Origin of the sequence: Rhodococcus sp. GXMU-t2271 (assembly GCF_041414735.1) — a bacterium.
Classification (GTDB): Bacteria; Actinomycetota; Actinomycetes; order Mycobacteriales; family Mycobacteriaceae; genus Rhodococcus; species Rhodococcus indonesiensis.
The window spans coordinates 1-56322 of sequence record NZ_JAUIZP010000018.1 but is presented as its reverse complement, the minus strand read 5'-3'; the positions used below and the strand labels follow the sequence as shown (position 1 = coordinate 56322).

The window sequence follows — 56322 nt, the reverse complement described above, 5'->3', positions numbered from 1 at the left end:
TCGCCTCCGCGACAACCTCGAGCTCGCCGAGCCTGATCTCGACACCTTCTACTCGGGCGGAGACAAGGGCTACATCGACTATCCGGAGTGGTCGCCGACAGCCGTCGGGTAGCCGGAAGAACCAGGATGGTGGCCGGTCCGGATCGATTCGGACCGGCCACCATGTCGTTTCAGGGGCAGTCTGTGGCTGCAGCGCCCATGTGACTTTCTCGACGAGTCCGACCCTCTCGACTCGCTGCCAGGATATGTACGTTGCGGTAGCGGCGAATGGGCCCCGCCCCGGTCGGCACGAGGCCGGCGTACACGACTTCGGGCGCGGATACAGCGCCGGTCGCGTTGTCGGCCACCCTCCCGCAACCGATGGACACGGCCGGGCGGCAGGTGCCGAGGAGTCGTGAAACCTCGACGGTTCTGCACACCGACCGGTGCGCCGGTCATCGCTATTGGGAGTCCGTAGTGGCAAACGGATGGCAGGGTCTGCCACCGAGGGCTGGGGGACCTGCGGCGAGTCGGCCGTGCAGCGACGCCATCCGGCGAACACCGCGAGAACCGGCCCCGGGGTGTGAGGTCGCTCCGGTATCGGAACGGCACGGGTGTTGTGCACGGAATTCGACGGCCGGCCCGCTGGAATGAGTGGACGATGATGCAGATCGAGTTGGGTCGAACACTCGCGGTACTCCGTTCCCGGCACATCGCGGACCGCGAAGCGCGCCTGCAAGCGGCATCGATGCTCGAGAGCATCCTCGGGTCTCCGGTGGCGCCGGCACGAGGACGTTCGGCGCCGAGGGGGAGGCCGAAAGCGACTGGGCCCGTGGCGAACCGTTGACCCGACGCGAGTACGAGGTACTGATCATGACGGCCTCCGGTGCCTCGAACGCCGCGATCGGCCGCGACCTGTTCATCTCGGCAAATACGGTGCGGTTCCACGTGCGCAAAATTCTGCGCAAACTGGCGGTGACGAACCGAACCGCCGCGGTCGCGAAGATTGAGGAGGGTGCCCTCAGGCGGTAGGTCGTGTCAGCGAGTCCGGTCTCGGCAGTATCCCTACGTCTGCTGTGTGCCTCGGGCACGGCCACTCGTACCTACGCGCGGATTCGCCCGCTCGCGGTGCGCACCGCATGGTGCGTAAACCCCATCGGACGGATCCGCCTCGTCTCAGGTGCTCGGCCGTGGGTCGGATCCGCCGCGTACGCAGCGGGTATTCAGCCGAATGATCTGGCGAGGAGTCGGCCAGCCCAGTCCGGTCGGAGCTTTGACGCGGACGCAACTCTCGACCATGGAGTCATCGTCATCGGGAGGATTGAGGACGATGCTCTCCGGGGTGCGTGTGGTCGGTCGGAGGAACTCCTCGGTCGTGCTCCTATTGCCTTCGACATGAGGTGTGGACGAAGACGGAATCCCCTTCGGTCATGTCGATGTACTTTCCGAAGTTCTGACCGGAAGTAGGTACGCGTCTTGCCGGTCAGGACGTACCGATCGGTCTGGGCCGCTTCGTGGCGGTGTGTCAGGGACCGGTAGCCCGTCTCGTCGAAACCTTCCCCAATCGGATCTTCGTCGCCGGAGTGCGCTCCACGCCGACCCTGAGCCGTGCACAGCGCCGGACTGATCTGTACTCTTCGCCTCTGCGCACTTACGAGTGACGACCGGCTTGTCGTGCTCGGCCGTAGTCGACCAGTCGGAGTCGACGACCGTGTGCATTCCTCAGCCTTCGCAAGCATCACATCGTCCACATGGGTCGCGCGCCACCGTCGGACGAGCGCCTGCGGCGCGACTCCGGGATCCGACCCGAAGAACGTCGCCGCGCCGCGCCGACGGCGACGTCAGCGTAGTGGTTCGGGGCGGCGCCGGATCATGAAGCTGCTGCGGAAGGTCATGACAGGTTCGCCCCGCTGATTGAGGGCGCTGTAGGCGAGGGTCCAGATTCCCTGGTCCGGCTTCTTCGTGGGCCGCGCAGCGACGAGTTCCGCTTCCGGATGCAGGGTGTCACCGATGATCACCGGACGTGCCGCCCGAACCTCGTCGAGCCCGAGCCAGGCGACGACGTTGTTGAAGTACCCGGTTTGGGTGGTCAGCCCCAATGCGAGCGAGAGGGTGAACGGCCCATGCGCGATCCGTTGCCCGAACTGGGTGCCTGCGGCGTACTCCTCGTCGAGATGCAGCGAGACAATGTCACAGGTCAAGCCCGCCCACTGCACCAAATGTGCATCCGTGACGGTCATGCCAGGGCCCCGGAGAACATCGCCCAGCGCGAGATCCTCCCACCAGCGATCGGGCTGGCCGATCACGCGGGCCGTGATGCTGACGTCGTTGACTGTCATCGAAACTCCTCATAGCGCCGGTAGCGCCGGCCGTGTTAACGTACGAGCGATTGTTCGTTTAACGGTACGGGTTCGCCCGCCTGCCGGTCAATCATTTGCCCCGACCTTGCACCGCGACCTTCTGGATGGGACGAGATGACGTACACCACGTCCTCGCTGTGGTCCGCACCGGCCTCTCCGATGGCCGGTGGTGTCACCGCGCCCGGCCACGACCGGTCTGCAACGCCTCGGCGCACCGCGTCGCCAGCCCCTGTGTCATTCCTGCACCAGTGGTGCCATATCGAGTGAGGAAGTAATGCGACCTCTACGTTCTCTGTTGTTCGTGCCGGCCCATCGTGAGGGTTGGGCGCAGAAGGCGGTGCGCGCGGGCGCCGACGCCGTGATCCTCGATCTCGAGGACTCGGTTCCCGAGCCGAGCAAGGCCGACGCCCGCGCGGTCGCGACCGACACCATCGACACCCTGCAACGCGAGCATCCCGAGGTGACGGTGCTGGTGCGCCCGAACCCCCTCGATACGGACCACTTCGGCAAAGACCTGCAGGCCGTCGTCCGGGCTGGGCTCGGCAACCTTCTGCTGCCGAAGATCTACGGCCCGCGGGAGGTCCTCGATTTCGCGGCGTTGCTCGACCACTTCGAGATCGAGGCCTCGCTCGACCGCGGCAGTGTGGAAGTGATCCCCACCCTCGAAACCGCGAAATCACTGGTGAATTGCGAAGCAATCGCCGCCGCACATCCGCGGGTCGCGTCGTTGATGGTGGCCGCTGCCCGCGATGCCGACGTCTCGCGCGAGGTCGGTTTCGAGTGGACTGCCGAGGGTCTCGAGACTCTCCACTACCGCAGCAAGGCGGTGCTCGCCTGTCGCGCTGCCGGTTTGGCCCATCCCATAGTGGGGTTGTGGCAGGAGATTTCCGATCTGGACGGTTTGCGTCGATTCGCCGAGGGCAACCGTCGGCTGGGCTTTACCGGTCAGGTCCTCATTCACCCCTCACACATCCCCACGGTCAACGACGTCTATGCACCGGACCCGAAGGTCGTCGACCGCTTCCGGCGCATGATCGAGGCCTTCGAGCAGGCTCAGGCAAAGGGTCAGGCCGCCGCTCTCTTCGAGGGCGAGCACGTCGATATCGCACACGTGAAGACCGCACGCGGCGTGGTCGCCCTCGCCGAAGCCATCAATACGCAGTAACCACACCAACCTCGTAAGGAAACCGACAATGAGTGGACTGTACTTCGAAGAGCTCGAGCCGGGGCTCGTCATCAAGCACGCGGTAACCCGTACCGTCACCGAGACCGACAATCTGCTCTTCACCACCCTCACCTTGAACGTCCAGCCCCTGCACCTGGACGCCGAGTTCGCCAAGGCCAGCATGTACGGTGAACGCATTGTCAACAGCGTCTTCACCCTCGGCGTCGTGGTCGGCATCCCGGTGCAGGAGACCACCCTCGGAACCACCTTGGGCAATCTCGGGTTCGAGGAGATCGCCTTTCCGGCGCCGGTGCTGATCGGTGACACACTCCGGATCGAGACCGAAATCCTGTCTCGACGTGAGTCCAAATCGCGCCCGGACACCGGTATCGTGCGGTTCGAGCACCGTGGCTTCAACCAGAACGACAAGTTGATCTGCCGCGTACAGCGGTCCGGCCTGATGCTCAAGAAGCCCGCCGAGGTCGCTGTCTCATGAGGCTGGCCACGCTGCGCCTGGACGGATTGACCACCGCCGCTGCACGGATCGAGGGCGAAAGCGCGGTGCTGATCGAGCCCTACTCCGGTCTCTCGGATCTACTACGGGACCCTCACTGGCAGCGCATCGCCACCGAGACCACCGGACAGGTGGTCGAGCTTGGTGCTGTGGAGTACGCCCCTGTGGTCACGCACCCAACGAAGATCGTGTGCGTGGGACTGAACTACGCGAACCACATCGAGGAGATGGGACGTGAACTCCCCCGCTACCCGACGTTGTTCGCCAAATTCCCCGAAGCACTCATCGGCGCCTACGACGACATCCATGTCCCGCCCTATGCCGATCAGCAAGTCGACTGGGAAGGAGAGCTCGCCGTCGTCGTCGGCAAGAAGGCGAGAACGGTACGGGCCGCCGACGCCGACGAGTACATCGCCGGCTTCGCGGTCGCCAACGACGTCACCATGCGCGACTATCAGTATCGGACGCAACAGTGGCTACAGGGCAAGACCTTCGAAGGAACATGTCCGCTCGGTCCGACACTGGTGACCCCGGACGAGTTTTCGCTCGGCGCCCCACTGCACACCCTCGTCGACGGAGCCACCGTCCAGTCGGACTCGACCGGCGACCTGGTGTTCACCCCCACGCGGTTGATCGAGTACATCTCCCACATCGTCACCCTGCAGGCCGGGGACGTGATCTTGACCGGAACTCCCGGCGGCGTCGGCCATCCGACGGGAACACACCTGTCCGACGGCCAGATCCTCACCACGGAAATCACTGGCCTGGGCGCGCTGCGCAACACCGTGTGCGTGGCTGCGCCGATCCCGGTCGGCTGACACCAGTACCGCACCTTCACAATCGAATACGACACGGCTAGCCCTCCCGGTCCGTCCTGGACCGGGAGGGTTAGCGGCCGTGTGCCCCGCGAGCTTCCCACAGCCCTGCAGCATCCATCGCATACGACGGTTCTCCGCCTGGGAGTTCACTCGCAATACCGAACCCACAGCAGCAGCAGACACAAACGACTTCCACCGACCCAGAAGGATTGCCGCGTCGGCGACAAGAGATCGCCTGTGACGCAGCCCCGTAGGCGTCTGAGGCCACGAGATCTCGTATCGCCGCAGGCGGCCGCATGCGGCAGATTACCCGTTGACGAATGCTGTGCTCTACGCCACAATATCAACAAACGAGCAAACGTTCGTCTGTATCTGGCATCGAGAAGGAACATCCATGAAAGCTCTGACTTGTCGTCGCGCGGCCCTTGCCGGAGTTGTCTTCAGTGCAGCCCTGAGCGTCGCGGCGTGCACGGCCAGTGCCCCGGCCGAATCGAGCGGCAACTCCGGAGGTTCGACGAGCGACGGCGGCCAGGCTATGCCGGTCGAGCAGCTCTGCGGCGACCGGCCGCTGAAAATCGCACATGTCGCCGGTTTCGGCGCCAACTCCTGGCGCAAGATCACGCAGGCGGAACTCACCGACGAGCTTTCCGCCTGCCCGAACGTCACCCTCGAGTACACCCAGGCCGATAACGACCTGCAGAAGTACATCACCGCGATCAACTCGTACACCGCACAGGGCTTCGATGCGATCGTCACCTACGACGACTTCGGCAGTCAGGCACTCAGCGCCCTGAAGAACGCCCACGACGCCGGTGTCGTCGTCGTGCCCTACATCGCCGACCCCGGCGGAGAGGTCGGTGTCGACTACGACGGGTACGTCCAGTACGACTTCGACGTCGAGGGCGACACGATGGCCAAGTGGCTGGCCGGTCAGGTCCAGCCGGGCGCCAAGCTGCTCTTCAGCGGCGGACTGCCGGGCGGCAGCCCCTCGACCGTGGCGCTGTGGGACGGCATCATGGAGACCTCGAAGGAACTCGGCGATCCGTTCACCCCGCTGACCAACGAGCCCCAACCGTCGAGCTGGGACGCCGCATACGAGCAGCGTGCGATGGCAGGGGCGCTGACCAAGTACCCCGAGATCGACGCTCTGGCATCGGATTACGGTGTCGCATCGAAGGGCGGGTTGCGAGCGTTCGTCAACGCCGGTCGCCCAATCCCGCCGCTGGCGACCTCGGCGACCGACAACGAGCTCGGATGCATGTGGTTGCAGTACCACCAAGCGAACCCGGACTTCCACTTGCTCACCCTCGACGGCACCACCACCGTCGTGCGCATCGCCGCCCGCAAGGCGCTGGCCGCACTGAACGGCCAGCCCGACAACGAGCCGGAAAACTTCGAACTGCCGACGTTCATCGATACCCGCAACGGCAAGCTCCCGACCTGCCGCGAGGACCTGCCCCCGGACGCCGACCTGTCCTCGGCGCTCTCGCCCGAGCAGCTTTCGGCCGTCTTCAAATAACAACAGAGCGCTGGGGTTGAGGAGTGGTCAACAGTGACTCAACAAGACATCGTCGAGGATGTGATGTACGTGTCTGACGTACAGATTCAGCAGGATCCGGCCCAGGAAGTCATCGATCAGGACACCGTCCTGCGGCTGGACGCCGTCGACAAGAGGTATCCGGGCGTCCACGCCATCAAGGGTGTCTCGCTCACCGTCCGGCGCGGCGAGATCCATGCGCTGGTCGGCCAGAACGGAGCCGGCAAATCTACGCTCGTCGGCATTGCGGCCGGTTCGGTCACCGCCGACTCGGGGACAGTGCAGATCGGTGGTGTCACTGCCACCGACCCGTCCCCGGACTGGTGTCGGGAGCAGGGACTGGCCATCGTCTACCAGGAGCCGGCACTGCTGCCGGATCTGACGGTCGCGGAGAACATGCGACTGAGCATGCCCGAGGACCACCGGCCTTCGGTCGGTGAGCAGGTCAGCTGGGCGGAAGGCATCCTCTCCCGGTGGAGCAGCGTGGCCGCGATCGATCCGCGCACCCCGGTCCGCGAACTGCCACCCGACGCACGGTTTGTCGTCGAAATCGCGAAGGCACTGGCAGAAGAGCCTAAGGTCATCGTTCTCGACGAACCCACCGAGCATCTACTGCCGCCCGCAGTGGCCGAACTGTTCCGCCTGATATCGGAGTTGATCGACGCCGGCGGCGCAGTGGTCTATATCTCGCACCGACTCAACGAGGTCAAGCAGATCGCCCATACCGTGTCGGTACTGCGTGACGGCGCACTGGTCGGGACATTCGACGGCGCCGAAGTCACCGAGCAGGACGTGGTCAACCTCGTCGTCGGGCGCGAACTCACCCGCGCGCACACCCGGGCCGGAACCCGCACGACCGCACTCGGCGACACCATGCTGAAGGTCACCGGATTCTCCGGTCACGGTTTCGATGACGTGGACCTGGCGGTCCGTGCCGGCGAGATCGTCGGGTTCGCCGGTGTCGAGGGACAGGGGCAACGCGAGGTCCTGCGTGCGCTCGGCGGCCTGGGCACCGGGCACGGCACCATCGAGCTCAGCGGCCGCACGATCAAGACGTCGAGTCCGACCGCGGCGCTGGCCGGGGGGATCGCCTATCTGCCCCACGACCGGCACAACGAGGGCATTCTGCCGGGCCTGAGCCTACGGGAGAACGCCTCGCTGTCCTCGCTGAGGCGGTTGTCTTCCCTCGGCGTGCTCTCTCGCGTGCGCGAGCGCAAGGCCACATCGGAAACCTTCGCGTCGATGCGGGTCAAGGCGCCCTCCCCCGAGGTCGACATCACCACCCTCTCGGGCGGAAACCAGCAGAAGGTCGTACTCAGCCGCGTGCTGATGACCGAGTCGAAGCTGATTCTGGCCGACGAGCCCACCCAGGGCGTCGATATCGGCGCCCGGGAGGAGATCTACACCATCCTGCGTGAGGCGGCAGCCCGCGGCGCGGCGATCATCGTGCTCTCCTCCTCTGCTGCCGAACTCGAACAGCTCTGCGATCGGGTCATCGTCTTCTCCCGCGGCAAGGCCGCGAAGGAACTCGTCGACGACGAGTTGTCCGAGCACGGCATCGCCCAGGCCGCACTGAGCGCCACCGGCAGCCGCAGTCGCGTCGGCGCGGCCCTGCAGAAAGTCACTCTCGGTCGGAAGCTGGCCCGCAACGACCTCACCCCCGCCGCGATCCTCGCGCTCGCGACCATCCTGCTCGCCGGGGTGGCGATCAGCCAGAGCGAGTTCTACCTCACCTCCCGCAACTTCGGGCTGATCTTGCCGCTGCTGGCCACCTTGGCATTCTTCGCAATGGCCCAGCAGGTGGTGATGATGGTCGGAGGCATCGACCTGTCGGTCGGGCCCCTGGCAGGGTTGCTGGTCGTGGTCGGGTCGTTCGTGCTGTCGGCGTACAAGACGCCGATCGGGATGATCATCGGGCTGATCGTGCTCGGCCTCGTGGCCGCGGCCGTCGGTCTGGTCAACTGGACCTTGGCAGCGGTGGTGAAGATCAATCCCCTGATCGCCACCCTGGTGACCTACACCGCGATCCAAGGCATCGCGTACCTGCTGCGACCTTTGCCCGCCGGCAAGATCGACCCCGTCTTCCTGTCGTACGCGTCCACCAAGCTCGGATTCATCCCGATCATGATGATCTTGGCGATCATCGTCGCGGTGCTTCTCGAGTTCGCGATGTACCGGAGTTTGTTCGGTGTCCGCCTGCGCGCCACCGGATCCGCGCATGCCACCGCCGATCGGATCGGTGTGCACACCAAGAGGATCACTCTCATCGCGTACGTGGGCTGTTCGGTGTTGGTCGTCCCGGCAGCGGTGCTGCTGATGGCGCAGGCCGGGACCGGCAATGCCAGCATCGGGGACAGTTACACCCTCGCCAGCATCGGCGCCGCGGTGCTCGGCGGTGCCTCGATCTTCGGTGGGCGCGGCTCGTTCATCGGTGCTTGCCTCGGCGCGGTACTGGTCATCCAGATCAACACAGTGGTGCAGTTCATCGGCTTGCCGCTGTACTGGCAGCAGTGGCTGCTCGGCGGTCTGACCATCGCCGCGGCCGCTTTCTATTCGAAGTCCCGAACCCTCGCAGAGCGGAGCTGACGCCGTGAGCGCACTGCACGCACAACAAGCACTCCCGGACACCGAACCAACGGGCGCCGGGCAACGGCGCTGGACACCGACCTGGAACGGCACCACCTCGGTCATCGCGATCACCGTGGCCCTGTTCGGCTTCAGCTGGCTCATCGCACCCGGCAGCGTCTCCGGCAGCGCGATCGACTCACTGCTGCCCTTCGCCGGGATCCTGGCCATCGCCGCGATCGGACAGACCATCGTGGTCATGCTCAAGGGCATCGACCTGTCGCTACCCGGCATGATGACCATGGCCGCCCTGGTCAGCAGCCAATACGCTCAGGACCACGGCAGCATCCTCACCGCCCTGCTCATCGTCGCCCTCATCGCCGTCGTCGTCGGGCTGGTCAACGGCATCGTCGTCTCGGCGTTCTCGGTCACCCCGCTGGTGGCCACCCTGGCAGTCAATGCCATCTTGATGGGCGCCGCCCTGGCCTACTCCGGAGGCACACCCACCCGCGCCCCCCAGAGCGTGTCCGACTTCGCTCTGGAAAAGACGATCGGTATCTCCAACACAGTGTGGCTGGCGATCGCGCTGATGCTCGTGACCGTCTTCGCCACCGGCCGCACCGCCTGGGGACGCCGGGTCGTTGCCGTCGGCTCGAACGAGCGCACCGCCCACGCGGCGGGGGTGCGCACCGCACGAATCAAGATCAGCGGCTATGTCGCCGCAGCGCTGTGCTACAGCGGTGCGGGAGTCCTGCTGGCCGGGTATGTGAGCACACCGAACACCAATGCCGGCACGAGCTACCTCCTGCCGGCCATCGCAGCGGTCGTCGTCGGCGGAACCGCCCTGACCGGTGGCCGCGGCAACATCATCGGCACCGCCGTCGGAGCTCTGTTCCTGAGCCAGCTCACCCAGCTGGTGCTCTCCCTCGGCGCACCGTCCTCCACCCAGTTCCTCGTCCAGGCCGTGGTCATCGCCGTTGCGGTGGGAGCACAGCAATTGGACCTGCGCCACATCCTCCACCGTCTGATTCCCGGAAAGGACCTTTCATGACGAACATCGGTCAGCGACTGAACGGCAAGGTGGCGTTCGTGACCGGCGCCGCCCGCGGTCAAGGCCGGTCGCACGCCCTGACTCTCGCCGGTGAGGGCGCCGATCTCATTCTGCTCGACTCGGTGCGTCCGATCGACCAGGTGAGCTACGCGATGCCGGACCACGCGGATCTGAAGGAGACCGCCCGCCTGGTCGAAGAGCGGGGCCGCAAGGCGGTCGTGATCGAAGCCGATGTCCGCGACGAGTCGATGATCGACTCGGTCGCCGCTGCCGCTACCGAGCTGGGACGACTCGACATCGTTGTCGCCAACGCCGGCGTGCTCGGTGCCGCCAAACCCTCCTGGGAACTCACCCGCGCCGAATGGGACACCCTCATCGACATCAACCTCACCGGTGTCTGGCAGACGATGAAGGCGGCGTTGCCGCACATCATCGCCGGGGGTCGAGGCGGGTCCATCATCGCAATCAGCTCCATCGCCGGCATACGCGGAGTTCCACATGTAGCGCACTACAGCGCCGCCAAGCACGCCCTCGTCGGGCTGGTCGGCTCGGTGGCGAACGAGGTGGCTCCGCATCACATCCGCGTCAACACGGTGCATCCGACCAACGTCCGTACCGACATGATCGACAACCCAACGGCGGCGAAGATCTTCCGACCCGACCTCGAAAGCCCCACTCTCGACGACGGTATCGAAGTTCTCGGTCGCATCAATCTGCTCCCCGTGCCGTGGGTGGACTCCGCCGACATCTCCGAAGCCGTCCTGTGGCTGGCCTGCGACGAGTCCCGGTACGTGACCGGCACCGCCCTGCCCGTCGACGCCGGAATGCTTGCCAAGTACCCCGGCTGACGCTCTGCATGTCCCGTCAGCAAACCTCAACAGAAAAGGAAGATCAATGACAGTCAACGGTGGGCCGGTCCGCACGATCGCACTGATCGGACGCAAGCCGGGTATGTCGTTCGCCCAGTTCGACGAGTACTGGCGGGAAAAGCACGCTCCCCTTGCCGCCCAGGTGCCCGGCGTGATCCGCTACGTGCAGCGGCACGTCGTTCCCCAGGAAGGTGCCTCCGAGCCCGACAACGGATTCGGGATCGACGGCCTGGCCGTTCTCGATTACGAGAGCACGGAGGCGATGGAGGCCGGATGGGCGTCCGAGGCCGGTCAGGCGGCCCTGGCAGACGTCGAGAACTTCATCGGCAAGCACTACGTGGTGGTCCTCGAGGACCACGTTGTGGTCGGCGACGCCTGAATTCGTCGGCGTCCATACACGCAGACACATCAGTTAGGAGCCCGTCATGGATGTGGGCGTAGTTTACTTCTTCACCGATCAAGGTCCGGACCCCATCGAGTTCGGGCAGGCCGCCGAGGGCTACGGATTCGAGTCTCTCTTCGTCCCTGAACACACGCACTTCCCGGTGTCCCGGAAAACCGACTACCCGATTTCCTATGGCGGGCCCGAACTACCCGGGTTCTACCTGCGCACCTACGATCAGATCGTCACGTTATCGATGATCGCCGCGCACACGCGGACGATCATGCTCGGTACCGGAGTCTGCCTGCTCGCCCAGCACGACCCGATCGCCAAGGCCAAGCAGATCGCCACTCTCGACCACCTCTCCGGCGGCCGCGTCATCTGCGGTATCGGTATGGGGTGGAACGTCGAGGAGGCCGAGGCACACGGCGTCGTCTGGAAGCAGCGCTACTCGACCGTACGCGACAAGCTCAAGGTCATGCAGGCACTGTGGACCCAGGAGGAGGCGAGTTACGACGGGCAGCGCGCGTCCCTCGCCCCCTCGTGGGCGTGGCCCAAGCCGGCACAACCGAACGGCCCGCGCATCTATCTCGGTGGTGCCGGACCCACTACCATGCAGCATGCGGCCGAGTGGGCCGATGCCTGGTATGTCGTACCCCCCGCCGACGATCCCACGCTGACCAAGAGCGTGTCCGAGTTCCGCGGACTCGTCGAAGAAACTGGACGCGATCCCGATTCGGTGGGTATCGCGGTGGCGTCGGCGCCCCCGGATCCGGCCGTACTCGACAGCTATCGGGAGCTCGGCATCGAGCGGGCGGTGTTGTGGGTCGATCCCGCCGACGATCCGGGCGAAGGCATGCGCAACCTCGAAACCGTCTCCAAGGTCCTAGCGCAGGTCTCCTAACTACCCACATCACCAGAAACCAACCCTCACAGGAGGACTCGTAGTCATGAACACTACAACCGCAGATGTGAGCGTCAGCGAGCTCGCCGAGCGATTGACACGTCTCGAGGATGTCCGCGCAATCGAACAGCTCAAGTACCGTTACGCCGGATTCTGCGACAACAGCTACGACCCGGAAGGCATCGCCGGCCTGTTCGTCGAGGACGGCCGGTGGGTCGTCGACGGCGAAGGCGGTTCCATGACCGGCCACGAGGAGATCAAGGCCCACTTCAGGGCCTTGTCCGGCAAGATCACCTGGGCTCAGCACTATATGATTGCCCCCCGTATCGACCTGAGCGAGGACGGCCGAACCGCAACGGGGTACTTCTACCTGCTGTGCCTGTGCACCATCGAGAACAGCCAGGACCCGACCCAGAAAGATGCGGTCATCCTGACGATCAACTACACCGACCAGTTCGTCAAGCGCGAGGGCGCCTGGTACTTCCAGGAGCTGCGCGGTCGTACCCACCAAGTGTCGAACTGGGACCAGGGCTGGGTCAAGCAGCCCTTCCGCGACTGACGGCCATACCTGTTCGATGACCCCGGCCTCGCCCGAGCGAGGCCGGGGTCGTCCGTGCGGGGCTACGGGCGCCTCCCGTCGCCCCGCACCTGTGGCGCATTCGGTCCGCGGCGGATATGGCGCGGCGCCTATCCGTCAGTGCGTTCGTGTCGCCTCTTCGACGGCGGCTCCACGTTGTCGGCCACGATCATGACCGATCGCGCCCGTTGCGGTGGAAACCGTCATGTCCCAGGAGATCTTGCCCAACGAGGATCTGCCGGTCGTCGAGGCATTGCATAGTGCCCCGGTCGGCCGGCACGCGCAGCCCGAGGAACTGGCAAATGCCGCGCTGTTCCCGGTCAGCGACGAGGCGAGCTTCGTGCAGGGGCGCGGTCTACGTTGCGGACGGTAGCTGGACCATCCGCTGACTTTCCTCGCATCGAAGGAAAAGGGCTCGGACCGGATCGCGGTCCGAGCCCTTTCCTCCGCGCTCGTTGCGTCATGCGGAAGGTGGCTCGAGTGTGGTCGAGCACGACTCGCCGACTGCGCGGGAGAGCTCGCGGGTTCCGGGATCGCGCTGCCGTAGTGTGAGCCGTCCGGAATCGGAGAGCGTTCGGGAGCCGCCTGCAAGGATGTGGCGCATCGGAGGGTACGCGGTCTCGCGGATGGACGGCCAGGGGGGGAGGGCGGTCTACAGCCGTGAGCGGCGGGCGCACTCCACGCTCAGCAGGCCGAGGACACCTATCGTCACCATGGCGTAGGTGGCGCTGCCGGTGGCGTCGATGATCAGTCCCAGCATCGGGGCGGCGAGAACGGCGCCGACATTGCTGACGGTGACGATGAGCCCGCTTGTCTGGTAGTTCGCCCGGGGCTGCGACAGTTCCGCCGCCCACGCCCAGTAGGTGCCACCGTAGAGCGAGGCCGCCAGGAACATGATGCACAGGTAGATTCCCAGAGTGCTCGCGGGGATCCCGGGCAGGGTCACGACCATGATTCCGGCCAGGCCCGCACCGATCATGTTCGTCTGGAAGCGTTCACCGCGGAAGAGCCGGTCCGACATCAACCCCCCGATGGGGGCGGCGACCAGTTTGAACATGAAGGTGACGCCGATGATCGCGGAGGCTTCGAGCAGCGTCATTCCCCGGTCCTGTTCGAGGAACAGCGGCAGGGCGTAGGCGAGCCCGTAGAGGGTGATCGCGGTGCCTGCACCGTACAGAGAGGACCACCAGATGCGGGAGCTGCGCAGCGCCTCGGCGAGCGACCCCGGCTTGGGCAATGCGTCGAAGCGGGTCGAGTGCGGGCGTCGGAGTCCGACGGGTTCGGCAACGAGGGCGTCCATCGACGGCACCCCGGGATGGGCCTGGTGGAAGTCTTTGACGGTGAGCACGAACAATGCACCGCAGGCGATGCTCGGGACCACGGTCAGCCACATCGACGCGGTCTCCCACGACATGCCGCTGTCGGTGAGCAGTGGTCCGGCGAACGAGGTGATGGAGAAGCCGACGCCGAGGAAGCCCATCAGCAGACCCGTGGCGAATCCGCGCCTGTTCTTGGGGAACCACAAGGAAGCATGTGTGGCCAGCGACGCATTCATCACGCCGCCGCAGCAGCCCAGGAGCAGACGGAGCACAAGCATGCCCGTGTAGGACTCACCGACGAATGAGATCAACAGCCCCGAAACGACGTTGCAGAGCAGGCCGATGACGACGATCTTCTTCACCCCGATACGAGCGGCCCACTTGCCGGCGAATACCGGCACCACGCAGAACGTGAGCATCGATGCGGTGGTGAGCAAGGACAATTGGGTGGCGTTGATTCCCCAGTCGTCCTGGATGACCGTGCCGAACACCGCCACGGTGTTCAGGCCGATGAAGCAGGTCATGAAGCACAGCAGGCTGACCAGCAGGACCCACCAGCTGTAGAGGGGTGCGCGCGTATAGGCCGCACGCGTGCCGGTGAGCGTCAACGTTGTCATGACGTGGCTCCTGTATCGGGGACGCCGCCGGAGAAGGCGGAAGGCGTCATCGGGACGGGTTCGACGGGCCGGAGTACCCACGGCCTGTGGTGTATTCGGTCGTGCAGGGCACCTGGAACGGATGGCATGTGGTGGCGCGGGAATGGATCCGCCAACGCCTTAAACGAACGTACGTATGTTAGTTTGAGCTCGCGTGCCGTGTCAACGGTCACAACCGAACTCGACTGCCGACCCAGCCCGCAGCGTTCCGGTGAGGGGCGAACCGGCGTACGTCCACAGCACACGTAGACGCCCGGCTGGTGTACCAGCCGGGCGTCTACAGGCGCTTCGAGCGGTGTCAGGCGAGCGAGACGGTGACCGCCTTGCTCTGCAGGTAGCCGTCGAGGGCTTCGCCGCCCATTTCCTTACCCCAACCGGACTGCTTGAATCCGCCGAACGGCAACGCGGCATCGAAGACGTTGTAGCAGTTGACCCACACCGCACCGGCGTTGACCGCTTCGGCGAAGCGGTGGGCCCGTCCGACGTTGGTCGTCCACACCCCGGCCGCCAGGCCGAAGGTGGTGTCGTTCGCGCGGCGCAACACCTCGGCTTCGTCGTCGAACGGCATCAGCGACACCACGGGACCGAAGATCTCCTCCCGGGCGATGGTCATGTCGTCGTCGACCCCCCCCAGCACGGTCGGCTCGAGGTAGTAACCGGGCTCGCGGGTCCGGGCGCCACCGGCGATGATCTCGGCTCCGTCACCGAGTGCGCCCTCGACGTAGGTCTTGACCTTGGAGCGGTGCTGGTCGGAGATCATCGGGCCGACCAGCACCCCGCGCTCTGCGCTGGGGCCGATCTTGATTTCCGGCACCTTGGCGGCGATGCGGTTCTGCACCTCGTCGTAGATGTTGCGGTGCACATACAGCCGCGACCCGGCCGTGCAGGCCTCCCCCTGGGCGTAGAGGACAGCGCCCAGTACACCGTCGACGGCGATGTCGAGGTCGGCGTCGTCATAGATGACATTGGGGGACTTACCGCCCAGTTCGAGGGTCAGCTTGCTCAGGTTCGATGCCGCCGCGACGACGATCCTCTTGCCGGTCTCGACCGAGCCGGTGAACGCCACCTTGTCGACCTGGGGATGACCGGCCAACGGGGCCCCGGCATCTGCGCCCGTTCCGGTGATCACGTTGACCACTCCGTCGGGAACACCGGCTTCGAGGGCCAGCTCCGCCAGACGCAGCGGGGCCAGAGACGCGAGTTCGGCGGGCTTGAGCACCACTGTGCATCCGGCGGCCAGCGCCGGGGCGAGCTTCCAGACCGCGGCGAGTGCTGCTCCGTTCCAGGGGATGATCTGGGCGACGACGCCGACGGGCTGGCGGCGGGTGTAGGAGAAGAAGTCTCCGGGGTTCTGGCGCGAAAGCGGGATGGTGCGGCCCTCGAGCTTGGTGGTCCACCCGGCCATGTAGCGCAGCAGATCGGCCATGTTCGGCAGATCGATGTCACGGATGAACGCGTACGGCTTTCCGCAGTCCTGGGTGTCGATGAGGGCGATCTCGTCGGCGTTGGCCTCGATGAGATCCGCGAAGCGGTGCAGGATGCGAGCACGGGCTTCTGCCGGCATCCGCCGCCACGGGCCGTCGTCGAACGCCCGGCGTGCGGCCTGCACCGCCAGGTCGACATCGCGCGGACCGCCGGCGGCGATTTCGGCGAGCTTGTCTCCGGTCGACGGGTTGAAGACGTCGACGGTGCCGCCTTCGACCGGATCCACCCATTTGCCGTCGATCAGCAGCTGATGACGACTCGGGTTGGTCTCGGACATCTTGATCTCCTTTTCGGTAGAGCTGCTCGGCGAACATCCGACCACTGGCGGCGACGAGACGATGATGCGGCCGTGGTCGCCGCCTGGGGCGCTCGGAGGCCCTGCGGACCCGACACGCTTATCACATACGAACGATTGTTCTTCTACGGTACCGGCTCGGCCCCCACAGCTGTCAACGATCGTGCCCACCAGAATCAGGGGATGTTGCCGCGGTAACGCGCGGACCGGTACGGGGCCGGCCAGTCGAGCGTGTCTTCGACCCCGAGTTCCTTGGCCGCCTTGAGTGGCCACATCGGCTCGCGCAGCAGGTTCCGACCGACGAAGACCGCGTCGGCGGCTCCGTCGACGAGGACCTGCTCGGCCTGGGAGGAGTCGGTGATCAGCCCCACGGCCGCGACCGGCAGGGCGGTCTCGCTGCGGATCCGGCGGGCGAAGGGTACCTGGTATCCCGGTCCGACGGTGATTTGCTGCTCGGGGGTCAGACCACCGCTGGAAACGTCGACGAGGTCGATCCCGGAGCCTTCGAGCGAGCGGATCAATGCAACGCTGTCATCGACGTCCCAGCCGTCCTCGACCCAGTCGGTGGCGGAAATCCGCAGGAACAACGGCAACTCTTCCGGCCAGACTGCGCGGACCGCGGCGACGACCTCCCGCAGCAACCGGGCGCGGCGGTCGGGGTCTCCGCCGTAGCCGTCGGTTCGCCGGTTGGTGATCGGGGACAGGAACTGGTGAAGCAGGTACCCATGTGCGGCGTGGATCTCGACGACCCGGAATCCTGCGGCCAAGGCCCGGACGGCGGCATCGGCGAAGTCGGTGACCACGTTCGCGATGTCGGCCACGGTCATCTCGCGTGGCACGGCCTGATCCCCCCAGGCCGTTGCGGACGGACCGACCGTTTCCCAGCCGCCCTCGCCGACCGGAACGGTGCCGTCGCCCTCCCAGGGCACGTGCGCCGAGGCCTTGCGGCCGGCGTGTGCGAGTTGGATGCCGGGGATCGATCCGTGCTCGGTGACGAAGCGATTGATGCGGGCGAATGCCTCGCGCTGCGTGTCGTTCCACAGTCCGGTGCACTTGCGGCTGATCCGTCCATCCGGGCTGACTGCGGTCGCCTCGGTGAGCACCAGCCCGGCCTTGCCCTTGGCGAAGGAACCGAGGTGTACCAGGTGCCAGTCGTCGGGTATGCCGTCGTCAGCGGAGAACTGGCACATCGGCGCCACCCAGAGGCGATTACGGAAGGTCACACCGCGCAGGGTCAGCGGTGAGAACAGCCGCGTGCGATGAACCGCGGGTCGAGACAACACGAACTCCTCGGGTCGGGGGTGACGGTCATTCCAGCGTGGACCCGGCGTTCGGGCCCTCGAGGAACTTGTTGGGAGTCAGGAAGAAGCACAGCACCAGGGCGCCGTTCGGCGAGGAGGCGCGGTGCTGGTTGCCCTGCGGCCGCCACGAGAAGTTCCCGACCGTGGCCTCGCCTTCCTCGTCGACGATGCTGCCCTCGAGCACCCAGGTCTGCTCGATTCGGACGTGCTCGTGCATCGGCAGGACCGATCCGGGCCGCCAACGGAACAGCGCGGTGAGCAGGCCGCTCTCCTCGTCCTTGAGCAGCACCTTGATGTCGATGCCGTCGTATCCGGAGGGTCGCCACGGCAGAGCGTCGACGTCGACGTAGCGCGAGGCCAGGGGCGGCAGGGCGTTGAGTGCGTCGGCGAACGGGGTGATCGCGGTCATGAGGGATCCTTCTTTCTGTGTGGGGAGTGTGATCGGTGCGGTCAGAACGACCGCGGCAGGCCCAGATACTTCTCACCGATGTGGTTGCGGAGCATTTCGTTGGTCAGGGGCGCGAAGGTGTAGAGGCGAGCGTCCCGGAACAGCCGCTCCATGGGGTATTCCTTGCTGAACCCGGATCCGCCCATCAGGCGCATGCCGGCGTCGGTGACCGCGACGGCTGCATCGGAGGCGGCGACTTTGGCCATGGCACTGAGGATGTCGGCGCGTTTGCCGGTAGCGGTGGCTTCGGCGGCCTGCAGCATCAGCGCCCGCGCCGCTTCGACAGCAATGGCGCCGTCGACGAGTCGGTGCTGCCCGACCTGGAAGCTGCCGACGGGGCGCCCGAACACCTGCCGTTGCCGGCCGTAGTCGACGGCCGCGTCCAGTGCGCCGCGGGCGATTCCGAGAGCGGCGGCGGCGGCATTGAGTCTCTCCCCGTTGAGGGTGCCGAGCACCTGCCGGAACCCCTGGTCGACGTGCCCGAGCACGGCGGAGGCGGCGACTTCGACGTTGTCGAAGTTCACCTCGCAGGTGTCGAGGCTGTGGATGGCAAAGGTGTCGAGTTCTTTCACGGTGATCCCCGGGGTGTCGGTGGGGACCACGAACATGGTGATGCCGTCGATCGGCGAGGATTCCGGTGTCGAAGTCCGGGCCAGAACGATGAGGTTCCCCGCGTGCTGTGGGCCGGAGATCCAGGTCTTGGCGCCGTTGAGAACCCACCGGCCGTCGTCGGACTGCTTCGCCCGGGTACGCATGACGCGGGCGACGTCGGTGCCGCCGTCAGGTTCGGTCAGCGCGAAGGCGACCCGCTCGCGGCCGTCCAGGAGCGGGGCCAGGACAGTGCGGCGTTGCTCGTTGGTGCCGTACTCGGTGAGCAGGCCGACGCCCATGTACTGCACGACCAGGCACACCGCCATCGAGGTCGGGCCGGCGGCGAGTTCCTCGAGGACGATGATCTGGTGGCGGGGGTCGGCCCCGGTCACGCCGTCGGCCTGGGCGCCGAGTCCGATCAGTCCGGCTCCCCCGAGGGCGCGGTACAGCTCGAGGTCGAAGGCGTTGGCGTCGTCGAGTTCCCGGACGCGCTGCGGGGGTGCGTACCTCTCGATGATCTCGCGCACCATCTCGCGTAGATCCGCTTGTTCCGTGGTGTCCGGCAGGGTGCCGCTTCCGATCATGGGACTCCTCCGACTCGAGGTGACGGCGCCCTTCGGGGTCTCGAGGTGGTGCCGCCGTCGCGTGTGACCTGGTCACTCACCCCACCATACAAACGAGCGCACGTTTTTCCAAGGGTTTCGACCGGCCCCGACCCGGCCTGGACAAACAAACACACGTTCGCCTAAGGTATGTGATGCCCATTACAGAGGGCGTAGCGGATCACTCGGTCCCACACCGCGACCGGTCCGGCCCTCACTCGTCGCGAATTCGCGTTACACGCGCGAAAGACGGCGCCGACCATCACGAGAAAGGGTGACCATGAGTCCCACCGAGACCGCCGTCGACTGGAGTCGGCTCTGGTCGGATCCGGCGATGCTCCGCCTGCGAGGTGACCGCCGCAGCTTCTTCACCGTCGCCTGGAGCATCTTCGCGCTGGCGTTCTGCACACTCGTCGGCTTCGCGGCATTCGCACCGGAAATCGTCGCGAAACGGCCCGTACCGGGCCTGAGCATCGGGCTGATCCTGTCCCTGACCTACGTCGCAACCGTGATGGGGCTCGGAGCCTGGTATGTGCGCCGTGCACATCACTGGGACACCCTGGCCGCGGCCGTGCTGAACGCCCCCACCGCTGCTGGGGAGCGAGAGGTCACGAGCAATGTCTGACGGCTTCAACACCACCGCCGTCGTCGTCACCGTCCTGCTGCTGGCGACGACCTTCGTGGCCACCTACTTCGCCTCGCGCCGTACGAAGACCTCGGCAGAGTTCTGGACGGCCGGCGGTGGCATGACCGGACGCAAGAACGGCACCGCCATCGCCGGTGACTTCCTGTCCTCGGCGTCCCTGCTCGGCTACGCCGGGCTGGCCTACCTCTACGGCATGGACGGCATCGTCTACGCGATCTTCGCCTGCGGGATCTTCCTGATGGTGATGTTCCTGATCGCCGAGAAACTCCGCAACCTCGGGCGTTTCACCTTCGCCGACGCGCTCGCCACCCGGCTGCGGTCCGGTCCGGTGCGCATCGTCTCGGCGATCTCGACGCTGTTCATCTGCATCTTCTACCTCCTCGCCCAGATGGTGGCGGGCGGGGTGCTGATGGAAGCACTCGCCGGAATCGACTTCTCCTGGGGCGTGGTGATTGCCGCGGTCCTGATGCTGACCTACGTGCTCTTCGGCGGCATGCTCGCCACCACGTGGCTGCAGATCATCAAGGCCGTGGCCCTGATGACCGTCGTGGCGCTGCTGGTGATCCTGGTCCTCGTCCGGATCGATCCCAACCCGCTCAACATCATCGAGCAGGCAATCTCGCAGAGTGCATTCGGCGACCACTTCCTGGCCACCGGCAACTCCTTCAAAGGACCCTGGAACATCATTTCCATGGCGGTGGCCGTGACCTTGTCCGCGGTGGGCCTGCCCCACGTACTGATGCGGTTCTTCACCGTTCCCGATGCCATCGAGGCCCGCAAGTCTGCGATCTGGGCGATCAGCCTGATCGGCGGATTCAACGTCCTGATCGCCTTCCTCGGCATCTCCGCGCGTGCCGCTCTCGGCACCGGCGGTGAGGAAATCGCTGGCAAGGGCGGCAACCTCGCCCTGCCCGCCCTGACCGTCTGGCTCGGTGGCGGGGACGGATTCGCGTCGGACCTGCTGCTGGCGCTGGTGGTCGCGGTCTCGATCGCGACGCTGCTCGCGGTGTCGGCCGGTCTGGTGCTCAGTGCATCGAGCGCGGTCGCCCACGACCTGTGGGCCAAGACGTTCCACCGGCCCGAACGGGAGGAGATGGCGGTCGGCCGGATCGCCGCGGTGGCATTGGTGATCGTCACCGTCGGGGCCACCCTCGCCATCGGCGGAACTCAGAACGTCACCTTCCTGGCCACGCTGGCGACCTCCACCGCGGCCAGTGCGAACTTCCCCGTCCTGATCATGACGCTGCTCTGGCGGCGGATGCGCACCCTCGGGGCCGTGGTCGGCGCGCTGTCGGGTCTGCTCACCGCACTCGCGTTGATCCTGACCGGCCCCCTCGTCTGGCCGAGCCTGGCGCCGCTGTTGTCGGATTCGCTGTCGACCACCGCTCCGTTCCCGCTGGCCTTCCCGATCCTGCTGTCGGTGCCCGCCGGCTTCCTCGGGTGCATCGTGGGCAGCTACCTCAGCCGTGAGTCGGCCGACGATGCCGCCTTCGACGAACTTCAGGTCCGCGCCCTGACCGGGGCGGGTCTGGACAAGACGAAGACCCTCGCGCACTGATCACCCTCGGCGGCGTTCGACGAAGAATCTGCGGATCTTCCGGTCGAACGCCGCCGCACATTCCCGATCGGTCGTCGAATTTCGACCGATCCGACGCAAGGAGAAGATGCATGTCCGTCAAGATCGTTGCGCTGATCACCTCGAAGCCCGAACTCTCTCGCGCCGAATTCCTCCGGTACTGGAATGTCGAGCATCCCCAATACGTCTGGAAACTCCCGGAACTCGAGCGCTACGTGCAGAACCCCACGATCGAGCATCGCAAGGGATGGGCGTACGACGGGATGGCGGAGCTGTGGTTCCCCTCGGTCGCCGCGGTGGCCCAGGCGTTCTCCTCACCGGAGGCCGACGCGGTTCGCGAGCACGAGGAAGAGTTCATCGGCGCCATCACCTGGTTCCTCGCGTCCGAGTCGGAGATCGTGCCGGTCTGACGGGCATTTCGTCGCGGTCAGGGTTCGCGCAGGACCCCTTCCTGAGTGGCCGACGCGATGCGCGCACCCGCCTCGGTGGTGAAGTCGCAGGTGCACAGGCATCGACCACCGGTGGCGATCGGGCTGGTCTGTCGACACAGCATCCAGTCGTTCATCGAGAACCGGCGGTGAAACCACATCGCGTGGTCGATGCTGGCACCGGCGATGACCCGGTTGCCGTACCAGGAGCGCCCGTGCGGCATCAGCGCCGGATCGAGCAGGGTCAGGTCACTGACGTACGCCAGCAGGGCGGTGTGCAGCAACGGTTCGTCCGGGACACCGGCGGCGGCACGCACCCAGAACCGCTGCTCGGGACTCCGGGTTCCGGCCGCGGCAAGCGCCTCGGGATGCTCGAGAAAGCGGACATCGAAGGGATGAGGCTGCGACCACCACGGGGGCAACACCGCACTCTCCGACTCGAGCCGCTCGTGCAGTGGCAGCAGTTCCTCCGGCGCCGTCGGCGGCAGCGGCGCGGACCATTGGTGCTCCGGCCCCTCCTGCTCGGTGGCGAACGACAGCTGCAAGGTCGCCAGCACGTCCTCGCCCTGGGTGGCGACGACAGTCCGGGCACTGTACGAGCGGCCGTCGCGCAGGATCGTCACCTGGTAGGTGACGGGTGTATGCGGGTCTCCTCCGCGAAGGAACAGCGTGTGCAGCGAATGCGGATACCGGTCCTCGGGCACCGTCGCCCCGGCCGCCATCACGGCCTGCGCGAGCACCTGCCCGCCGAAGAGCCGCGGAAGTTTGCGGGCCGCGGTCGGTCCACGGAACCGGTTGCCTCCGGCGGAGGTCACCCGCAGAGCGTCGACCAGCAATTCCAGTTGTTCGGCAGAGGCGATCACCGTCCGCGTCCTCCTTGGTGTCGACCCCCGATCCGCGCAGGCGGGACGAGAACCATCGTTGACCGTTACCACATCGGACGGTACCGTAAGCGAACGTACGATTGTTTGTCTAACGGCATGGTCCTACGAAGGCGACCCCACACCGGGGCGTCCATCGGCACAGATATCCACACCCCCAAGGAGTCCGGGCATGTTGTCCAAGGTCCTCGTCGCCAACCGCGGCGAAATCGCGGTCCGTATCATCCGCACGTGCGCAGAGGCCGGCATCGCCAGCGTCGCCGTGTACTCGGAGGCCGACGAGAAGGCGCTCCACGTGCGGCTGGCCGACGAAGCGGTGCTGCTCGGCGCGGCGTCGGCCTCCGAGTCGTACCTGGCGATCGACAAGATCATCGAGGCCGCCCGAAGCACCGGCGCACAGGCCGTGCACCCCGGCTACGGCTTCCTGGCCGAGAACGCCGCCTTCGCCAAGGCCGTCGAGGACGCCGGGTTGGTCTTCATCGGACCCCCCTCGTCGGCGATCGAGGTGATGGGATCGAAGATCGCCGCCCGCGAGATCGCCGCGAAGGCCGACGTCCCGCAGGTCCCCGGTTCGCAGGGCACCATCGCTTCCGCGGCGGATGTGATCGCGTTCGGTGACGAGCACGGCTACCCGGTCGCGATCAAGGCCACCTACGGCGGTGGCGGCCGCGGCATGCGGATGGTCGCCTCGGCCGCGGAGGCTGAATCGGCGTTCGCCTCGGCCAAGCAGGAATCGGCCGCCGCGTTCGGCCGCGACGACGTCTACCTCGAGCGGTACCTGTCCAGTGCCCGCCACGTCGAAGTCCAGGTCTTCGCCGACACCCACGGCAATGCGGTATGGATCGGTGACCGCGACTGCTCGGTCCAGCGGCGGCACCAGAAGCTGATCGAAGAGGCTCCCGCCCCGGGCCTGTCCGACGAGCTGCGCCGCGCCATGGGTGAAGCCTCGGTCCGCCTGGCCGAGCAGGTCGGCTACGTCGGCGCCGGCACCGTCGAGTTCCTCGTCGAGGCCGACCGGGAGGCGTTCTACTTCCTGGAGATGAACACTCGCATCCAGGTCGAGCACCCGGTCACCGAGATGACCCTCGGCCTGGATCTGGTCGCCGAACAGCTCGCCGTCGCCGCCGGAGAACCGCTGGCGATCACCCAGTCCGGCGCCGCCCCGCGCGGGCACGCGATCGAGGTCCGTGTCAACGCCGAGGACACCCGGGGCGCGCTGTTCATGCCCAGCCCCGGTCCGATCGCCACCGTCACGGCGCCGACCCGGGCCGGTGTGCGCTGGGACGGCGGCTACGAATCCGGCGACGAGGTCCAGCCCTACTACGACAGCCTTGTCGGCAAACTCATCGTGTGGGCACCCAGCCGGGATCGAGCCTTGGACCGGCTGACCCTCGCCTTGGACGAGCTGGTCATCGACGGCGTGCCCACCACGGTCCCGGCCGCACGACAGATCGTTGCGCACAAAGACTTTCGCAATGTCGCCATGCACACCAACTGGCTCGAACGCGACATCGACTTCGCCTCGATGCTGCCGCCGGTCGAAGACCCCGACACCGAAGACGACGCCGGCGAGGAAGAGACCCAGCCCCGCAACGAGGTGTGGGTCGGTGATCGCCGCTACGTGATCCCGTTCTTCTCACCGGCCACGGCCGCCGTGCCCGATGCCGCGGCGGCCGAGGCCCCGGCCCGGCGGGCGACCGGCGCCGGTGGCGGGCCGCGTAAGAAGCGAGGCGGTGGCGGTGCGGCGAGCGGTGAGGTCAAGAGCCCGATGCAGGGCACGGTCGCCCATATCGACGTCGAGGTCGGTGCCCGGGTCGAAGCGGGCCAGGTACTCATGGTCCTGGAGGCGATGAAGATGCAGAACCCGATCCGCGCCGCCATCACCGGTGTCGTGGAGTCCCTGCAGGTGAAGGTCGGCCAGGTCGTGGCCTCGGGTGCCGCCCTGGCCACCGTCACGGCGGCAGGTGAATGAAATGGCCACACCAGCAGGGTCGTCGGTCGCAGTCGTCACCGGTGCCGGCGGCGGGCTCGGCGCGGTCACCGCGGCGGCGCTCGGTGACCTGGGTCTGGCGGTCGCCTGTGTCGACATCGACCAAGTCGCCGCCGAGCGCACCGCCACCGAGCTGAGCGACCACGGGGTGGCCAGCGCTGCCTACGGGGTGGACATCACCTCCGAGTCGGCGGCTCAATCCCTGGTCGAGGCGGTGCACGCCGACCTCGGTCAGGTCTCACATCTGGTCAACATCGCCGGCATCCTGCGCCGCACCCATCTCGCCGACACCGACGCCGCGTCCTGGCGGCAGGTCATGGACGTCAACGTCACCGCGCCGTTCCTGCTCACCCAGGCCTTCGCCGGCGATCTGCGGGCCGCCGAATACGGGCGGGTGATCAACTGCGCCTCGTTCGCCGGCACCCGCGGCTACGAGTACCCCGCCTACGCCGCCTCCAAGGCCGCGCTGATCAACCTGACCAGTTCGTTGCTGTTCGACTTCTGGGGGACCACGGTCACCGTGAACGCAGTCGCTCCCGGCGCGATGGTCACCCCGATGCTCGACCGACCAGCGGCCGAGCGGATGGCGGCCAAGACCCCGACCGGACGCATCCTCGACCCCGAGGACGTCGCCGCGGTCATCGGGTTCCTCGCCGGCCGCTCCTCCCGCGGGGTCAACGGCACCACCACCGTGATCGACGGCGGCGCCTCCCTACTGTTCAGCTACCGCTGAACAGCACCGTCGATTGGCAATCCAGTACCTCCCAAACAGTTTGGAAAGATCATGACTGACATTCTCGACCAGAAGACCACCGCCCCGGTGGGACCGCACGAAGAACTCGACGCCCGCCTGGCCGCGGCCCGACTCGGCGGCTCCGAGAAGCAGCGTCAAAAGCAGATCGAGGCCGGCAAGATGCTGGTCCGCGACCGGCTCGAGTTGCTCTTCGACAACGGGTGGTCCTTCGAGGACGGCCTGCTGGCCCGCTTCGACGAGGGCCTGCCCGGCGACGCCGTGGTCACCGCGGTCGGCAAGGTCGACGGCCGTGACGTGGTGGTGATCGCCAACGACTACACCGTCAAGGCCGGCACCTGGGGCAAGCGGACCTTCGAGAAGATCACCCGCGCGCAGGAACTCGCCGACTCCACCGGCACCCCGATCGTGTACCTGTTCGACTCCGCCGGCGCCCGCATCGACGAACAGTTCGAGAGCTTCGTCGGCCGCCGCGCGTGGGGCAACATCTTCTACAACCAGGTCCAGATCTCCGGCCGCGTCCCCCAGGTCTGTGCCCTGTTCGGCCCTTCCCCCGCCGGCTCGGCCTACGTGCCCGCGCTGTGCGACCTGACGATCATGGTCCGCGGGCACGCCACCGCGTACCTCGGCTCCCCGCGCCTGGCCCAGATGGTCACCGGCGAGGACGTCACCCTCGAGGAAATGGGCGGGGCGGAGATGCACTCGACCGTCTCCGGTCTGTCCGACGTCCTCGTCGAAGACGACGCCGAAGCGATCGCCGCCGTGCGGGTGTGGCTGTCGTTCCTGCCGTCGAACTGGCAACAGGAACCCCCGGTCACCACACCGGCCGACCCGTCCGGTGCTCGGACCGTCAAGGAGATCGTCCCCGAGGTCGAGTCCGAGATCTTCGACATCCACGAACTGATCGACTCGCTCGTCGACGACGCCAGCTTCTTCCCGTACAAGGACCTGTTCGCCCCGGAACTGGTCACCGGATTCGCCCGCTTGAACGGCCAGAGCGTCGGCATCGTCGCCAACCAGCCCACCGTCAAAGGTGGGGTGATCTTCCCGGACTCCTCCGACAAGGCCGCGCGGTTCATCTGGATCTGCAATGCCTACAACATCCCGATCCTGTTCCTGGTCGACATCGCCGGCTACATGATCGGCTCCGAGGTCGAACGTCAGGGCATCATCCGGCACGGCGCGAAGATGATCTTCGCGGTCTCCGAAGCCCGCGTCCCGCGCATCACCGTACTGCTGCGCAAGGCGTACGGAGGCGGCTACCTCGCGATGTCCGGCGCCCCGATGCAGCCGGACGCCCTGATCGCGCTGCCGACGGCCAAGCCCGCGCTGATGGGCCCGGATGCCGCGGTCAACGGCATCCACTACAACCGCATCCAGGCCATCGAGGACCCCGAGGAGCGCGCGGCGTTCATCGCCGAGAAGCAGGCCGAGTACGCCGCCGGGATCGACGTGTTCAAGATCGCCAACGAGAACGCCGTCGAAGCCGTCGTGCCCGCGAACGAGCTGCGCAACGAACTCACACAGCGCCTCGCCCTCTACCGCAAGCGGGACCGCACCGCCCCCGCCCGCCGCAACGGCGTCACCCCGGTATGAGCGGCCCGGTGCTCGCCCCACGGCGGGAAGGGCTCACCGGAGTCGTCACCGGTGCCGGCACCGGGATCGGCCGCGCCTGCCTCGAGATGCTCGTCGACCACGGCGCCCGCGTGGATGCGTGGGACCGCAGCGACGACGCGTTGTCCGACCTGGCCGACTGCGACAATGTAGCGGCCCGTACCGTCGATGTCACCGATGTCGATGCAGTCGCTTCGGCCGCCGTTTCCGCGCAGAATGATTGGCAGAGAATTGATTTCGTGATCAATTGTGCAGGTGCGTTTCTGGTCGGGCCGCTCGCCGAGGTCAGTGCGGCCTCGGTGCGCTCGTTGTTCGATGTGAACGTGCTCGGAACCACGCTCGTCACGCAGGCGTTTCTCCCGGCGCTCGAGAGCAGCCGCGGGTCGATCGTGAACGTGGCCAGCTCGGTCGCTCTCAAGCCGACCGTCAGCAATGCGCACTACGCCGCCTCCAAGGCAGCGGTGGCGCATCTGACCCGGTGCTGGGCGCTCGAGCTGGCACCGGCGGGGGTGCGGGTCAACGCCGTGGCCCCGGGGCCGACCCCCACGGCGATCTACCGGACGGCCGGGATGAGCGCCGAGCAAGAGTTGACCCTCCTCCGCGAGCGCGCAGCCGCGATTCCGTTGCGGCGGGTCGGTGACCCGCTCGACACCGCGCGGTGGATCGCGCGTTTCGCCCTCGAAGACGACTGGACCACCGGGGTGGTCCTGCCCGTCGACGGCGGCATGGCGCTCTGATACCGGCTGCCGCCGTACTCGGCTTCGAAATCCCGGGCCCTCGAACGATGAGGGCACGGGATTTCGTGTGCGTGTGCCCACGCCCGCCACTTCTCACGCCCGCCACTTCCCGCGGCCGGCGCGTGCGCAGGACCGCGGGCCTGTTCCTTCCCGGCGCTGCCGGCTGCGGCCCCGGTCCGCAACCACGTCGGCGAGCTCGACGGCCCACCGAGGCCGTGCACGAAGTACTGCCCGCACCGCCCGAGTGTGTCGGGCGGTGCGGGCAGTACGGGGAATCGATGCGGGTAGGGCAGGCGGACGGCAGGAGAGTGCCGGTACCCGGCCACCGGGTTCCTGTGGTCGGGCTGCATGCCGCCCGACCACAGGATCGGCAATGTCAGCCGCCGACCTTCTGGCTGGCGCCGGCATCGATGGGCAGGTTGATCCCGGTAATGTAGCGCGATTCGTCGGAGGCCAGGAAGATGATCGCGTTGGTGATGTCGATGGGTTCGACCCACGGGATGTTCGGCAGCGAGTGCATGGTGGCGAACGCAGGTCGGGAGTCCTCGAGGGTGGGGTGCTCGAGGTCGGGTCGAAACAGCCCGTAGAAGGTTTCGTTCTGCAGCAGTTTGGTGTTGACGTTCGTCGGGTGCACCGCGTTGACCCGGATTCCCTGGGGGCCGAGCTCGTTCGCGAGGGTGTGCATCAGGCCGACGATGCCGTGCTTGGCGGCGACGTAGTGGCCGACGTTCGGGTATCCGCTCAGGCTCGAGGTCGAGCCGGTGAAGATCACCGAGCCGCCTTCCCCACGCTCGACCATGTTCGGGACCGCGGCCTTGACTGTGTGGAAGACACCGGTCAGGTTCGTGTCGATCATGTCGTTCCACTGGTCCTCGGTCAGGTCCAGGACCTTGTTGGCCGAGATGATGCCCGCGTTCGCACAGACGATGTCGATCTTGCCGAATTCGGCGAGGCCGTCGGCGACGGCGGCCTGCATCTGCTGCAGGTTGCGGACATCAGCCTGGGCGGTGACTACGCGGCGGCCCAGTTCCTCGACCAGCCGTGCCGTTTCCTTCAGGTCGTCAGGCGAAGCCATCGGGTACGGCACACTGCCGATCTGGTCGGCGATGTCGATGGCGATGATGTCGGCACCTTCTTTGGCCAGTCCCAGTGCGTGCGACCGTCCCTGGCCGCGTGCGGCCCCGGTGATCAGGGCGACCTTGCCCTCCAAGCGGCTCATTGAACTTCCAATCTGTCGATGTACTCAACTGCAGATGTTCGGAGGAGTGACAACAAACGTACGTGCGTTTGTTTCCTTAAAGTGTGATCTGGAGGACAGCAAATGTCAACCACCGCGCCGAGGAGAGCGCGCGCCCGTCACGAACGTGATGCCTCATCCGCATGCACGGGGCGAAGTTTAGGAAATCCACTCTCGAACAGAGAGTTTCGGAACGTCAGAGACGACAGCCGCCACCGCGTGGCACGGGCGGGGTCTCGGCGGCACGGAGTCCCGGCACGCCCCTCGGAGCGGCCCCGGCACCGTGCCACCTCGAGGGTGCAGTCGGCAGGGCGCGGCCCCACCCGGGGCATGCCGCCACGACGATGGCGGCATGCCCCGGATACACGTGGGCCGAATCCGCTTCGACCGGAGTCGGTACGTCGGTCAGTCGGCGTTCTCGACGCCGAGCTGACGCAGGGCCATCGTGATGTAGGTGTTGACCACCTTGTCGAGCGACTTGGGGCCGCCGGGCTTGTACCAGGACGACACGTGTGCGCCCTGCGCCAGAATCGAGTAGGTCTGCAGTTTGGCGTCCAGGATGTCGGCGCCGGTCTCCTTGGCCACGTCCTTGACCAACTTCTGTAGCAACCGCTCGTATTCGGCGCGTTTGGCCAGGACTTCGTCGAGGTCCCCGTCGCTGAGCGAACGCAGCTCGGAATTGCCGATGAAGACTTCTCGCGCGTGTTCCGCGTGGTAGCGGATGTGGCAATCGACCGCAGCCTTGAAGCGGTCCACCGCCGTGCCGTCGACACTCTCGATGGCGGCGTGGACCGCTTCGAGGAGTTCGTCCATGACCGACACCATGATGTCGGTCAGGAGTTCCTCTTTACCGCTGATGTGGTTGTAGAGGCTGCCGACCTGGATCCCGACCTCGCTGGCAACCGTGCGCAGCGACGTTGCCTCGTAGCCGTGCGCGTAGAATAGCTTGGCCGCGGCCTCGCGAATGGCGTCACTGGTGCGCGCGCCGCCGCGTGTCGCCCGAGTTGCTCGAGTCACTGTGCCCCTCCGAAGTAAAGTAAACGGGCCCCGAAGGGGCCGGCGAGCGATCTCGAAAACAATCGTACGTTAGTCGATCCGCGTTTGCCTGATGGTCTACGCGTCGTTACCAGCCCATCGCCGCCCGGATGTTGGTCTTGACGATCTTGCCGCTGGGATTCATCGGCAGGGCGTTCGGTCCGACCAAGGCGATCATCTTCGGCACCTTGTAGCCCGCCAGGCGCTCGCGCAGGAACGATGCGATCTCCACCTCCGTGACGCTCTGGCCGGGTCGAACCGCGATGACCGCGCGCACTTCCTCGTCCCATTCCTCACTCGGGACACCGAGGACGGCCGCTTCCATGACCGCCGGGTGCGTGTGGAGCAGTTGCTCGATCTCCGAGCTGTAGACGTTCTCGCCACCGGTCTTGATCATGTCCTTGGCTCGGTCCCGGAAGTACAGGTAGCCCTGCTCGTCGCGGACCGCCAGGTCGCCGGTGCGCAGCCACCCGTTCTCGAGCACCTCCTTGGTGGCCTCCGGGCGCCCGAAGTAGCCGGTCATCAGGTTGGGACCGCGGACACAGATCTCCCCGATCTCCCCGACGGCGGCCGGGGTGCCGTCGTACAGATCGCGTAGTTCAACCTCGGTGAGCAGGTACTCGGTCCCGATCGAGCCGTCGATCTCCGGCCGGAGCATGTCGTGGGGCAACAATCGGGTGACCATCGGTCCGGCTTCGGTGAGTCCGTAGCGGAAGAACAGCTCCACGTCCGGGATCAGCGCCGACACCGCCAGCTTGTCCGGCATACGCAACAGGCCGGCGCCGGTGTGCAGGGCCTTGAAGTGGTTGCGGAACCCGTCGGTGTCGAACGTACCCGCCTTGAGCATGCGTCGGATCATGTTGGGCACGAGGAACATGTTGGTGATCGACTCGCGGGCGACGAGGTCCGCAATCTCGTCCTCCACGAACTTGTGCACGAGGACCGAGCTGTTGCCGGTGACGTAGTGCGGGAGGAACCAGCACAGCAGGGCTGCGGAGTGGAACAGCGGGGTGACGACCAGACCGTGGTCGTTCGCCCGGCCGCCGATCCGACAGTCCGCGATCTCGTTGACGGCGTTGGTCAGAATCGCCGAGTGCGAGAGCACGACGCCCTTGGAGAACCCGGTGGTTCCGCCGGTGAACAGAATGCAGGCGGCATCCGACGGGCCGACCGGGACATCCCGGAGCGACTGCGAGCGCAGAAGGTGGTCGAACTCCTCGCCCTCGTGCACGACCGTAATCGGCCCGTCCAGGCCGCCGCCGGCCAGCACCTCGGCGATCGCGGCATCGAATCCGTCACCGACGAGGACGACGCGGGCGCCGGTCTCGTTGATGCCGTGCGTCAGCTCCTCGGTGGCCCACCGCCAGTTGTACGGGACGAAGGCCGCCCCGGCGGCCACGATGCCGAGAAACGTTTCGATGCTGAAGGCCGTGTTGCCGGCCAGCACACCGACGGTGTCGCCGGGCTTGACACCCTGGGCCCGGAGGCCGGCAGCGATCCGCCACGCCCGATCGGCGAGTTCTCCATGGGTGAGCCGCCGCGTCCCGTCGAAGAGCGCTTCGCGCCCAGGCACCAGCCGCTCGTTACGACGAATAGCGTCGACGAGAGTAAACATCGTTCTCCTTAGCCGTACAGGTGTCGGTGTGTGGCCTCCAACACTACGGCAAACGTACGTACGTTTGCTAGTGCCGACCTGTGTCACGTCAGCGGGGAATGATCGAATTGGCAGCAGTCGAGGGAAGGGATGAGCATCTGGTGCAATCTTCGGGAAGTTGCTGGAGGTGCGGTCACGGCGTGCTCGCATGCGACGGGCGAGGGTCGTCGGCGTGTGATGAGGTTCAGCGGCTCGTCTCGGGGCCGAAGCCGCTCGGGGCACGACGCTGCAAGCGGGGCGAGCCGTGAACAATCCGACAATCGGCTACGTCGGGCGCCTTCGCCGGTCGACAATCCGCGTGTCGCTGTGATGACTCACCGGGCGCGCAGCCGCAGCCGCGTGTAGGTGAACGTCGCGTAGACGATCCCGAGGAGGAGCAGCATCCCGGCCGAGAGCAGCCACCACGACGTCGCGTGCTGCCACAGCACGTCGGCCTCGGCGGTCGGGTCCTTGGCACGCAGGTCGGTGGTCGAGGCGGTCGCGGCGTAGCCCCACCGCGACGGCGACAGCCACGACAGCTGGGCGAGCACTGCACGCCCGGTGATGGGGATCAGGCCGCCGCTGAGCACGAGCTGCACCATGACCGTCACGACGAGCAGCGGCATCACCTGTTCGCCGGACCGGGCGACGGCCGACAGGGCCAGACCGACCACCACGCAGGCACACGTGGTCAGGGCGATGTTGACGACGAGTTCGACACTGCCGGAAGGGATCACGCTGCCGGCGCCGGGAGTTCCCTTGCCGATCAGAACGACGAGGACGAGCAGAAACGACTGCACGATCGCGGCGGCGCAGAACACCACGATCTTCGCGATCAGGTACGCCGAGGGTGCGAGCCCGGCGGCGCGTTCGCGGTGGTAGATCATCCGTTCGCCGACGAGGTCCCGGACGGTGAGCGACGAGCCCATGAAGCAGGCCCCGAGAATCAGCAGGATGAGGATGAACGCCAGTTCGCCGGGTTCGGCGCCCGGACTGGGCGGACCGAATCCGTCGCTGCCCGGCACCAGGATCGACAGCCCCCCGAGGATGAACGGCAGTAACGACAGGAAGATCAGGTAGCCGCGGTCCGCGCGGATCAACCGCATCTGCCGCCGCGCGACGGTGCTCAGCTGTCGGCGACGGGAGGTGTGGGCGGGCCGGCCCAGCGGGCCGGGCGCGGCGGCGGGTGGGTGGTCGACGGTCGCACTGCGGGCGAGGTGCTCGGCGTACACCGCGTCGGGTTCGGCGGCGACGCGGGCGAAGATCTCCGCCCAGTCGGAGCTGCCCAGCGCGGGACCCACCTCGCCGGGCGGCCCGACATAGGCGGTCTTGCCCCCGGGCGCGAGCAGCAGCACCTGATCACACAGTTCGAGGTAGGACAGCGAGTGGGTGATGACGAGGACGACCCGGCCGGAGTCGGCGAGGCGGCGCAGCGTGGTCATGATCTGCCGGTCGAGCGCCGGGTCGAGGCCGGAGGTGGGTTCGTCGAGGATCAGCAGCGACGGTCCGGTGAGCAGTTCGAGGGCGACCGACGCGCGTTTGCGCTGCCCGCCCGAGAGGCGGTCGACCCGGGTGCCGGCGTGCTCGGTGAGCTGGAGTTCGCCGAGCACCCGGGCGATCACCTCGTCGCGGTCGGCCCGGGTGGTGTCCGGTGGCAGCCGCAGTTCGGCGGCGTAGCCGAGGGCCTCACGGACGGTGAGCTGCCGGTGGAGCACGTCGTCCTGGGGAACGAGACCGATCCGGGAGCGCAGCGCCTGGTATTCGGCGTGCACGCTGTGGCCGTCGAACTCCACGACCCCGTCGGTGGGATTGCCGGTGCCGGAGACGATCTTGGCCACGGTGGATTTGCCCGCGCCGGAGGGGCCGATGACGGCGGTGAGCGTGCCGGGCGGCGCGGCCAGCGTGACGTCGTGCAGCAGGCGCCGGCTCCCGTCGATGGTCAGCCCGACGGCGCGCACGCGCAGGCCGTCGGTGGTGGCAGCCGCCGTCTTCTCCCGCGGGACGAGGGTGCCGTCGTGGACGACGAGGTCGGTGTTGCCGATCGTCACGACGTCGCCCTCGGCGAGGACGGCGTGGTCGATCCGGGTGCCGGCGACGAACGTGCCGTTGACGCTGCCGAGGTCCTCGATCTCGAGGCCGGTCGGCCCGGTGCGCAGGGCCGCGTGATGGCGGGAGGCCAGGACATCGTCGACGACGACGGCGTTGTCGGCGGCCCGGCCGATCGACACGTCGCCGGTGCGGGGTGCGCGCCGGGGCCGGCGTCGCGCGCCGCGGGTCTCGCCGGCCCGGACCGCGGTCAGTTGGTCGAGCAGGCCCCCTCTGCGTTCATGGGTCGCCTCGGGTTCGGCGACGGAGATCCGGAGGTCCGGTCCCTCGGCGCGGTCGCCGATCCGGGCGACGACAGTTCCGGTGACGCGGATCCGCTCCACCCGGCGTCCGTCGACGAAGAGTCCGTTCTTGCTGCCGGAGTCGACGAGATACCAGCCGTCCTCCCACTTCAGGAGCGCGTGTTCGCGGGAGACCACGGGGTGCTCGAGGGTGACGTCCATCGATCGGTCCCGGCCGATGCGCACCGTCGTTCCGGGGTCGTAGCCGGCGCGGCCGCCGTCCCATTCGAGCAGGACCTGCGCGTGCCGGGTGTCCACGTCGTCCATCGTCTCGGCCTTCCGTCAGCCGTGTCCGCTCGCACCGACGTGCGGTTCTCGACCGCCCACCGACGATTTCCGACCGCTCGTCGCGTCGTGCGCCGGGGGTCGTTCGATCTCCGATTCTCCCACTCCGGGAATGCCCAGGCCAGACCGCGAATCCGAGCGCGGCGGGTGTGGTCTGGCCGATTTGACACGCGGTTGTGTGGCCCAGGACACTACTGACAGACCGCTTACCGACCGAGCGATCGGTCGTAGTAGCGGAAGGCCCTCGCAGTCGAGTGGAAGGAACTGCGTCGTGACGTCCGAGATGCGCCCCTGGACCGCGCTCTACCCGAACGGACTCGACCCCGAGCCGGTGGTGCCGTTCGTCTCCCTGGTGGACGCGTGGCGCGCCCGTGTGGACGCCGACCCCGACGGCAAGGCCATCGCCTACTTCGACGGTGTGCTGACCGCCCGCGAGACCGACGAGCTCTCCGACGCTCTCGCCGTCGCCTTCGCTGCCCGAGGGGTGCAGCGCGGCGACCGCGTGGGCATCTACCTGCAGAACGTCCCCCAGTACGCGCTGACCCTGCTCGCGTTGTGGAAACTCGGCGCTGCGGCGCTCGTGCTCAACCCCATGTACCGCAGAGCCGAGTTGCGCCGCCTCGTCGACGACGCCGAGATCGTCGGCATGGTGTGCGCCGACACCGCCGTCGCGGAGACCGCGGACACCGTGCGCGACAGTTCGGTGCGCTGGATCGTCAGCACCAGCGACCTGGACTTCCAGAGCCGCGACGACGCGCGGGTCTTCCCGACGACGGACCGTGCCGTGGCCTCGCCCGACGGCGACCTCGTCCAGCTGATCGAGCAGTACCGGGGCCGGCGGCCGTCGCCCGTCGAGATCACCGGGGACGACGTCGCGTTGCTCGCCTACACCTCGGGAACCACCGGACCGCCGAAGGGCGCGATGAACTCCCACGCCAATGTGATGGCCGTGGCTACCACCTTCGGCTCCTTCGTCGGCCTCACCGACGGCGACGTGGTGTTCGCCGTCGCCCCCCTGTTCCACATCACCGGCGCCGTCATCAACGCCACGCTGGCGCTGGTGCACCGGACCGCCCTGGTCTTCGCCAACCGCTTCAATGCCGAGGTCGCGCTCGAGGCCCTCGTCGAGCACAAGGTCACGTTCACGATCGGCTCGATCACGGTGTTCAACGCCCTGTACGAAACCCCCGGCGCCGACGCCCACCACTTCGCGTCGGTCAAGACCCTCTACTCCGGCGGCGCACCGATCCCGCCCGCGACCGTGGAGAAGTTCGAAGCGAAGTTCGGCAAGTACATCCACAACGCGTACGGCATGACCGAGACCTCCTCCGGCGTCATCGCGGTGCCCCCCGGACGGCGGGCTCCCGTGGACCCCGCCAGCGGCACCCTCGCGATCGGCGTCCCGTTGCCCCTGATCGATGCGCGGGTCGTCGACGCGAACGGTGCCGCCGTCGAACCCGGCACGCAGGGGGAGCTGGAACTGGCCGGCCCGCAGGTGATCTCGGGGTACTGGCGCAAGCCCGAGGCATCCGCCTCCACCCTGCCCGGCGGACGGCTGCGCACCGGCGACGGCGCGATCATCGATCGGCACGGCTGGGTTTACCTGGTGGACCGCCTGAAGGACCAGATCAACGTCTCCGGCTACAAGGTGTGGCCCCGCGAGGTCGAGGACGCCCTCTACGAGCACCCCGCCGTGCACGAGGCCGCCGTCGTCGGTCAGCCCGACGACTACCAGGGCGAATCCGTGGTGGCGTTCGTGTCGCTCGAACGCGACGCCCACGCCACCGAGGGCGAACTCGTGGACTTCGTCCGCGACCGCCTCGCCGCCTACAAGCGGCCACGGCGGGTCCACATCGTCGAGAACCTCCCCAAGACCCAGACCGGCAAGATCCGGCGCAGCGACCTGCGCGACCGCACGATCCCCACCCCGACCACCTGACGATCCGCCCCCGGCCCGACCCCCTCCTACCGACCTCCTACCGACCGAATGTCACACGGGTTCGGTCACATCGACCCGATGTGACATTCGGCCACTGCTCCCGCGAACGAAAAGAGACACGACGTGAACACCGACGTCCGGAACCCCCGGGATGCGGTCGACACCGCGCCCACCCTGGCCTCGAAGAAGAAATCGCTGTTCGCCAGCGCGGTCGGCAACGTACTCGAGTGGTACGAGTGGAGCGCCTACGCGGTCTTCGCCCCGTTCATCGCCGCGGTGATGTTCAACAACTCCGATCCGATCTCCGCGCTGTTGTCGACGCTCGCGGTCTTCGCCGTCGGCTTCCTCATGCGTCCCCTCGGCGGCATCGTGTTCGGCCGCATCGCCGACCGGCGGGGCCGCAAGTTCGTCCTCGTCACCACGATGCTCATGATGGCGACGGGCAGCCTCGTCATCGGCATCATGCCCACCTACGAGTCCATCGGAGCCTGGGCGTCGCTGATCCTGCTCGCCGCGCGGATCATGCAGGGCTTCGCCCACGGTGGTGAATCGGCCACCGCCTACTCGTACGTCGGCGAGATCGCCCCGCCGCATCGTCGCGGCATGTGGGGCAGCGTCGCCTTCATCGCGATCTTCGGCGGCTCGGTCCTCGCCTACAGCATCGGCGGCGTGGTCACCTCGTCGCTCTCCGAAAGCGCTGTCGCCGAATGGGGTTGGCGTATCCCGTTCCTCATCGGCGCCTGCCTGGCGCTGGTGGCCCTGTACCTGCGCCGCAGCATGGACGAGAGCGACGTGTTCGACGCCCAGCAGGACGACCAGCCGCGTATTCCGCGCAAGACCGTCGTCCGCGCGATCCTGCTCATGATCGGCATGACCTCCGGCATCACCGCCGCGCACTACACCTGGACGTCCTACGTCTCCACCTACGCCATCACCCAGCAGGGCATGGATCCCGACGTGGCCTACTGGATGTCGGTGATCGCCCAGTCGATCGCGCTGATCTCCCTGCCCTTCTGGGGCATGCTGTCGGACCGGATCGGCCGCCGTCCCATGCTGTTCGCGTTCGCCGGCCTGATGCTCGTGCTGCAGCTGCCGCTGACGATGATGATCTCCTCGGCCGGATGGACCCTGCTCGTCGCGACGACGGTCGCGCTGCTCGTGGTGTCCGTTCCCGCGTCGGTGCTGTCGGCGACGCTGTCGGAGAGCTTCCCCACCCGGCTGCGGACCCAGGCGATCGGCTTCGCGTACTCGTTCTCGGTCGCGGTGTTCGGTGGCACCGCCCCGTACCTGAACCAGCTGCTGATCGGCCGGGGCCTCGGGTGGGCGTTCAGCGTGTACATCATGGTGCTGTGCGTGCTGACCGGCGTCGCCTGCATCTTCATGAGGGAGACCAAGGGCATCCGCCTCGAGCACGCCTGACGGCTCGTCCACTGCGCCCCACCGGCCGACGTGCCGGTGGGGCGCAGTCACGTCCGCGACCGCCTCCCTGTCGATACGCTGGGCCTGCCGCGACGGGGCCGACCCGGTTGCGGTGACGCATCCGGGTGGGCGAGGAGGCGGCGTGCAGGCACATCCCGGTCCGCAGGTGCTCCCCGGCGACGGCCTCACCGGGAGCGAGGCCGCCGCGCGGCTGACCCGCGACGGCCCGAACCAGCTCCCCGCCGCACGACGGGTGGCGTGGTGGCGCAGGCTGGTCGCGCAGCTGACGCACTTCTTCGCGCTGCTGTTGTGGTTCGCCTCGGCGCTCGCGTTCGTCGCGGGCATGCCGGAGCTGGGCATCGCCGTGATCGTGGTGATCGTCGTCAACGGCATCTTCGCCTTCGTGCAGCAGGAACGCGCGGAGAAGGCCGCCGAACGTCTCGGCGAGCTGTTGCCCACCACCATCGTGGTGCGCCGGGACGGGGCGCTGCGCACGGTCGACGCCCGCGACCTGGTGGTCGGCGACGTTGTCGTGCTCACCGGCGGTGACCGCGTCCCGGCCGATCTGACCCTCGTGGTCGCGGGCCGCTGCACGTTCGACGAATCCACCCTCACCGGGGAGAGTGAACCGGTGCTCCGCGAAGCCGGCGCGGTCGTGTTCGCGGGCACGTTCGTCGCCGAGGGCGAATCCGAGGGCGTCGTGACCGCGACGGGTGCGCACACCCGCCTCGCCGGCATCGCCGCCCTGACGACCTCGGTACGGCGCCCACCCGGTCCGCTCGATCTGGAGATCCAGCGGATCGTTCGCACGCTCGCCTTCGGTTCCGTCGGCGTCGGTGCGGTGTTCTTCGCCGTGTCGCTCCTGGTGGGGATCTCCTGGCGGGACGCCTTCCTCTTCGCGGTGGGAATCACCGTCGCTCTGGTGCCCGAGGGACTGCTGCCCACGGTGACGCTGTCGCTGGCGATGGGGGCGCAGCGCATGGCGAAGGACAACGCGCTGGTGCGCAACCTCGAGGCCGTCGAGACCCTCGGTGCGACGACGTTCGTCTGCACCGACAAGACCGGCACGCTCACCCAGAACCGGATGAACGTCGTCGAGGCCTGGACCCCGGCCGGGACGGTCACGGTGCGCGGGGAGGGGTATGCGCCCACCGGCGAGGTGACCGGCCCGGAGCCCGCGGTGGCGGCCGCCGCGACCGTGGGTCTCGCCGGTGCCGCCGCGTCGAAAGGCGGGATCACCCTCGACGACGACGAGTGGCGGGCGGTCGGTGACCCGATGGAGGCGGCGATCGCCGCGTTCGCGGCTCGTCTCGCCCGCCCCGACGTGCAGCCGGGACCGGTCATCCGCCGGTTCGTGTTCGACCCCCGGCGCCGCCGGGAATCGGTGGTCGTGGGCGGGCGACTGCTCCTCAAGGGCGCACCGGACGCGGTGCTCCCGCGCTGCGCCGACGCGGGTGAGCTGATCGACCGCGCGGAGGAAGCGCTCGCGGACATGGCGTCGCGGGGGCTGCGGGTGCTCGCCGTCGCCCGCCGGACCCTGACCGACCCCGGCGCGGTCACCGACGCCGATCTCGCCGAACGCGACCTCGAACTCCTGGGCCTGCTCGGCATGGAGGATCCCCCGCGGATCGCCGTCCCGGCCGCGCTGCGGGCCGCCCGCGGCGCCGGCATCAAGGTCGCGATGCTCACCGGTGACCACCCGGAGACGGCCCGCGCCATCGCCCGCGAGATCGGTCTGCTCGGGCCTGAGGGCAAGGTGGTGCAGGGCAAGGATCTGCCGGACGACGATCAGCTGCTCGGTGCCCTCCTCGATCGCGACGGCGTCGTGATCAGCCGGGTCTCCCCGGAGCAGAAGTTGCGCGTCGCGAAGGCCCTGCAGGACCGCGGCCACGTCGTCGCGATGACCGGCGACGGCGTCAACGACGGGCCGGCCCTGCGGCAGGCCGACATCGGGGTGGCGATGGGTGAGAGCGGCACCGACGTCGCCCGCGAGGCCGCGGACCTGGTGCTGCTCGACGACGACTTCGCAACCATCCTCACCGCGGTCGAACAGGGCCGGGCCACCTATGCCAACATCCGCCGCTTCCTCAGTTACCACCTGACCTCCAACGTCGCGGAACTGACGCCGTTCGCGCTGTGGGGGCTGTCGGGCGGGCAGTTCCCGCTCGCCCTGGGGGTGCTGCAGATCCTGTGCATCGACATCGGCACCGATCTGTTGCCGGCGCTGGCCCTCGGCAGCGAACCGCCGAGCCGGGACACGCTGAAGCGGCCACCGGAGCGCCGGCACCTCGTCGACCGGACCCTGCTGGTCCGGGTGTTCGGGGTGCTCGGCCCGACCGAAGCGATCGTCGAGATGAGTGCGTTCCTCGTCGCGCTGCTCGTCGCGGGCTGGCGTCCCGGTGGCGAATTTCCCACCGGGACGGCACTTCTCGCTGCCTCCGGTGCCGCGTTCGCCGCGGTCGTCCTGGGACAGGTGGGTACCGCGTTCGCCTGCCGCAGCGCGACCCGGCCGCCGTGGCAGCTCGGATGGGGCTCGAACCGGTTGCTGCTGTGGGCCGTTCTCGTCGAGCTCGTCGCCCTCGTCGTCTTCCTGGGAGTCGTCCCGGTCGCCGACGTGCTGGGCCATGCGGTCCCCCCGCTGGAGGCTCTGGGCGTCGCGCTGCTGGGCATCCCCGCGGTCCTTGCCGCAGACTTCGTGTACAAGACGGTCCGTGGCCGCCGGTGAGTGCGGTGTGTCTGTCATCGACGCACCGGGGGATTGCGGGGCCGCGGCTCCGGGTATGCCCGGAACACCGTTCGTCGACGATCGGAAGGGACCGGCCATGACCACCCACTGCCTGACTACACCGGACCTGACTACACCGGACCTGACCACACCGGACCTGACCACACCGGACCCGGATACCGAGCCGGGCTCGCCCGAGCCGGCCCCGCCGATCCCGCCGACGCCCCCGCCGCCGTCCCCGTTCCCGCCGGAACCGAATCCGGTGCCGACTCCACCGGAGCCGCAACCGCCGTTCCCGCCCGAACCGGATCCCGAGCCCTCGCCTCCGCATCCGGAGCGGCCCTTCCCCCAGATCCCCGACCACGCGATGTGACGACCTCGCCGGCGGCGAGAGAAGGAGAGCAGGTATGTCGAGCATGTTCGGCCGCACGTTGCTCGGAACGACCGCGGCGACCGCTGCGACAGCAGTGGCTGGATCGATTGCCTCGCGGGACGTGGACACGCGGTGGTACCGGCGGCTGCGCAAGCCGTCGTTCCAGCCACCGAGCGCGGTCTTCCCCGTCGTCTGGACGGCGCTGTACGCCGACATCGCGGTGAGTTCCGCGGTGGCGATCGACGAACTCGAATCGGAGGCGCGGGTCGACGAAGCCACCTACTACCGGGCGGCCCTCGCAGCGAACCTCGTGCTCAACGCGTCCTGGTCGTGGGTGTTCTTCAAGGCGCACCGGCTCGTTCCGGCGACGGTGGTCGCCGGCGCGCTCGCGGTGAGCAGCGCCGACCTGGCGCGCCGCGCCGCGCTCGCGAAGCCGGCGGCGGGGGCCGCGCTCGGCCCCTACGCGGTGTGGTGCGCGTTCGCCACGGTTCTCAGTGGCAGGATCGCGCGGCTCAACTGACCGGGCGGCGACGTCCCGGAGATCCCTCGAACCGGGACCTCCGGGACGGATGCGTCGCCCAGTGGTTACCGCTGGGCTGCAATGCGATTGCGCATCGCCTCGAGCCCTGCGACGACGACGATCGCGATCACCACGTGCATCAGCGACAGGGTGATCGTGCTCGGGGCGTCGAAATCGGCGACGATCGTCGACGCGATGGTGCCGAGCGCGGCCACCGCGCCGACGACTTCGGCGACGCGGATGATGCCGAACCAGCGCAGGCTGAGCAACGCCGCGAGACCCAGGCCCACGGTGAGTGGGACGACGCTCATGACGAGAACGCCACCCGGGGAGGCGCTTTCGACGGTGTCGCCGTTGGTGAGCTCGAACGTGCCGCCGGCGGCGAGACCGACGAGCCACAGCGCGACGTTGACGACGAGAGCCACGACTACCGGGACGAGCACCGCCATCGGACGACTCAGCGAGAAGGCGGGCATGGTCGGCGTGGCGGTGTGATCGAGGGGCTTGACAACACTCATGATGTCCTCCGGAAGGGCCGATGAACTGACGTCGCCCATCGTTCAACCTCGAGTCGACTCGAGGTCAAGCCTTTCCGCACGAGCTACGCGGCCGCTACCGCGCACCAGTCCACGGTGACCGAACGCGCACCGGAATGCGCGAGCATGGAACGCACCGGGCCGCCCAGGCACAGCTGCCGGTCGAGCTCGCGCCGCTCGGCGTCCGGGTCGCGGTCGTCGGAGGTGCCCACGAGAATCTCCGCCGGCTCGGTGCTGCGCGCACCTTCCATCAGAAGCCGCTCCTCGTCGACGATCCGAACGGGCACGTCGTCCGATCCGGCCACGTCGCCGATGAGCAGGGCCACGTAGTCGGCGTCGTCGTCGGCATCGTGATAGGCCAGCAGGCGGCCGCGGACGGTGTCCGAGGCGAGCCGCCGATCGAGAGTCAGCCCGGACTGCTGCGTTCCCGCCGCGACGGCACGCAGGCAGCGCGGCAACGTCACCCGTCGTGAGGTCCAGCTGAAGAAGGCCCCACACCCCGTGTCCATGACACTCGCTCCTCCTCGGTACGTCCGGGCGAGGTGGTCCCCGGTTCTGTGATCAGTGTGCGCCGGGGGTCCGACATGTTCCGGGAGTGCCCGAGCTGGTGCCGGAGCAGGTTCAGGGCGTGGTGCTGAGCGAGCCGGACGGAGGCGGCATCGGTGTTCAGGGCACGAGCCGTGTCGGTGATCGACAGGCCACACGCGATGCGCAGGTGCAGCACGGCGCGGTAGCGGTGCGGGAGGGCAGCGATCAGCGTCGAGGGTCGTGTCGCCGCCTTGTCCGTCGTCACCGCCTCGTCCGTCGTCACCGCGTGCGTCCTCCTCCGTCCGGTGCGGGACATCGTGTCGCGACCGGTGTCCCGGACGGAAGGGACCGGTGTCCCGATCGCGCGGGCGCCCGGCGTCTGCTGTGATGCACTCGCGACACGACGCACCCGGGAGGCTTCCGTGAGACTCACCACCGAGGACATCGAGCGGATGACCGCGACGCTGTTCCTGTCCGAGGACGCCCGGCCACGGTCGCGGCGCGCGACGTTCTGGACCCTGCTCGTGCTGGCCTCGGTCATCGCCTCGGCGGGCGTCGTCGCGGACTCCACCGCCACCGTCATCGGCGCCATGATCGTCGCTCCGTTGATGACGCCGATCGTCGGGACGGCCCTGGCGGTGGTGCTCAACGACCATCGCAATCTGGTCGCCTCCGCGTTGCTCGTCGCGGCGGGAGCGGCCGCGGTGGTGGCGACCGGATACGCGGTGGGCCTGCTCGACCCTCTGGATGTGCTCGCCGAGAACAACAGCCAGGTGGCAGGCCGGGTGGCACCGCGGCTGATCGACCTCGTCGCGGCCCTGGCCACGGGCGCGGTCGGGGCGTTCGCGCTGGTGCGGCGCGATGTGTCCGACGCCCTGCCCGGGGTGGCGATCGCCATCTCGCTGGTGCCGCCCCTTGCGGTGGTCGGCCTGACCCTCGAGTCCGACGCGCCGCGGCAGGCCGGTGGGGCGCTGTTGCTGTTCGCCACGAATGTCGCGGCGATCGTCGCCACCGGCACGCTGGTCTTCCTGTTCTCGGGTGTGCGCGGGGCGGCGCGGCGCGCCGGTCGCGAGGTCGGGGACCTGCGCGGCCTCAGCCTGCTCACGGTGGTGGCCGCGGTGGTGGTCGTCGCGGTGCCGCTGGGTCTGTCCAGCGCCCGGGTGATCCGGCAGGAGACGCTGAAGGCCGACGTCGCTCCGGTCGCCGAGCGGTGGGCCCAGGAGCAGGGCTGGGCGATCACCGACATCGGATTCCGGCAGTCCGTGCTCTGGATCGAGGCGCTCGGCCCGCCTCCGGAGGCGGACCCGGCGACGCTGCGTGACGCCCTGGACGAGGCCGGTCTGCGCGACGTCGACGTCGAGATCACGCTTGTGATCGGCGGAACGCGGCGCCTGCCCGGCGGGTAGCGGCCGTGGTCAGCACACGATCGGCCGGTCTGCGGACGGGCCCAGCGCGGCCAGCACGAGCTGCTCGGCGACGGGATCGTAGGGGATCGAGACGTGGTCGGCGGTGTTCGCCGGGCACACGTCCTGCAGCAGGATGTTCTGGGCGCCGGGTCCGGTGAGGAACGACGCCGTGTAGGGGATGATCACCTGGTCGTATCTGGTGGCGACGACCGTGTAGGAAACCCCTTCGACGGTGTCGCTGCCGGCGTTGAGCGCGGCGAGCACGGCGTCCTGCGCGACGGACGGCGGTCCGAGCGACGGATAGTTCGCCGGCGCCAGCCCGACGATCCGGCTGGTCCTGTCCGCCCCGCCGAGGAACCGCACGTACCACCGGGGGACGGCGCCGCCCTTGGAGTGACCGACGATGGACACCCGCTCCGCACCGGTTTCGGCCAGGACGGTGTCGACGAACGTCGCCAGCTCGCCGGCGGCGTCCGGGATCGGCTCGCGCGCCTTGAACGGCTCGCCCGGCGCTGCCCCGTAGTCGAGCGCGAACACGCAGTACCCCTCGGTCTTCAGGGCCGGTGCCAATCCGGCCCAGTTGGCGTAGGAGTTCTCGAGGAAACCGTGGACGAGCACCACCGGCTCGGGGTGCTCCGGCACAGGCACGCAGTCGAAGTCGTTCGTCCCGGCCGGGACGACACCGGGATGCGCGAGCGAGTAGACGAGCGCGGCGCCGAAGGTGCTCTGGGGCGGGCCCGTCGGCGCGTCGGCGGAGGCCGGCGGACTCGCGACGACACTGCTGCCCAGCACCAGGAGACCGGCAACCGCGAGTGTGCGGATCATGACGCCGATCATGCACCGTCGAGGTGCAGGCGGGGGACGGAACGAGCGGAGGGGGAATACCGGCGAGCCCCCACCGTTCGTATAGTTGAGCAATCAACGATTAGACGGAGGCACCCGTGCAGTTCGGCATCTTCACCATCGGCGACGTCACCCGCGACCCCACCACGGGCCGCGTCCCCACCGAGCACGAGCGGATCGTCGCCATGACGGAGATCGCGCTGAAGGCCGAGGAGGTCGGGCTCGACGTCTTCGCGAGCGGTGAGCACCACAACCCGCCCTTCGTCCCGTCGTCGCCGACCACCATGCTCGGCTGGATCGCGGCGAAGACCGAGAAACTGATCCTCTCGACCGCGACCACCCTGATCACGACGAACGACCCGGTCAAGATCGCCGAGGACTTCGCGATGCTGCAGCACCTGTCCGGCGGCCGCGTCGACCTCATGATGGGCCGGGGCAACACCGGCCCGGTCTACCCGTGGTTCGGCAAGGACATCCGCCAAGGCATCCCGCTCGCGATCGAGAACTACCACCTGCTGCGCCGGCTCTGGCGGGAGAAGGACCTCGAGTGGGAAGGCACGTTCCGCACCCCGCTGCGCGGCTACACCTCCACCCCGTGGCCCCTCGACGACACCCCGCCGTTCGTGTGGCACGGCTCGATCCGCTCGCCGGAGATCGCCGAGCAGGCCGCGTTCTACGGCGACGGCTTCTTCCACAACAACATCTTCTGGAACCGCGAACACATCCAGCAGATGATCGGCCTCTACCGCACCCGGTTCGAACAGTACGGCCACGGCGCCGCCGACCAGGCGATCGTCGGGCTGGGCGGCCAGGTGTTCATGGCCGAGACCGAGGAGAAGGCCAAGCGCGTCTTCCGTCCGTACTTCGACAACGCCCCCGTCTACGGTCACGGACCGTCGCTCGAGGACTTCTCCGCCACCACCCCGCTCACCGTCGGCACCCCCGAGCAGGTGATCGAACGCACCCTCGGCTTCGCCGACTATGCGGGCGACTACCAGCGGCAGCTGTTCCTCATGGACCACGCCGGCCTGCCCCTCGACGTGGTGCTCGAGCAGATCGAGATCCTCGGCCGGGACGTCGTGCCCGTGCTGCGCGCCGAATTCGAACGTCGCCGCCCGGCGCACGTGCCGTCGGACCCGCCGACGCACGCCTCGCTCGTCGCCGAGGGCGCAGACTCCCCGCACCGGCTCGTGATACCCGCGAAGGTCGACCTGTCCGCCGCCGGGGAGGCCGGGACTCGGTGAGCCGAACCGGCGGTGTGACGCGCAGCGAGCCGGGTATGCCGGTTCGTATGGAGACACACAACGACAAGCGCAGGTTCGTGGCTCAGCGGCTCGACGAGATCATCGGAGCCCTGGAGACGAGTGCCCCGGGTCCCGGCGAACAGAGTCCGGTGCCGACATCGGGGGAGTTCGACGGATCCCTCGTGGCGGCGCAGCGGCACCGTGCCGAGATCGAGACCGCCTCGGACGAACGGCTCGACGAGATCGCGGCCGGATACCCGGAGATCGCCGCGGCGTGGGAGCGAGACGGCTCGTCCTGAACCCGGATCACCCGGTCGCCACCCGTGCCCGCAGATCGTCCACACCCGGGCCGGACAACCGGGGCAGCGCCGCGCGACGGCCGGTGAGCAGCAACAGGATCGCGGAGATCGGTCCCCGGATCTCCGGCCCCTCGCCGACCGACCATTCGACGTCGGTGGCGGTGAGCCGGTAGCCGCGCAGGGGAAGGGAGCGGAAGACCCGGGCCTTGCCCCTGCCGCCTTGGGACCACACCCGCGCGGCGACCACGGACGCCGCGTCCGCGGGCATCCCGAGGTCGCGGTGCAGCGGGATCGCGACGTCCTGGCCGTGCACGAGGATGTCGGTCAGGGGCTCGAAGGCGGTCAGGCCCACATTGTGGCGGCGGGAGCCGATCGTCGCGCGCAGGTCCGCGATCAACCGGTCGGTCGGCAACGCCGCCCGGTCGCGCGCGGCGGCACGGATCATCGAATTCATCGGGCCGGGATGCCGCAGGGCGATCCGGACGGCGTCCCCGACGGTCAACTGCTGCAGGGTCAGGTGGGCGGCGACGTCACGCACCGTCCAGCCGTCGCACAGCGAGGGCTGCGCCCATTCGTCGTCGGAGAGCTGTTCGAGCAGATCGGCCGTGCGCCCTCGCGCGCTGTCGATCGCGGCCCAGATTTCGTCCTCGTTCATCATGGGGCCCCTCTTGTCAGTGGAACACCGGCGGGCGGGTCCGGGTGCGCTTCAGTTCGAAGAAGTCCGAGAACCCGGACAGCAATCGCGCGCCCTCGAAGACGCGCACGGCGTCGTCGCCGCGCGGAATCGAGTTGAGCACCGGACCGAAGAACGCGACGCCGTCGATGTGGACGGTCGGCGTGCCGGCCTCGCGGCCCACTGGCGCCATCCCGGCGTCGTGACTGCGGCGGAGCGCGTCGTCGTACTCGGTCGAGTCGCCCGCGGACGAGAGTCGGGCCGGCAGGCCGGTCCGCTCGAGCGCACCGGCCATCGCGGTGCGATATTCGTCCGCATCGGGGTAGCGCCACCGATCGAAGATCGCGTCACCGAATGCCGTGTACAAGTCCCGCAGGACCGCCTCGCCGAACTGGACGGCGGCAGCGGTGGCCACTCGTGACGGACCGGCGGAACGTTCGATGTTGGCGAGATAGGCGGGATCGCCCGGGCGGTTCTCGTTGAGAACCCTCAGGCTCATCACATGGAATCTCAGATCGAGGGGCCGCCGGCGCTCCACTTCGAGCAGCCACCGGGACGCGATCCACGCGTACGGGCAGACGGGGTCGAAGTAGAAGTCCACGACGGGCGCTTCGTCGGCCATCTCGCACCTCCCGGGCGGGCCAACAAGTACGATGTTGGTACCAATATAGTTCGAGAATCGGACTATCTGCAAGGAGTGGGATGGCAGTCGATCTCAATACCGCCCTGCTGATGTTCATCGCCGCCCGGTCGGCGGAGAACCGCATTCTCGCGGCGCTGCGGCGCGCCGGCTACGACGACATCACGCTCGCGCAGGCGCGGGTGGCGGCCCGTATCGGGCCCGACGGGACGCGGTTGACGGACCTCGCCGAGCAGGCCCAGGTGGCCAAGCAGACGGCGAGTTTCCTCGTCGACCAGCTCGAGCGGGCCGGCTACGTCGAACGCACCGTCGACCCCACCGACGCCCGTGCGCGACTCGTGCGGATCGCGCGGCGCGGCACGGAGGCCCTCCCTGTCGCCCGGGCCGAGGAGGCCCGGATCGAGGCCGAATGGACCGAGCATCTCGGCGTGCGCCGGATGAAGCAGCTGCGCGAGGCGCTCACCCTGCTCCGGGAGATCACCGATCCGTATCGGCCCACGGGAGCGTAGTCGTCCGGTCGCATCCGGCTGGGACGTTCACCCGGTGTCACGCGTGCCGTACGCCGGGAACGATGTTCGCATTGCGGTGAAAGACGTTGTGCGGATCGCCTTGATCTCGGCCGATCGCGCATACGTGCCCGGACCGTAGGTGGCGCGCACCCGGTCCGGCTCGAATTCGGTCATGCGTCCTCCCGAACCTGCCAGGAACGAGCGGACTCGCGGGCCGCGAGGCGCTCGGCGCGCTCCCGGATGCCGAGCAGCATCCTGCGCATCATCGGAAAATCGGCCAGTTCCATCAGTGCGACGGTGAGCGGCAGCGACGGTGCGGGCCGGTAGGCGGCCTGCAACCGGCTCACGAGCCGGGTCCGTCGCCCGCCGTCGACGGGATCGAGGCGCCACGACCACGTCGAATCCGGCTTCGCCCACACCAGGTAGCGCCCCGGATCGAAGGAGTGCACCCGGAAGGACGTCGCCGCCGTGGCCGGACTCGCCATCGGCGCCGCCACGTCGCCGACCTCGATGCACTGCAGACGCGGATCGATCGTCGTCGCGCTGGGCCGCCCCAGGTTGTCGAGACGGTCGTAGGAGTAGAAGCCGGCCCGGTTGTAGCCGACCTGGACGATCCACGGCCACACGCACTCGGCCGGCGCGTCGATCGTGAGGGCGCGGGTCGCGCTGAACGCCGCCGAGGAGAGGATGCCGTCGCCGGGCATCGGGCCGGCGCACTCGGCAGTCGTCGCTCCCCAGCGCCGGTGCCACCGGCGATACAGGACGAAGGCACTCACCGCTGTCGCGACTGCGGCGAGCGTGCGGATCGCCATGAGAAAACTGTTCCACACCGGAGCCGGGGAGAGAAGGTCCCGGCGGTCCCGCTCATCGGACGGTCCGGAGGGCGAGGGCGGCCTGCACGACCGCGGCATGCGTGAGCGCCTGCGGATAGTTGCCGAGGAAGGCGCCGGTGGCGGGATCCACCTCTTCCGGAAGAAGGCCGAGTGCGCCGGTGTGCCGCAACAGGGTTTCGAACAGCTCCTCGGCTTCCACCCGCCGACCGGTGAGGGCCAGTGCCTGGGCCAGCCAGAAGGAGCACGGCAGGAACGCGCCCTCGCCTCCGGGCAGTCCGTCCTGTCCGGGCGGATACCGGTACAGCAGCGGGCCTCCGGCCGACAGCTCGCGCCGGATCGCGTCGATCGTGCCCCGCACCCGGTGGGAGTCCGGGGCGTCGATGCCCAGCACGGGAAGCACGAGCAGGGCGGCATCGACGTCGCGGGAGCCGTAGGTGCGGGTGTAGCGGTCTCCGAGCCGGTCGAAACCGCGATCGCGCACCTCTGCGGCGACGGCGTCCCGCACCGCGCGCCAGCGCCGGCGGCGACGGGCGGACAGGCGATGGGTCTCGGCGATGCGCAGGGCACGGTCGAGGGCCAGCCAGGCCATCATCTTCGAGTGCACATGGTGGGCGGCGTCGCCACGGATCTCCCAGATACCGGCATCCGGCTCGGTCCACCGTTCGCAGACATGATCGGTGAATCCACGCACCATGCGCCAGGTTTCGGAATACAGCGGGCGGCCGGACCGGACGAACCCCCACGCCGCGTCGACGACCCAGCCGTAGCCGTCGAGTTGGTGCTGGTCGGCCGCGTCGTTGCCGAACCGCACGGGGGCGCTGCCGGCGAAGCCGGGCCATCCCGCCAGTGTGCGTTCGGCGGGTCCGGGCCGGCCGTCGAGTGTGAACAGGACCGGCAGGTGGGGTCGTTGCAGACGGCTCGCGTGCAGGAGCCACCCGAGGAACCCGCGTGCCTCGTCGACCCTGCCCACTCCCAGGAAGGCTGCGACGCCGATGCCGGCGTCGCGCGGCCAGGCGTAGCGGTAGTCCCAGTTCCGGATCCCCCCGGGCCGTTCGGGCAGCGACGTCGTCGGCGCGGCGACCGGTGCGCCGGAAGGAGAATAGGTGAGCAGACGCAGCGTCAGCAGGCTTCGCACGACGGCCTCCCGGTGGGGCAGGTCGTGGGCGATCTCGGCCGTCCACGCCCGCCAGCGGGCCTCGTCCTCGGCGACGAGCTCCCAGGCGGCGTCGGGAGCGAGGTGGATCAGCGGCTCGCGGTGGGCCACGGCCAGGACGAAGGTGACCGGATGCCCGGGGGTCACGGTGATCGAGGCCGGCCGGCCCGGCGTGATCGGGGTTTCGGAATCGCAGGCCAGCGACAGGGCGAGCGAGCCCCACTCGCACACGAGATCGCGGCCGCGCCGACGCACCTTCGGGGGGCGGTGACGTTCGCCGAACCGAGGGTCGAATTCGGCGACGGCGCAGGCTGGTTCGCCCTCGACGGAGAGCCTCCGCACCAGGACCGTCGTCGGTAGCAGCCGCCCGGCCACCTCCGCGATCATCGCCTCGCGCAGGGTGAGCCGGGCGTTGCCGAGATCCCAGGTGGTCTCCAGCGTCGCGGTGTGTGTCCGGTAGCGGCGCCGAACGACGGGGGCAGGCCCCTCGGGCCCGAGCCGGAACCGTCCGGCCTGCGCCCCGCCGACGAGCCGGCCGAAGACGGGATCTCCGTCGAAGCGCGGCACGCAGAGCCAGTCGAGCGATCCGTCGTCGGAGACCAGCGCTGCAGTGCGAGTGTCGCCGAGCAGGCCGTAGTCCTCGATCCGGGACGGCACGGCCGCGTCGTCCCTGATCAGATCGAAAGCGCTTGCCGTGGAGGTCATTTCAGGACACCTGCAACAACAGTCCGAGTGCGATGCCGTAGACGAGATGTGCGACGACGGCGACGGCCGGAGTTTGGGCACCGTAGTTCAGGCCGAGCAGGCCGGGCGGTTCGAGGACCGCGGTGCTGCGCGGACCGGCTCGCCGGGAAGCCATGCGTGGATGTACGCCCGGCAACAGCGGCAGCAGGACCGTCAAGGCGACGATGCCGTGCAGCAGGCCGAGCATCATGCCGAGCCACCACGTCGCCTGATGGAGAAGCGCGAAGGTGGCGGCGTACCCGAGCGCGAAACCCTGGCCGATCGCGAGGTGGACGAAGAAGCCGACCACCCGGGCGCGGTCCGGGTCGGGAGTGACGGCCGTGCCGAGCACCAACGGCAGGTCCAGTCGGCTGAAACCCGCCAGTTGGGCGGCGATCATGACCGCCGTCAGGACGGTGGTGGCCAGCGATCCGAAGAGTGCCCATCCGGCCCAGTCCATGGCATTTCACCTTCGGGTGTGGGAGCGGCGGGTCCACGGTCGGCGTCCGCCGTGGACCCGCCGCTCGACTTCACGGGGTGCCGGCGGTGACTCTGCGCCGGGCGGCCGGGGCGGTGGCCAGCCGGGCGAGGGCGAGGGCGGCGACCGCCAGTCCGACGTCGCGCAATGCGATGTCGAGGTAGCCGCCCAGGGTGACCAGATCGACGATGATGCCGAGCAGCCAGGCGGCGACGACGTAGCCGCCGATCGCAGGTCGGATCGCGACGAGGATGCCGGCGAGGATCTCGACCACTCCTACCGCGAGCATGGCCTGGTGGGCGGTGCCGGGGACGATGTCGTCGATCCAAGGGGCGAGATAGCGCTCCCAGTGGGTGAGCAGGTTCGTGAACTTGTCGAGACCGAAGGCGATCGGAGCGACCGTGAAGACGGTCCGGAGGAGGACGAATGCCTGGCGGGCTCCGACGTCGGCGTCGATGCGGGTGCGAGGGGGCGTGGCGGGGGAGAGGGGGGAGGGGCTCATCGAAGTCTCCTGACTTCTAAAAGAGAGTAGTATCTATTTTAGATCTGTGACGTAGATTACGTCAAGGAGTTTCTCTTTTAGAAGGAGAGCGAGCGTGCAGGACGAGTTTGCGGAGCAGGCTGCGGGGATCGGGGCGCTGGCGGACCCCGTCCGGCGCTCGCTCTACCGGTACGTCGTCGCGCAGGCGGATGCGGTCGGGCGTGAGGAGGCGGCGGCCGCGGTGGAGGTGCCGGTGCATGCGGCGAAATTCCATCTCGACCGGCTCGTCGCCGACGGTCTGCTCGAGACGGAGTTCCGACGGCTTTCGGGACGGACCGGCCCGGGCGCAGGACGGCCGTCGAAGCTCTACCGGCGCTCGTCGCAGGAATTGTCGATCTCCCTGCCCGAGCGTCGCTACGACCTGGCGGGGGAGATTCTGGCAACTGCCATCGAGCGATCGATGCGTGAGTCGGTGCCCGTCGCGGACGCGGTGCGAGCCGCCGCCGCCGAGCGGGGACGGCGGATCGCGGCGGAGCCGGCCCCGGCGGACGGCCCCGCGAACGGAGACGATGTCGAGGCACCGGCCGGCCTCGAGGGCGTGGCGCGGGTGCTCGCCCGGCACGGCTACGAGCCGCGCCTGTCCGGCGACGGGCAGATCCGGTTGGCGAACTGCCCCTTCGACCGGCTGGCCGGCGAACACCGGGACCTGGTCTGTGGCATGAACCTCGCTCTGGTCGAGGCGGTCGTCGCCGGGCTCGGGGCTGCGGGTCTCGACACTGCCGAGCTCGACACAGAACTCGCCCCGGAACCGGGATTCTGCTGCGTCCGGATCCGGCGCGGGGACCGGTGAATCGGCGCCGCACCGCTCCCGCCGCGGACGACGGGACCGCACCGGCCGGCGCGGTCCCGTCCGGACGTCAGAGCCCGAGGGCCGCGGCCACCTCGCGCAGGGCCGGCACCGGGTCGTCGCGCATCGGCAGGGCCTGCACCGCGACGTGGTCCGCCCCGGCGTCGAGGTGCTCTCGTAGCCGGGTCGCGATGTACTCCGCGTCGCCGTGCGCGACGAGCGCGTCGACGACCCGGTCGGTGCCGTCGTTGTCGAGTTCCTCGGCGGTGAAGCCGGTGCGTTCCAGATTCGCGCGGTAGTTGCGCAGTTTCAGATACGGGTTGGCCACGGCCTTGCGGCCGATGGTGCGGGCAGTGGCGACGTCGGTGGACAGCACGATCTTCTGCTCGGGGGCGAGCACGACGTCCGGGCCGAGGACATCGCGCGCCTCGCGGGTGTGCTCGGGGGTGGTGAGGTACGGATGGGCCCCGGCGGACCGGTCTGCGGACAGCTTCAGCACCTTCGGTCCCAGCGCGGCGAGCACCCGCCGCGCCTCGGGTACGCCCTCGCGGTCGAGCACGTCCAGGTATTCGACCAGTGCCGTGTACGGCTTGCGGTACGTCTCACCGTGAGCCTCGGGGTGGCCGACGCCGACCCCGAGCAGGAAGCAGCCGGGGTGGCGTTCCTCGAGCCGGTGGTAGGAGGCGGCGATCTCGTCGGCGGGGGCGGTCCAGATGTTGACGATGCCGGTGGCCACGACGATGTTCTCGGTGGCGTCGAGGAGACGTTCGGCCACCTCGAGGTCGGCGGGCGGTGAGCCGCCGATCCAGATGGTGCCGTAACCGAGTTTCTCGATCTCGGCTCCGGTCTCCGGGGGGAGGCCGGTCGCGTGCCGCCAGACGCCGAAACGGCCGAGCGGGGGAGTGTGCGTCGTGTTCTCTGCCTTCGTCGAATCCGTCACGCCGGGTCCAACCTCCACCGGTTCCGGTTTCATTCCGTCGGGCCGCGGCGGGTCTCGATCACGCAACGGTTCCGCCTGCGTGCCGCGCACGGGAGCCTCGCACCGCGTCGGCGTGCAGCGCGATCACCCACCCCCTGCATGGGTGATCCCGCCGGAAAGACCGCGCGGTCGTGCCGGCGCCCGACGAACCTGCCGGCGCGGGTGTATGCGCCGGCGGAGGCTGTGCGTTCCGGCGGCCCCGTGGTCAGGGCACGGAGGCCGGATTCCGGTGGGGTCCCGACGACTGTCGGGGGATCAGGGTGGGCAGGGCCCGGCGGATCGGATCGCTCACCGGCGTCGCGGCGAGCATGAGATCGAGTGCCGTGGCCGCGATCTGATCGAACGGGGTCCGCACCGACGTCAGCGGAACCGGCAGACGCTGCGAGAGCGGAATGTCGTTGTATCCGACGAGTGCCACGTCGGTACCGATCGCCAGGGAGCGCTGGTGAGCCGCCGCCATCACGCCGAGGGCAAGATTGTCGTTGGCGGCGAAGACGGCGGTGGGGCGCTTTTCGGACGCGAAGAGGCGACGACCGGCCTCCTCGCCGCTCTCGATGCCGAAACCGGTTTCGACGATCCACGCTGGATCGATCTCGAGCCCGGCTTCCCGCAGCGCCCTCTGCGCGCCTGCGAGTCGTCCGGTAGCGGTCGACGTGAACAACGGGCCGGACAGGACGGCAATATCGGTGTGCCCCAGGTCGATCAGGTGACGCGTGGCGAGATAACCCCCGGTTTCGTCGTCGCCGACCGAGGACGGGCTGATGCCGTCGGTGCGGAGGACGAGGGCGTGGGGCACGCCCTGCTCCCGCAGCTGCCCGGGGAGCGGGTCGTCCCGTCGACTCGAGGCGATGATCAGGCCGTCGACGTTGCGTCCGAGAAGCGTTGTCGCCGCCTCTTGTTCGTCCAAGGGGTCGTCCCCGGTGGTGGCGACCATGGTGAAGTACCCGAGCCGCTTCGCGGCACGCCCGACCGCCTCGTACATCAGCGCCATGACCGTGTCGCTGAGGCGGGGTACGAGCACGCCGATCGTGGCCGTCTGGCCGCGCCGGAGGCTGGAGGCGAAGGTGTTGCGCCGGTAGCCCAGCGCGGCGGCGACCTCACGGACGCGTTGCGCAGTCGGGGACTGGGACGGTGGGACGCGATCGTCGAGCACCCGGCTGACCGTCGAGGTGCTTACGCCCGCCGCCTCGGCGACTTCGCGCAGCGTCACCATCCTGGGCTTGCCGTCCACCGTGGTCTGTGGCGCGTTCCCGTTGGTGTTCATGGTCTTCCTGTCTACCTCCTCGGTCGCCGTCCGGACCGGACGAGCACGCTCGCTCCACCTCGTCCGGATAGTGACCCTTGACACAGCTACCGATCGTACCCCACGATGAAATCGTTCACGGGAACGTTCCCGGGAACGATTTCATACAGAGCATCGCCCTTCGATGAAAAGAGCAATCATGAGCACTCTCGACCTCCGTGGCCTCACTCCCGCGCCGGTGACCCCGTTCACCCGCGACGGCGAGGTCGACTACGACGCCATTCATCGCCTCGGCTCGTGGCTCGGCAGCGTCGACGGCGTCAAGGGCCTGGTCGTCCTCGGCCACGCCGGCGAGGGGACCTTCCTGACCCAGGACGAGCAGGTGCGCGTCATCGCCGCATTCAAGGAGTCCGTCGACGGCCGGCTGCCGATCATCGCGGGCATCACCGGCGAAGGTACCGCCGTTGCGGTGGAGGAAGCCCAGCGTGCGGTCGACGCCGGCGCCTCGGCCGGCCTGGTCTACCCCTCCCACGGCTGGCTGCGCTTCGGCTACCAGGACGGTGCCCCGCAGGACCGGTACCAGGCCATCTACGAAGGATCGGGTCTGCCGCTCATCCTGTTCCAGTACCCCGATGTCACCAAGGCCACGTACAACCTCGACACCCAGCTCGAAATCGCCGCCCAGCCAGGTGTGTTCGCCACCAAGAACGGGGTGCGCAACATGCGCCGCTGGGATCGCGAGATTCCGGTGCTCCGCAAGGAGAACCCGGATCTGCAGATCCTGAGCTGCCACGACGAGTACCTGCTGCACACCGTGTTCGACGTCGACGGTCTGCTCGTCGGATACGGCGGCCTCGCTCCCGAGCCGCTGGTCGAGCTCATCGCCGCCGGCAAGGCCAAGGACTACCCCGCCGCCCGCGCCGTCCACGACCGCCTGCTGCCGGTCACGGCGAACGTCTACCACCGTGGCTCGCACATGGAGGGCACCGTCGCCCTGAAGGAAGGCCTGGTCGCTCGCGGCATTCTCGAGCACGCCACCGTCCGCTCCCCGTTGCTGCCCCTGGCCGCCGGCGCAGGCGCCGAGATCGCCGCTGCACTGCAGTCCGCCCGCCTCGGTTCCGTCGCCGCTTTCGCCTGACCTTCGTCGCAGCATCGGTCCGGACCGGAAGTCTCCGTAGTCCGTTTCCTTCCGTCACCGTTCCGGGTGACGCCGCGGTCCTCGGTCGGCCCGCCGCTCCCAAGACCCGGCGGGCCGACCGACCTCCCAGATGACATCGGCACCACCACCGTCGTCCGTCCGTGAGTGCCTTCCC

At 68.2% G+C, this 56322-nt stretch carries 53 protein-coding genes (1 of these 53 only partly in view); 30 read left to right on the top strand and 23 right to left on the bottom strand.

What is annotated here, in order from left to right; translation table 11 throughout:
* Together QYS60_RS06610 and QYS60_RS06605 are read left to right on the top strand one after the other, a co-directional pair.
* Positions 1–112, top strand: the final stretch of a protein-coding gene (locus QYS60_RS06610; RefSeq protein WP_371382797.1) for an alkene reductase. It extends 962 nt beyond the left edge of the window; the window shows 112 of its 1074 coding nt (coding positions 963–1074); its start codon lies beyond the left edge, outside the window; the stop codon is at positions 110–112.
* 740 nt (positions 113–852) lie between these two features.
* On the top strand, positions 853–1011 hold the full coding sequence (locus tag QYS60_RS06605) for a helix-turn-helix transcriptional regulator (RefSeq protein ID WP_085999789.1): 159 nt from the start codon (positions 853–855) through the stop codon (positions 1009–1011).
* Positions 1012–1820: 809 nt separating this feature from the next.
* On the opposite strand, the gene QYS60_RS06600 is transcribed toward QYS60_RS06605, so the two are convergent.
* A complete protein-coding gene (locus QYS60_RS06600) occupies positions 1821–2318 on the bottom strand; it encodes a MaoC/PaaZ C-terminal domain-containing protein (protein ID WP_003938642.1) in 498 nt (165 codons plus the stop codon).
* Between the two features lie 295 nt (positions 2319–2613).
* Between QYS60_RS06600 and QYS60_RS06595 the strand changes: the two genes are divergently transcribed.
* The 11 genes from QYS60_RS06595 to QYS60_RS06545 all read left to right on the top strand — a co-directional run bounded on the left by QYS60_RS06595 (position 2614) and on the right by QYS60_RS06545 (position 13094).
* Positions 2614–3504 (top strand): CoA ester lyase, encoded by an 891-nt coding sequence (locus QYS60_RS06595; RefSeq protein ID WP_371382796.1) that lies wholly within the window; start codon positions 2614–2616, stop codon positions 3502–3504.
* Positions 3505–3532: 28 nt separating this feature from the next.
* The gene (locus tag QYS60_RS06590; protein ID WP_371382716.1) at positions 3533–4000 is read left to right on the top strand and encodes a MaoC family dehydratase; all 468 of its coding nucleotides are present in this window, start codon (positions 3533–3535) and stop codon (positions 3998–4000) included.
* A complete protein-coding gene (locus QYS60_RS06585) occupies positions 3997–4836 on the top strand; it encodes a fumarylacetoacetate hydrolase family protein (RefSeq protein ID WP_371382715.1) in 840 nt (279 codons plus the stop codon). Before QYS60_RS06590 ends, QYS60_RS06585 begins: the two co-directional genes overlap by 4 nt.
* 394 nt (positions 4837–5230) lie before the next feature.
* On the top strand, positions 5231–6355 hold the full coding sequence (locus QYS60_RS06580; RefSeq protein WP_371382714.1) for a substrate-binding domain-containing protein: 1125 nt from the start codon (positions 5231–5233) through the stop codon (positions 6353–6355).
* A gap of 63 nt (positions 6356–6418) precedes the next feature.
* Positions 6419–8959, top strand: coding sequence for an ATP-binding cassette domain-containing protein (locus QYS60_RS06575; RefSeq protein ID WP_371382795.1), 2541 nt, complete (start codon positions 6419–6421; stop codon positions 8957–8959).
* A 4-nt stretch (positions 8960–8963) separates the two neighbouring features.
* Positions 8964–9989 (top strand): ABC transporter permease, encoded by a 1026-nt coding sequence (locus QYS60_RS06570; protein WP_371382713.1) that lies wholly within the window; start codon positions 8964–8966, stop codon positions 9987–9989.
* Complete coding sequence (locus QYS60_RS06565) at positions 9986–10837, top strand: mycofactocin-coupled SDR family oxidoreductase (protein WP_371382712.1); 852 nt, start codon at positions 9986–9988, stop codon at positions 10835–10837. Before QYS60_RS06570 ends, QYS60_RS06565 begins: the two co-directional genes overlap by 4 nt.
* 46 nt (positions 10838–10883) lie before the next feature.
* Entirely contained in the window at positions 10884–11237 is a 354-nt protein-coding gene (locus QYS60_RS06560) for an EthD family reductase (RefSeq protein ID WP_003938650.1), read from the top strand.
* 46 nt (positions 11238–11283) lie between these two features.
* Entirely contained in the window at positions 11284–12144 is an 861-nt protein-coding gene (locus QYS60_RS06555) for an LLM class F420-dependent oxidoreductase (protein ID WP_371382711.1), read from the top strand.
* A gap of 46 nt (positions 12145–12190) precedes the next feature.
* Positions 12191–12703, top strand: a complete 513-nt coding sequence (locus QYS60_RS06550) for a nuclear transport factor 2 family protein (protein WP_193788741.1) — start codon at positions 12191–12193, stop codon at positions 12701–12703.
* 223 nt (positions 12704–12926) lie between these two features.
* Positions 12927–13094, top strand: a complete 168-nt coding sequence (locus tag QYS60_RS06545) for a hypothetical protein (protein WP_371382710.1) — start codon at positions 12927–12929, stop codon at positions 13092–13094.
* Positions 13095–13373: 279 nt separating this feature from the next.
* Here QYS60_RS06545 and QYS60_RS06540 read toward each other — a convergent pair whose 3' ends face one another.
* The 5 genes from QYS60_RS06540 to QYS60_RS06520 all read right to left on the bottom strand — a co-directional run bounded on the left by QYS60_RS06540 (position 13374) and on the right by QYS60_RS06520 (position 19400).
* Positions 13374–14657, bottom strand: a complete 1284-nt coding sequence (locus QYS60_RS06540; RefSeq protein WP_371382709.1) for a nitrate/nitrite transporter — start codon at positions 14655–14657, stop codon at positions 13374–13376.
* Positions 14658–14994: 337 nt separating this feature from the next.
* The gene (locus QYS60_RS06535) at positions 14995–16458 is read right to left on the bottom strand and encodes an aldehyde dehydrogenase family protein (protein ID WP_371382708.1); all 1464 of its coding nucleotides are present in this window, start codon (positions 16456–16458) and stop codon (positions 14995–14997) included.
* A gap of 194 nt (positions 16459–16652) precedes the next feature.
* Complete coding sequence (locus QYS60_RS06530) at positions 16653–17756, bottom strand: NADH:flavin oxidoreductase/NADH oxidase (RefSeq protein WP_371382794.1); 1104 nt, start codon at positions 17754–17756, stop codon at positions 16653–16655.
* 28 nt (positions 17757–17784) lie between these two features.
* Positions 17785–18186, bottom strand: a complete 402-nt coding sequence (locus QYS60_RS06525) for a cupin domain-containing protein (RefSeq protein WP_003938657.1) — start codon at positions 18184–18186, stop codon at positions 17785–17787.
* A gap of 41 nt (positions 18187–18227) precedes the next feature.
* Positions 18228–19400, bottom strand: a complete 1173-nt coding sequence (locus tag QYS60_RS06520) for an acyl-CoA dehydrogenase family protein (RefSeq protein WP_003938658.1) — start codon at positions 19398–19400, stop codon at positions 18228–18230.
* Positions 19401–19698: 298 nt separating this feature from the next.
* On the opposite strand from QYS60_RS06520, the gene QYS60_RS06515 reads away from it, so the two are divergent.
* The 3 genes from QYS60_RS06515 to QYS60_RS06505 all read left to right on the top strand — a co-directional run bounded on the left by QYS60_RS06515 (position 19699) and on the right by QYS60_RS06505 (position 22050).
* On the top strand, positions 19699–20043 hold the full coding sequence (locus QYS60_RS06515; protein ID WP_003938659.1) for a DUF485 domain-containing protein: 345 nt from the start codon (positions 19699–19701) through the stop codon (positions 20041–20043).
* Entirely contained in the window at positions 20036–21622 is a 1587-nt protein-coding gene (locus QYS60_RS06510) for a cation acetate symporter (protein WP_003938660.1), read from the top strand. The genes QYS60_RS06515 and QYS60_RS06510 overlap by 8 nt, the downstream gene beginning before the upstream one ends.
* Positions 21623–21732: 110 nt before the next feature.
* On the top strand, positions 21733–22050 hold the full coding sequence (locus tag QYS60_RS06505; RefSeq protein WP_003938661.1) for an EthD family reductase: 318 nt from the start codon (positions 21733–21735) through the stop codon (positions 22048–22050).
* Between the two features lie 17 nt (positions 22051–22067).
* Here the strand turns inward: QYS60_RS06505 and QYS60_RS06500 are convergent, their stop codons facing one another.
* On the bottom strand, positions 22068–22931 hold the full coding sequence (locus tag QYS60_RS06500; protein WP_003938662.1) for an acyl-CoA thioesterase II: 864 nt from the start codon (positions 22929–22931) through the stop codon (positions 22068–22070).
* A 190-nt stretch (positions 22932–23121) separates the two neighbouring features.
* On the opposite strand from QYS60_RS06500, the gene QYS60_RS06495 reads away from it, so the two are divergent.
* The 4 genes from QYS60_RS06495 to QYS60_RS06480 are packed head-to-tail and all read left to right on the top strand — an operon-like array spanning position 23122 to position 28041.
* Positions 23122–24921: an acetyl-CoA carboxylase biotin carboxylase subunit gene (locus QYS60_RS06495; protein WP_371382707.1), complete on the top strand. Its 1800-nt coding sequence runs from the start codon at positions 23122–23124 to the stop codon at positions 24919–24921.
* Between the two features lies 1 nt (position 24922).
* On the top strand, positions 24923–25672 hold the full coding sequence (locus QYS60_RS06490; RefSeq protein WP_371382706.1) for an SDR family NAD(P)-dependent oxidoreductase: 750 nt from the start codon (positions 24923–24925) through the stop codon (positions 25670–25672).
* Between the two features lie 51 nt (positions 25673–25723).
* Positions 25724–27286, top strand: coding sequence for an acyl-CoA carboxylase subunit beta (locus QYS60_RS06485; protein ID WP_371382705.1), 1563 nt, complete (start codon positions 25724–25726; stop codon positions 27284–27286).
* On the top strand, positions 27283–28041 hold the full coding sequence (locus tag QYS60_RS06480) for an SDR family NAD(P)-dependent oxidoreductase (RefSeq protein ID WP_003938666.1): 759 nt from the start codon (positions 27283–27285) through the stop codon (positions 28039–28041). Before QYS60_RS06485 ends, QYS60_RS06480 begins: the two co-directional genes overlap by 4 nt.
* Before the next feature lie 376 nt (positions 28042–28417).
* On the opposite strand, the gene QYS60_RS06475 is transcribed toward QYS60_RS06480, so the two are convergent.
* The 4 genes from QYS60_RS06475 to QYS60_RS06460 all read right to left on the bottom strand — a co-directional run bounded on the left by QYS60_RS06475 (position 28418) and on the right by QYS60_RS06460 (position 34600).
* The gene (locus QYS60_RS06475; RefSeq protein ID WP_003938667.1) at positions 28418–29260 is read right to left on the bottom strand and encodes a mycofactocin-coupled SDR family oxidoreductase; all 843 of its coding nucleotides are present in this window, start codon (positions 29258–29260) and stop codon (positions 28418–28420) included.
* Positions 29261–29683: 423 nt separating this feature from the next.
* Entirely contained in the window at positions 29684–30295 is a 612-nt protein-coding gene (locus tag QYS60_RS06470; RefSeq protein WP_003938668.1) for a TetR/AcrR family transcriptional regulator, read from the bottom strand.
* Positions 30296–30401: 106 nt separating this feature from the next.
* On the bottom strand, positions 30402–31928 hold the full coding sequence (locus QYS60_RS06465) for a class I adenylate-forming enzyme family protein (protein ID WP_371382704.1): 1527 nt from the start codon (positions 31926–31928) through the stop codon (positions 30402–30404).
* A 353-nt stretch (positions 31929–32281) separates the two neighbouring features.
* Positions 32282–34600 carry an FHA domain-containing protein gene (locus QYS60_RS06460; protein ID WP_371382703.1) on the bottom strand — a complete coding sequence of 773 codons (2319 nt, stop codon included), beginning with the start codon at positions 34598–34600 and terminating at the stop codon, positions 32282–32284.
* A 289-nt stretch (positions 34601–34889) separates the two neighbouring features.
* Here QYS60_RS06460 and QYS60_RS06455 point away from each other — a divergent pair, with 289 nt between their 5' ends.
* From QYS60_RS06455 to QYS60_RS06440, 4 genes are all read left to right on the top strand, one after another.
* Positions 34890–36557, top strand: coding sequence for a class I adenylate-forming enzyme family protein (locus QYS60_RS06455; protein ID WP_371382702.1), 1668 nt, complete (start codon positions 34890–34892; stop codon positions 36555–36557).
* Between the two features lie 123 nt (positions 36558–36680).
* On the top strand, positions 36681–37976 hold the full coding sequence (locus tag QYS60_RS06450; RefSeq protein WP_289382470.1) for an MFS transporter: 1296 nt from the start codon (positions 36681–36683) through the stop codon (positions 37974–37976).
* Positions 37977–38118: 142 nt separating this feature from the next.
* A complete protein-coding gene (locus tag QYS60_RS06445; RefSeq protein ID WP_371382701.1) occupies positions 38119–40701 on the top strand; it encodes a cation-translocating P-type ATPase in 2583 nt (860 codons plus the stop codon).
* Positions 40702–41108: 407 nt separating this feature from the next.
* Positions 41109–41594, top strand: coding sequence for a TspO/MBR family protein (locus tag QYS60_RS06440; RefSeq protein WP_289379435.1), 486 nt, complete (start codon positions 41109–41111; stop codon positions 41592–41594).
* 65 nt (positions 41595–41659) lie between these two features.
* Here QYS60_RS06440 and QYS60_RS06435 read toward each other — a convergent pair whose 3' ends face one another.
* Positions 41660–42112 (bottom strand): DUF6069 family protein, encoded by a 453-nt coding sequence (locus QYS60_RS06435; RefSeq protein ID WP_371382700.1) that lies wholly within the window; start codon positions 42110–42112, stop codon positions 41660–41662.
* Positions 42113–42195: 83 nt separating this feature from the next.
* Positions 42196–42639 carry a hypothetical protein gene (locus tag QYS60_RS06430; protein ID WP_235157578.1) on the bottom strand — a complete coding sequence of 148 codons (444 nt, stop codon included), beginning with the start codon at positions 42637–42639 and terminating at the stop codon, positions 42196–42198.
* Positions 42640–43080: 441 nt separating this feature from the next.
* On the opposite strand from QYS60_RS06430, the gene QYS60_RS06425 reads away from it, so the two are divergent.
* The gene (locus QYS60_RS06425) at positions 43081–44064 is read left to right on the top strand and encodes a DUF389 domain-containing protein (protein ID WP_029540012.1); all 984 of its coding nucleotides are present in this window, start codon (positions 43081–43083) and stop codon (positions 44062–44064) included.
* Positions 44065–44073: 9 nt separating this feature from the next.
* Here QYS60_RS06425 and QYS60_RS06420 read toward each other — a convergent pair whose 3' ends face one another.
* Complete coding sequence (locus tag QYS60_RS06420; RefSeq protein ID WP_371382699.1) at positions 44074–44901, bottom strand: esterase/lipase family protein; 828 nt, start codon at positions 44899–44901, stop codon at positions 44074–44076.
* Positions 44902–45005: 104 nt separating this feature from the next.
* Here QYS60_RS06420 and QYS60_RS06415 point away from each other — a divergent pair, with 104 nt between their 5' ends.
* Positions 45006–46151: an LLM class flavin-dependent oxidoreductase gene (locus QYS60_RS06415; protein WP_010594175.1), complete on the top strand. Its 1146-nt coding sequence runs from the start codon at positions 45006–45008 to the stop codon at positions 46149–46151.
* A gap of 47 nt (positions 46152–46198) precedes the next feature.
* Positions 46199–46450, top strand: coding sequence for a hypothetical protein (locus QYS60_RS06410; protein ID WP_003938681.1), 252 nt, complete (start codon positions 46199–46201; stop codon positions 46448–46450).
* 7 nt (positions 46451–46457) lie between these two features.
* Here the strand turns inward: QYS60_RS06410 and QYS60_RS06405 are convergent, their stop codons facing one another.
* Complete coding sequence (locus tag QYS60_RS06405; RefSeq protein WP_289379430.1) at positions 46458–47108, bottom strand: maleylpyruvate isomerase family mycothiol-dependent enzyme; 651 nt, start codon at positions 47106–47108, stop codon at positions 46458–46460.
* A gap of 13 nt (positions 47109–47121) precedes the next feature.
* A complete protein-coding gene (locus QYS60_RS06400; protein WP_040272872.1) occupies positions 47122–47745 on the bottom strand; it encodes a DsbA family protein in 624 nt (207 codons plus the stop codon).
* Positions 47746–47825: 80 nt separating this feature from the next.
* On the opposite strand from QYS60_RS06400, the gene QYS60_RS06395 reads away from it, so the two are divergent.
* Positions 47826–48272 carry a MarR family winged helix-turn-helix transcriptional regulator gene (locus tag QYS60_RS06395; RefSeq protein ID WP_371382698.1) on the top strand — a complete coding sequence of 149 codons (447 nt, stop codon included), beginning with the start codon at positions 47826–47828 and terminating at the stop codon, positions 48270–48272.
* Positions 48273–48299: 27 nt separating this feature from the next.
* Here QYS60_RS06395 and QYS60_RS06390 read toward each other — a convergent pair whose 3' ends face one another.
* The 5 genes from QYS60_RS06390 to QYS60_RS06370 all read right to left on the bottom strand — a co-directional run bounded on the left by QYS60_RS06390 (position 48300) and on the right by QYS60_RS06370 (position 51961).
* The gene (locus QYS60_RS06390; protein ID WP_371382697.1) at positions 48300–48446 is read right to left on the bottom strand and encodes a hypothetical protein; all 147 of its coding nucleotides are present in this window, start codon (positions 48444–48446) and stop codon (positions 48300–48302) included.
* Positions 48443–49084, bottom strand: coding sequence for a hypothetical protein (locus QYS60_RS06385; RefSeq protein WP_371382696.1), 642 nt, complete (start codon positions 49082–49084; stop codon positions 48443–48445). Before QYS60_RS06385 ends, QYS60_RS06390 begins: the two co-directional genes overlap by 4 nt.
* A gap of 52 nt (positions 49085–49136) precedes the next feature.
* Complete coding sequence (locus QYS60_RS06380) at positions 49137–50963, bottom strand: glycoside hydrolase family 15 protein (RefSeq protein WP_371382695.1); 1827 nt, start codon at positions 50961–50963, stop codon at positions 49137–49139.
* Between the two features lies 1 nt (position 50964).
* A complete protein-coding gene (locus tag QYS60_RS06375) occupies positions 50965–51441 on the bottom strand; it encodes a hypothetical protein (RefSeq protein WP_371382694.1) in 477 nt (158 codons plus the stop codon).
* A 70-nt stretch (positions 51442–51511) separates the two neighbouring features.
* Positions 51512–51961: a hypothetical protein gene (locus QYS60_RS06370; protein ID WP_371382693.1), complete on the bottom strand. Its 450-nt coding sequence runs from the start codon at positions 51959–51961 to the stop codon at positions 51512–51514.
* Positions 51962–52055: 94 nt separating this feature from the next.
* Here QYS60_RS06370 and QYS60_RS06365 point away from each other — a divergent pair, with 94 nt between their 5' ends.
* A complete protein-coding gene (locus tag QYS60_RS06365; RefSeq protein ID WP_371382692.1) occupies positions 52056–52790 on the top strand; it encodes a helix-turn-helix transcriptional regulator in 735 nt (244 codons plus the stop codon).
* 67 nt (positions 52791–52857) lie between these two features.
* Here the strand turns inward: QYS60_RS06365 and QYS60_RS06360 are convergent, their stop codons facing one another.
* Entirely contained in the window at positions 52858–53760 is a 903-nt protein-coding gene (locus QYS60_RS06360; protein ID WP_371382691.1) for an LLM class F420-dependent oxidoreductase, read from the bottom strand.
* 211 nt (positions 53761–53971) lie between these two features.
* Positions 53972–55030, bottom strand: a complete 1059-nt coding sequence (locus QYS60_RS06355; RefSeq protein WP_003938690.1) for a LacI family DNA-binding transcriptional regulator — start codon at positions 55028–55030, stop codon at positions 53972–53974.
* A gap of 178 nt (positions 55031–55208) precedes the next feature.
* Between QYS60_RS06355 and QYS60_RS06350 the strand changes: the two genes are divergently transcribed.
* Positions 55209–56147, top strand: coding sequence for a dihydrodipicolinate synthase family protein (locus tag QYS60_RS06350; protein ID WP_371382690.1), 939 nt, complete (start codon positions 55209–55211; stop codon positions 56145–56147).
* Positions 56148–56322 lie beyond the last annotated feature (175 nt).

Excerpts from the sequence above, each read along its gene's own strand:
- QYS60_RS06545 (WP_371382710.1), top strand. The coding sequence starts at position 12,927 with ATGTCCCAGGAGATCTTGCCCAACGAGGATCTGCCGGTCGTCGAGGCA.
- QYS60_RS06405 (WP_289379430.1), bottom strand. The coding sequence starts at position 47,108 with ATGATGAACGAGGACGAAATCTGGGCCGCGATCGACAGCGCGCGAGGG.
- QYS60_RS06515 (WP_003938659.1), top strand. The coding sequence starts at position 19,699 with ATGAGTCCCACCGAGACCGCCGTCGACTGGAGTCGGCTCTGGTCGGAT.
- QYS60_RS06600 (WP_003938642.1), bottom strand. The coding sequence starts at position 2,318 with ATGACAGTCAACGACGTCAGCATCACGGCCCGCGTGATCGGCCAGCCC.
- QYS60_RS06490 (WP_371382706.1), top strand. The coding sequence starts at position 24,923 with ATGGCCACACCAGCAGGGTCGTCGGTCGCAGTCGTCACCGGTGCCGGC.
- QYS60_RS06495 (WP_371382707.1), top strand. The coding sequence starts at position 23,122 with ATGTTGTCCAAGGTCCTCGTCGCCAACCGCGGCGAAATCGCGGTCCGT.
- QYS60_RS06430 (WP_235157578.1), bottom strand. The coding sequence starts at position 42,639 with ATGGACACGGGGTGTGGGGCCTTCTTCAGCTGGACCTCACGACGGGTG.
- QYS60_RS06595 (WP_371382796.1), top strand. The coding sequence starts at position 2,614 with ATGCGACCTCTACGTTCTCTGTTGTTCGTGCCGGCCCATCGTGAGGGT.
- QYS60_RS06535 (WP_371382708.1), bottom strand. The coding sequence starts at position 16,458 with ATGTCCGAGACCAACCCGAGTCGTCATCAGCTGCTGATCGACGGCAAA.
- QYS60_RS06605 (WP_085999789.1), top strand. The coding sequence starts at position 853 with ATGACGGCCTCCGGTGCCTCGAACGCCGCGATCGGCCGCGACCTGTTC.
- QYS60_RS06410 (WP_003938681.1), top strand. The coding sequence starts at position 46,199 with ATGGAGACACACAACGACAAGCGCAGGTTCGTGGCTCAGCGGCTCGAC.
- QYS60_RS06355 (WP_003938690.1), bottom strand. The coding sequence starts at position 55,030 with ATGAACACCAACGGGAACGCGCCACAGACCACGGTGGACGGCAAGCCC.
- QYS60_RS06540 (WP_371382709.1), bottom strand. The coding sequence starts at position 14,657 with ATGACAACGTTGACGCTCACCGGCACGCGTGCGGCCTATACGCGCGCA.
- QYS60_RS06380 (WP_371382695.1), bottom strand. The coding sequence starts at position 50,963 with ATGACCTCCACGGCAAGCGCTTTCGATCTGATCAGGGACGACGCGGCC.
- QYS60_RS06465 (WP_371382704.1), bottom strand. The coding sequence starts at position 31,928 with ATGTTTACTCTCGTCGACGCTATTCGTCGTAACGAGCGGCTGGTGCCT.
- QYS60_RS06580 (WP_371382714.1), top strand. The coding sequence starts at position 5,231 with ATGAAAGCTCTGACTTGTCGTCGCGCGGCCCTTGCCGGAGTTGTCTTC.
- QYS60_RS06510 (WP_003938660.1), top strand. The coding sequence starts at position 20,036 with ATGTCTGACGGCTTCAACACCACCGCCGTCGTCGTCACCGTCCTGCTG.
- QYS60_RS06370 (WP_371382693.1), bottom strand. The coding sequence starts at position 51,961 with ATGAGCCCCTCCCCCCTCTCCCCCGCCACGCCCCCTCGCACCCGCATC.
- QYS60_RS06420 (WP_371382699.1), bottom strand. The coding sequence starts at position 44,901 with ATGATCGGCGTCATGATCCGCACACTCGCGGTTGCCGGTCTCCTGGTG.
- QYS60_RS06435 (WP_371382700.1), bottom strand. The coding sequence starts at position 42,112 with ATGAGTGTTGTCAAGCCCCTCGATCACACCGCCACGCCGACCATGCCC.
- QYS60_RS06485 (WP_371382705.1), top strand. The coding sequence starts at position 25,724 with ATGACTGACATTCTCGACCAGAAGACCACCGCCCCGGTGGGACCGCAC.
- QYS60_RS06555 (WP_371382711.1), top strand. The coding sequence starts at position 11,284 with ATGGATGTGGGCGTAGTTTACTTCTTCACCGATCAAGGTCCGGACCCC.
- QYS60_RS06440 (WP_289379435.1), top strand. The coding sequence starts at position 41,109 with ATGTCGAGCATGTTCGGCCGCACGTTGCTCGGAACGACCGCGGCGACC.
- QYS60_RS06550 (WP_193788741.1), top strand. The coding sequence starts at position 12,191 with ATGAACACTACAACCGCAGATGTGAGCGTCAGCGAGCTCGCCGAGCGA.
- QYS60_RS06385 (WP_371382696.1), bottom strand. The coding sequence starts at position 49,084 with ATGGCGATCCGCACGCTCGCCGCAGTCGCGACAGCGGTGAGTGCCTTC.
- QYS60_RS06475 (WP_003938667.1), bottom strand. The coding sequence starts at position 29,260 with ATGAGCCGCTTGGAGGGCAAGGTCGCCCTGATCACCGGGGCCGCACGC.
- QYS60_RS06505 (WP_003938661.1), top strand. The coding sequence starts at position 21,733 with ATGTCCGTCAAGATCGTTGCGCTGATCACCTCGAAGCCCGAACTCTCT.
- QYS60_RS06360 (WP_371382691.1), bottom strand. The coding sequence starts at position 53,760 with ATGAAACCGGAACCGGTGGAGGTTGGACCCGGCGTGACGGATTCGACG.
- QYS60_RS06390 (WP_371382697.1), bottom strand. The coding sequence starts at position 48,446 with ATGACCGAATTCGAGCCGGACCGGGTGCGCGCCACCTACGGTCCGGGC.
- QYS60_RS06525 (WP_003938657.1), bottom strand. The coding sequence starts at position 18,186 with ATGACCGCGATCACCCCGTTCGCCGACGCACTCAACGCCCTGCCGCCC.
- QYS60_RS06590 (WP_371382716.1), top strand. The coding sequence starts at position 3,533 with ATGAGTGGACTGTACTTCGAAGAGCTCGAGCCGGGGCTCGTCATCAAG.
- QYS60_RS06585 (WP_371382715.1), top strand. The coding sequence starts at position 3,997 with ATGAGGCTGGCCACGCTGCGCCTGGACGGATTGACCACCGCCGCTGCA.
- QYS60_RS06460 (WP_371382703.1), bottom strand. The coding sequence starts at position 34,600 with ATGGACGACGTGGACACCCGGCACGCGCAGGTCCTGCTCGAATGGGAC.
- QYS60_RS06565 (WP_371382712.1), top strand. The coding sequence starts at position 9,986 with ATGACGAACATCGGTCAGCGACTGAACGGCAAGGTGGCGTTCGTGACC.
- QYS60_RS06400 (WP_040272872.1), bottom strand. The coding sequence starts at position 47,745 with ATGGCCGACGAAGCGCCCGTCGTGGACTTCTACTTCGACCCCGTCTGC.
- QYS60_RS06480 (WP_003938666.1), top strand. The coding sequence starts at position 27,283 with ATGAGCGGCCCGGTGCTCGCCCCACGGCGGGAAGGGCTCACCGGAGTC.
- QYS60_RS06375 (WP_371382694.1), bottom strand. The coding sequence starts at position 51,441 with ATGGACTGGGCCGGATGGGCACTCTTCGGATCGCTGGCCACCACCGTC.
- QYS60_RS06560 (WP_003938650.1), top strand. The coding sequence starts at position 10,884 with ATGACAGTCAACGGTGGGCCGGTCCGCACGATCGCACTGATCGGACGC.
- QYS60_RS06395 (WP_371382698.1), top strand. The coding sequence starts at position 47,826 with ATGGCAGTCGATCTCAATACCGCCCTGCTGATGTTCATCGCCGCCCGG.
- QYS60_RS06350 (WP_371382690.1), top strand. The coding sequence starts at position 55,209 with ATGAGCACTCTCGACCTCCGTGGCCTCACTCCCGCGCCGGTGACCCCG.
- QYS60_RS06520 (WP_003938658.1), bottom strand. The coding sequence starts at position 19,400 with ATGATCGGAAGCGGCACCCTGCCGGACACCACGGAACAAGCGGATCTA.
- QYS60_RS06575 (WP_371382795.1), top strand. The coding sequence starts at position 6,419 with ATGTACGTGTCTGACGTACAGATTCAGCAGGATCCGGCCCAGGAAGTC.